This window comes from Algisphaera agarilytica (assembly GCF_014207595.1).
In the GTDB taxonomy this organism is placed as follows: Bacteria; Planctomycetota; Phycisphaerae; order Phycisphaerales; family Phycisphaeraceae; genus Algisphaera; species Algisphaera agarilytica.
The window spans coordinates 2110507-2166478 of the sequence record NZ_JACHGY010000001.1; the positions used below are offsets into that span (position 1 = coordinate 2110507).

General features: G+C 64.1%; 53 protein-coding genes and 1 tRNA gene (2 of these 54 running past the window's edge). 28 read left to right on the forward strand and 26 right to left on the reverse strand.

Annotated features, from left to right (window positions below; translation table 11 throughout):
* A protein-coding gene (locus tag HNQ40_RS09000; RefSeq protein ID WP_184677512.1) for an adenine phosphoribosyltransferase crosses the window boundary here: on the reverse strand, positions 1 to 168 show its 5' portion. The gene continues 348 nt to the left of window position 1, outside the view; the window shows 168 of its 516 coding nt (coding positions 1–168); the start codon lies at positions 166 to 168; its stop codon lies off the left edge, out of view.
* A 169-nt stretch (positions 169 to 337) separates the two neighbouring features.
* On the opposite strand from HNQ40_RS09000, the gene murA reads away from it, so the two are divergent.
* The gene (murA, locus tag HNQ40_RS09005) at positions 338 to 1708 is read left to right on the forward strand and encodes a UDP-N-acetylglucosamine 1-carboxyvinyltransferase (protein ID WP_184677513.1); all 1371 of its coding nucleotides are present in this window, start codon (positions 338 to 340) and stop codon (positions 1706 to 1708) included.
* A 1-nt stretch (position 1709) separates the two neighbouring features.
* On the opposite strand, the gene HNQ40_RS09010 is transcribed toward murA, so the two are convergent.
* Both HNQ40_RS09010 and HNQ40_RS09015 read right to left on the reverse strand, forming a co-directional pair.
* The gene (locus HNQ40_RS09010; RefSeq protein WP_184677514.1) at positions 1710 to 2075 is read right to left on the reverse strand and encodes a four helix bundle protein; all 366 of its coding nucleotides are present in this window, start codon (positions 2073 to 2075) and stop codon (positions 1710 to 1712) included.
* Between the two features lie 56 nt (positions 2076 to 2131).
* Positions 2132 to 2620: a hypothetical protein gene (locus HNQ40_RS09015; protein ID WP_221435445.1), complete on the reverse strand. Its 489-nt coding sequence runs from the start codon at positions 2618 to 2620 to the stop codon at positions 2132 to 2134.
* A 105-nt stretch (positions 2621 to 2725) separates the two neighbouring features.
* On the opposite strand from HNQ40_RS09015, the gene HNQ40_RS09020 reads away from it, so the two are divergent.
* From HNQ40_RS09020 to HNQ40_RS09030, 3 genes are all read left to right on the forward strand, one after another.
* Positions 2726 to 3001, forward strand: a complete 276-nt coding sequence (locus tag HNQ40_RS09020) for a Trm112 family protein (protein WP_221435446.1) — start codon at positions 2726 to 2728, stop codon at positions 2999 to 3001.
* Between the two features lie 6 nt (positions 3002 to 3007).
* Entirely contained in the window at positions 3008 to 3913 is a 906-nt protein-coding gene (locus tag HNQ40_RS09025) for a PHP domain-containing protein (RefSeq protein ID WP_184677516.1), read from the forward strand.
* 134 nt (positions 3914 to 4047) lie between these two features.
* The gene (locus HNQ40_RS09030) at positions 4048 to 4797 is read left to right on the forward strand and encodes a cytidylate kinase-like family protein (protein ID WP_184677517.1); all 750 of its coding nucleotides are present in this window, start codon (positions 4048 to 4050) and stop codon (positions 4795 to 4797) included.
* Between the two features lie 133 nt (positions 4798 to 4930).
* Here the strand turns inward: HNQ40_RS09030 and HNQ40_RS09035 are convergent, their stop codons facing one another.
* Both HNQ40_RS09035 and HNQ40_RS09040 read right to left on the reverse strand, forming a co-directional pair.
* Entirely contained in the window at positions 4931 to 5770 is an 840-nt protein-coding gene (locus tag HNQ40_RS09035; protein ID WP_184677518.1) for a hypothetical protein, read from the reverse strand.
* Positions 5771 to 5817: 47 nt separating this feature from the next.
* A complete protein-coding gene (locus HNQ40_RS09040; protein WP_221435447.1) occupies positions 5818 to 8178 on the reverse strand; it encodes a BamA/OMP85 family outer membrane protein in 2361 nt (786 codons plus the stop codon).
* Between the two features lie 558 nt (positions 8179 to 8736).
* Between HNQ40_RS09040 and HNQ40_RS09045 the strand changes: the two genes are divergently transcribed.
* The 4 genes from HNQ40_RS09045 (at position 8737) to HNQ40_RS09060 (ending at position 13596) form a co-directional block, all read left to right on the forward strand.
* A complete protein-coding gene (locus HNQ40_RS09045; protein ID WP_221435448.1) occupies positions 8737 to 9918 on the forward strand; it encodes a thiamine pyrophosphate-dependent enzyme in 1182 nt (393 codons plus the stop codon).
* 334 nt (positions 9919 to 10252) lie between these two features.
* Positions 10253 to 11296: an alpha-ketoacid dehydrogenase subunit beta gene (locus tag HNQ40_RS09050; RefSeq protein ID WP_184677520.1), complete on the forward strand. Its 1044-nt coding sequence runs from the start codon at positions 10253 to 10255 to the stop codon at positions 11294 to 11296.
* A gap of 327 nt (positions 11297 to 11623) precedes the next feature.
* The gene (locus tag HNQ40_RS09055) at positions 11624 to 11998 is read left to right on the forward strand and encodes a hypothetical protein (protein ID WP_184677521.1); all 375 of its coding nucleotides are present in this window, start codon (positions 11624 to 11626) and stop codon (positions 11996 to 11998) included.
* A gap of 311 nt (positions 11999 to 12309) precedes the next feature.
* Positions 12310 to 13596 carry a dihydrolipoamide acetyltransferase family protein gene (locus tag HNQ40_RS09060; protein ID WP_184677522.1) on the forward strand — a complete coding sequence of 429 codons (1287 nt, stop codon included), beginning with the start codon at positions 12310 to 12312 and terminating at the stop codon, positions 13594 to 13596.
* Positions 13597 to 13673: 77 nt separating this feature from the next.
* On the opposite strand, the gene HNQ40_RS09065 is transcribed toward HNQ40_RS09060, so the two are convergent.
* Positions 13674 to 14330 (reverse strand): adenylate kinase family protein, encoded by a 657-nt coding sequence (locus tag HNQ40_RS09065; RefSeq protein ID WP_184677523.1) that lies wholly within the window; start codon positions 14328 to 14330, stop codon positions 13674 to 13676.
* Positions 14331 to 14599: 269 nt separating this feature from the next.
* On the opposite strand from HNQ40_RS09065, the gene HNQ40_RS09070 reads away from it, so the two are divergent.
* The 3 genes from HNQ40_RS09070 to HNQ40_RS09080 all read left to right on the forward strand — a co-directional run bounded on the left by HNQ40_RS09070 (position 14600) and on the right by HNQ40_RS09080 (position 17292).
* Positions 14600 to 15355: a hypothetical protein gene (locus tag HNQ40_RS09070; RefSeq protein ID WP_184677524.1), complete on the forward strand. Its 756-nt coding sequence runs from the start codon at positions 14600 to 14602 to the stop codon at positions 15353 to 15355.
* A 68-nt stretch (positions 15356 to 15423) separates the two neighbouring features.
* A complete protein-coding gene (locus HNQ40_RS09075) occupies positions 15424 to 16650 on the forward strand; it encodes a M16 family metallopeptidase (RefSeq protein ID WP_184677525.1) in 1227 nt (408 codons plus the stop codon).
* Positions 16651 to 16659: 9 nt separating this feature from the next.
* Positions 16660 to 17292 (forward strand): phosphopantothenoylcysteine decarboxylase domain-containing protein, encoded by a 633-nt coding sequence (locus tag HNQ40_RS09080; protein WP_184677526.1) that lies wholly within the window; start codon positions 16660 to 16662, stop codon positions 17290 to 17292.
* Here HNQ40_RS09080 and HNQ40_RS09085 read toward each other — a convergent pair.
* From HNQ40_RS09085 to HNQ40_RS09110, 6 genes are all read right to left on the reverse strand, one after another.
* The gene (locus tag HNQ40_RS09085) at positions 17279 to 19990 is read right to left on the reverse strand and encodes a hypothetical protein (RefSeq protein WP_221435449.1); all 2712 of its coding nucleotides are present in this window, start codon (positions 19988 to 19990) and stop codon (positions 17279 to 17281) included. The genes HNQ40_RS09080 and HNQ40_RS09085 overlap by 14 nt on opposite strands.
* A gap of 33 nt (positions 19991 to 20023) precedes the next feature.
* Entirely contained in the window at positions 20024 to 21451 is a 1428-nt protein-coding gene (der, locus tag HNQ40_RS09090) for a ribosome biogenesis GTPase Der (protein WP_221435450.1), read from the reverse strand.
* 53 nt (positions 21452 to 21504) lie between these two features.
* Positions 21505 to 22122: a tRNA (adenosine(37)-N6)-threonylcarbamoyltransferase complex dimerization subunit type 1 TsaB gene (gene tsaB, locus HNQ40_RS09095; protein ID WP_184677529.1), complete on the reverse strand. Its 618-nt coding sequence runs from the start codon at positions 22120 to 22122 to the stop codon at positions 21505 to 21507.
* 19 nt (positions 22123 to 22141) lie between these two features.
* Positions 22142 to 23176: an anthranilate phosphoribosyltransferase gene (trpD, locus tag HNQ40_RS09100; RefSeq protein WP_184677530.1), complete on the reverse strand. Its 1035-nt coding sequence runs from the start codon at positions 23174 to 23176 to the stop codon at positions 22142 to 22144.
* 92 nt (positions 23177 to 23268) lie between these two features.
* Entirely contained in the window at positions 23269 to 23517 is a 249-nt protein-coding gene (locus tag HNQ40_RS09105) for a hypothetical protein (RefSeq protein ID WP_184677531.1), read from the reverse strand.
* Positions 23514 to 24047 (reverse strand): TM2 domain-containing protein, encoded by a 534-nt coding sequence (locus tag HNQ40_RS09110; RefSeq protein ID WP_184677532.1) that lies wholly within the window; start codon positions 24045 to 24047, stop codon positions 23514 to 23516. The genes HNQ40_RS09105 and HNQ40_RS09110 overlap by 4 nt, the downstream gene beginning before the upstream one ends.
* Before the next feature lie 185 nt (positions 24048 to 24232).
* Here HNQ40_RS09110 and HNQ40_RS09115 point away from each other — a divergent pair, with 185 nt between their 5' ends.
* From HNQ40_RS09115 to HNQ40_RS09135, 5 genes are all read left to right on the forward strand, one after another.
* Complete coding sequence (locus tag HNQ40_RS09115) at positions 24233 to 24502, forward strand: hypothetical protein (RefSeq protein ID WP_184677533.1); 270 nt, start codon at positions 24233 to 24235, stop codon at positions 24500 to 24502.
* A 53-nt stretch (positions 24503 to 24555) separates the two neighbouring features.
* A complete protein-coding gene (locus HNQ40_RS09120; RefSeq protein ID WP_184677534.1) occupies positions 24556 to 24966 on the forward strand; it encodes a hypothetical protein in 411 nt (136 codons plus the stop codon).
* Positions 24967 to 25088: 122 nt separating this feature from the next.
* Complete coding sequence (locus tag HNQ40_RS09125; protein ID WP_184677535.1) at positions 25089 to 25595, forward strand: NUDIX hydrolase; 507 nt, start codon at positions 25089 to 25091, stop codon at positions 25593 to 25595.
* 230 nt (positions 25596 to 25825) lie between these two features.
* On the forward strand, positions 25826 to 26254 hold the full coding sequence (locus HNQ40_RS09130; RefSeq protein WP_184677536.1) for a hypothetical protein: 429 nt from the start codon (positions 25826 to 25828) through the stop codon (positions 26252 to 26254).
* Positions 26255 to 26339: 85 nt separating this feature from the next.
* Entirely contained in the window at positions 26340 to 27170 is an 831-nt protein-coding gene (locus HNQ40_RS09135) for a hypothetical protein (protein ID WP_184677537.1), read from the forward strand.
* Between the two features lie 40 nt (positions 27171 to 27210).
* Here HNQ40_RS09135 and panC read toward each other — a convergent pair whose 3' ends face one another.
* The 3 genes from panC to HNQ40_RS09150 form a co-directional block, all read right to left on the reverse strand.
* Complete coding sequence (gene panC, locus HNQ40_RS09140) at positions 27211 to 28059, reverse strand: pantoate--beta-alanine ligase (protein WP_184677538.1); 849 nt, start codon at positions 28057 to 28059, stop codon at positions 27211 to 27213.
* Positions 28060 to 28244: 185 nt separating this feature from the next.
* The gene (locus tag HNQ40_RS09145; protein ID WP_184677539.1) at positions 28245 to 29171 is read right to left on the reverse strand and encodes a hypothetical protein; all 927 of its coding nucleotides are present in this window, start codon (positions 29169 to 29171) and stop codon (positions 28245 to 28247) included.
* Positions 29172 to 29236: 65 nt separating this feature from the next.
* Positions 29237 to 30328 (reverse strand): glycosyltransferase, encoded by a 1092-nt coding sequence (locus tag HNQ40_RS09150; protein ID WP_184677540.1) that lies wholly within the window; start codon positions 30326 to 30328, stop codon positions 29237 to 29239.
* A 126-nt stretch (positions 30329 to 30454) separates the two neighbouring features.
* Here HNQ40_RS09150 and HNQ40_RS09155 point away from each other — a divergent pair, with 126 nt between their 5' ends.
* The gene (locus tag HNQ40_RS09155) at positions 30455 to 31513 is read left to right on the forward strand and encodes a N5-glutamine methyltransferase family protein (protein ID WP_184677541.1); all 1059 of its coding nucleotides are present in this window, start codon (positions 30455 to 30457) and stop codon (positions 31511 to 31513) included.
* 73 nt (positions 31514 to 31586) lie between these two features.
* On the opposite strand, the gene HNQ40_RS09160 is transcribed toward HNQ40_RS09155, so the two are convergent.
* On the reverse strand, positions 31587 to 32303 hold the full coding sequence (locus HNQ40_RS09160; RefSeq protein WP_184677542.1) for a hypothetical protein: 717 nt from the start codon (positions 32301 to 32303) through the stop codon (positions 31587 to 31589).
* 158 nt (positions 32304 to 32461) lie between these two features.
* Positions 32462 to 33103, reverse strand: a complete 642-nt coding sequence (locus HNQ40_RS09165) for an HNH endonuclease (protein WP_184677543.1) — start codon at positions 33101 to 33103, stop codon at positions 32462 to 32464.
* 196 nt (positions 33104 to 33299) lie between these two features.
* Here HNQ40_RS09165 and HNQ40_RS09170 point away from each other — a divergent pair.
* A tRNA-Tyr gene (locus HNQ40_RS09170) sits at positions 33300 to 33382 on the forward strand.
* A 99-nt stretch (positions 33383 to 33481) separates the two neighbouring features.
* Here the strand turns inward: HNQ40_RS09170 and HNQ40_RS09175 are convergent.
* The 3 genes from HNQ40_RS09175 to HNQ40_RS09185 all read right to left on the reverse strand — a co-directional run bounded on the left by HNQ40_RS09175 (position 33482) and on the right by HNQ40_RS09185 (position 36827).
* On the reverse strand, positions 33482 to 33757 hold the full coding sequence (locus HNQ40_RS09175; RefSeq protein WP_184677544.1) for a zinc ribbon domain-containing protein: 276 nt from the start codon (positions 33755 to 33757) through the stop codon (positions 33482 to 33484).
* 2 nt (positions 33758 to 33759) lie between these two features.
* Positions 33760 to 35241, reverse strand: coding sequence for a chromosomal replication initiator protein DnaA (gene dnaA, locus HNQ40_RS09180; protein WP_184677545.1), 1482 nt, complete (start codon positions 35239 to 35241; stop codon positions 33760 to 33762).
* Between the two features lie 638 nt (positions 35242 to 35879).
* A complete protein-coding gene (locus tag HNQ40_RS09185) occupies positions 35880 to 36827 on the reverse strand; it encodes a GNAT family N-acetyltransferase (protein ID WP_184677546.1) in 948 nt (315 codons plus the stop codon).
* Between the two features lie 109 nt (positions 36828 to 36936).
* On the opposite strand from HNQ40_RS09185, the gene HNQ40_RS09190 reads away from it, so the two are divergent.
* The 10 genes from HNQ40_RS09190 to HNQ40_RS09235 all read left to right on the forward strand — a co-directional run bounded on the left by HNQ40_RS09190 (position 36937) and on the right by HNQ40_RS09235 (position 50472).
* Positions 36937 to 37542 (forward strand): sigma-70 family RNA polymerase sigma factor, encoded by a 606-nt coding sequence (locus HNQ40_RS09190; RefSeq protein WP_184677547.1) that lies wholly within the window; start codon positions 36937 to 36939, stop codon positions 37540 to 37542.
* A gap of 17 nt (positions 37543 to 37559) precedes the next feature.
* Positions 37560 to 37826, forward strand: coding sequence for an anti-sigma factor family protein (locus tag HNQ40_RS18105; RefSeq protein ID WP_221435451.1), 267 nt, complete (start codon positions 37560 to 37562; stop codon positions 37824 to 37826).
* A 115-nt stretch (positions 37827 to 37941) separates the two neighbouring features.
* Positions 37942 to 38772 (forward strand): spondin domain-containing protein, encoded by an 831-nt coding sequence (locus HNQ40_RS09200; RefSeq protein ID WP_184679216.1) that lies wholly within the window; start codon positions 37942 to 37944, stop codon positions 38770 to 38772.
* Between the two features lie 269 nt (positions 38773 to 39041).
* A complete protein-coding gene (locus HNQ40_RS09205) occupies positions 39042 to 39692 on the forward strand; it encodes a response regulator (protein WP_184677548.1) in 651 nt (216 codons plus the stop codon).
* Between the two features lie 42 nt (positions 39693 to 39734).
* Positions 39735 to 42128 carry an HDOD domain-containing protein gene (locus tag HNQ40_RS09210; protein ID WP_184677549.1) on the forward strand — a complete coding sequence of 798 codons (2394 nt, stop codon included), beginning with the start codon at positions 39735 to 39737 and terminating at the stop codon, positions 42126 to 42128.
* A 111-nt stretch (positions 42129 to 42239) separates the two neighbouring features.
* Positions 42240 to 43409 (forward strand): response regulator, encoded by a 1170-nt coding sequence (locus tag HNQ40_RS09215; RefSeq protein ID WP_184677550.1) that lies wholly within the window; start codon positions 42240 to 42242, stop codon positions 43407 to 43409.
* A gap of 666 nt (positions 43410 to 44075) precedes the next feature.
* The gene (gene argH / locus HNQ40_RS09220; protein ID WP_184677551.1) at positions 44076 to 45497 is read left to right on the forward strand and encodes an argininosuccinate lyase; all 1422 of its coding nucleotides are present in this window, start codon (positions 44076 to 44078) and stop codon (positions 45495 to 45497) included.
* Positions 45498 to 45629: 132 nt separating this feature from the next.
* Complete coding sequence (locus tag HNQ40_RS09225; protein WP_184677552.1) at positions 45630 to 47312, forward strand: ATP-binding protein; 1683 nt, start codon at positions 45630 to 45632, stop codon at positions 47310 to 47312.
* A gap of 209 nt (positions 47313 to 47521) precedes the next feature.
* Complete coding sequence (locus tag HNQ40_RS09230; RefSeq protein WP_184677553.1) at positions 47522 to 49018, forward strand: DUF1800 domain-containing protein; 1497 nt, start codon at positions 47522 to 47524, stop codon at positions 49016 to 49018.
* A 140-nt stretch (positions 49019 to 49158) separates the two neighbouring features.
* Positions 49159 to 50472: a DUF1501 domain-containing protein gene (locus HNQ40_RS09235; RefSeq protein WP_184677554.1), complete on the forward strand. Its 1314-nt coding sequence runs from the start codon at positions 49159 to 49161 to the stop codon at positions 50470 to 50472.
* Between the two features lie 75 nt (positions 50473 to 50547).
* Here the strand turns inward: HNQ40_RS09235 and HNQ40_RS09240 are convergent, their stop codons facing one another.
* The 6 genes in view from HNQ40_RS09240 to HNQ40_RS09265 are tightly spaced (at most 50 nt apart) and all read right to left on the reverse strand, a layout consistent with a single transcriptional unit that may run on beyond the window.
* Positions 50548 to 51279: an FkbM family methyltransferase gene (locus HNQ40_RS09240; protein ID WP_184677555.1), complete on the reverse strand. Its 732-nt coding sequence runs from the start codon at positions 51277 to 51279 to the stop codon at positions 50548 to 50550.
* Positions 51280 to 51311: 32 nt separating this feature from the next.
* Entirely contained in the window at positions 51312 to 52499 is a 1188-nt protein-coding gene (locus HNQ40_RS09245) for a glycosyltransferase family 2 protein (protein WP_184677556.1), read from the reverse strand.
* A 50-nt stretch (positions 52500 to 52549) separates the two neighbouring features.
* Complete coding sequence (locus HNQ40_RS09250) at positions 52550 to 53443, reverse strand: NAD-dependent epimerase/dehydratase family protein (protein ID WP_184677557.1); 894 nt, start codon at positions 53441 to 53443, stop codon at positions 52550 to 52552.
* A complete protein-coding gene (locus HNQ40_RS09255; protein WP_221435452.1) occupies positions 53440 to 54180 on the reverse strand; it encodes a cephalosporin hydroxylase family protein in 741 nt (246 codons plus the stop codon). Before HNQ40_RS09255 ends, HNQ40_RS09250 begins: the two co-directional genes overlap by 4 nt.
* Before the next feature lie 19 nt (positions 54181 to 54199).
* On the reverse strand, positions 54200 to 54730 hold the full coding sequence (gene rfbC / locus HNQ40_RS09260) for a dTDP-4-dehydrorhamnose 3,5-epimerase (protein ID WP_184677558.1): 531 nt from the start codon (positions 54728 to 54730) through the stop codon (positions 54200 to 54202).
* A 29-nt stretch (positions 54731 to 54759) separates the two neighbouring features.
* Positions 54760 to 55972, reverse strand: partial view of a class I SAM-dependent methyltransferase gene (locus HNQ40_RS09265; protein WP_184677559.1) — the 3' portion only. Its footprint extends 17 nt past the window's final position; 1213 of the gene's 1230 nt are visible here — the last part of the coding sequence; its start codon lies off the right edge, out of view — the gene reads right to left on this strand; it ends in the stop codon at positions 54760 to 54762.

The following is a 55972-nucleotide window of genomic DNA, read 5'->3' on the forward strand; positions in this document are numbered from 1 at the left end:
CTCGGCCCCGCAGACGACCTCGATGCCCTTGCCGCGGAAAGGGTTGGCCATGCGTTCGACGGCCATCGCCAGCCCCGCGGGGTCTTTGAGCAGCGGGGTGATGTCTTTGAAGTTGATCCCGGGCTTGGGGTAGTCGGGGATGTCGCGGATGAGGGTGGTTAAATCCATAGGGCGCTCGGGGTTAGGCGCTAGGCGCTAGGAAAACGGGTCAGGCCGTGGTTTGTTGGACGCAGAAGCGCGATTCTGGCGATGATGGTACAACCATTTGTAGTGCGACACCCGTTGCACCCTACGCCTTTTTCCTAGCGCCTAGCGCCTAACCCCTAGCGCCTACCCCATGGATTCATTCCTCATCACCGGCGGCCGACCCCTCCGCGGCAGCGTCCGCATCAACGGCGCGAAAAACGCCTGCCTGCCGCTCATGGCCTGTGCCCTGCTCACCGACAAGCCGGTGACGCTGACCAACGTTCCGAACCTGGCCGACATCCGCAACATGCAGCGGCTGCTCGACTCGCTGGGCTGCTCGCTCTCCCACGCCAAGCCGGAGGCTGCGGAGCGCAGCGACAAAGCCCCGGATCAAGCCGGCTCCTCCCCCGACGCCCTCACCATCCACGCCGCCGACCACTCCAAGGTCGTCGCCCACTACGACATCGTCCGCACCATGCGGGCGGGTATCTGCGTGCTCGGCCCGCTGCTCGCCTCCCGCGGCAAGGCCCGCGTCTCCATGCCCGGCGGCTGCGCGATCGGTGCCCGACCCGTTGACCTGCACCTACGCGGGCTCGAGGCGCTCGGTGCGACCATCACCCTCGATGCCGGCTACATCGTCGCCGAGGCCCCCAAGGGCGGCCGCCTCAAAGGGGCCCACATTTTCCTCGGCGGGCCCAACGGCTCGACTGCCCTGGGCACGGCCAACGTCATGTCCGCCGCCACCCTCGCTCAAGGCACGACCGTGATCGAGTGCGCCGCCTGCGAGCCCGAGATCGTCGACGTCGGCAACCTGCTCCTCGCCATGGGCGCCAAGATCACCGGCCTCGGCTCGCCCCGCATCACCATCGAAGGCGTCGACGCCCTGCACGGCACACCCAACGCGCACCCCGTCATCCCCGACCGCATCGAGGCCGGCACCTACCTCATGGCCGCCGCCATCACCCACGGCGACGTCACCCTCGAGAACTTCCCGACCGACGACCTCGGTGCAGCATTGGACCGTCTCCACGAGATCGGCGTGACGATTGACCGCGTGTCGCCCGACGGCTCCACATCCGAAATCCGAAATCAAAAATCCGAAATCGTAAGAGTCGCCGTCGCTCGTCGGCTCAACCCCGTGCAGGTCGTGACCCAGCCCCACCCCGGCTTCCCCACCGACCTCCAGGCCCAGATCATGGCCCTGCTCACCCTGGCGGACGGCAACGCGATCATCACCGAAAAGATTTTCCCCGACCGATTCCTCCACGTCGCCGAGCTGCAGCGCATGGGTGCGAACATCACCCGCGTCGGCCCCAGCGCCATGATCACCGGCGTCCGCGAACTCGTCGGCGCCCCGGTCATGGCCAGCGACCTCCGCGCCTCTGCAGGCCTGGTCATCGCCGCCCTCGCCGCCCGCGGCCAAACCCAGGTCAACCGCGTGTACCACCTTGACCGCGGTTACGAGCAGATGGAAGTGACGCTGCAAGGATTGGGTGCGGAGATCGAACGGGTCAAAGAGTAATTTAGCGATTTGGTGATTTTGGGCGGGAAGCGGTTTTTCGACTTGCGGCGAAGATTTTCGTGAGCTCGTTGGCCTCTTGTAGTAATCCGCAGACTCTGGGTTCGGGCAACAGCTTTGCCTCGATAATCATTTCCAGCCAAAACGCTGATTCGTCTGCCTCTTTCACCACGTTACTGAGCTTTGATAAGAACTCTTTGGTGCTGCGCCCCCGCCGGACCGCGCGATAATTGGCAGCCACCGAAGAGGCGCTGCGGATCAATTGTTTCCCGAACGTTCGTCCAGCTGCCGATTGGGGTAAGGCATCCACCAATTTGACCACACGAATCGCGAACGACTTGGAACGCAGCTCCAACTCATCAGGCGTCATGCCAGCCTCCGGAAAATCGCTAAATCACTAAATCACGAAATCATCAAATGTGAAGCTCAATAATCGGGCTCGAACGTCTCACGCCGGAACTCTTTTGCGGCACCCGTGAGTTTCTTGACGTACTTCTCGGGCATCTGATCGTCCCTCACGTAATGCATGGTGTAGGTCTTGCCCGCTTCGAGCTTGGCGTGAAGGATGACCTCGGCCGAGCCGAACTGCATCTCGCTGATGTCCTTGCTTTGAAAGCCACCTTTGCGGAAAGGAATCTGTTGACCGGTGGCGTCGTCGATCACGACGAAGTGGCGCTCAGCCCAGAGTGCCCAGTTGGGGGTTGCGCTTTGGGGGCTGATGGTTTCTTCGGGACCGTCGGTGAAGTTCATCATTGTGGTGACAATCACCTGCAAATCGCATTCGTTGTTTGAATCCGGTGCGCCGATGGCGTATCCCACGAGCTCCCCCTGGTCGGCGTTGAGCATCTTCATGCCGTAGAACATCCCGCCTAGCGCAATAATCAACATGCCACCCCAAACCACTGCCTTCGCCATCGCTAAACCCTTTCACGGAAATTAAGAATCGTCTTGCCCGGCCAACGATCGGCCCGGTCGCTATCGTATCACTGAAACTACGCAAAACCGCTCGCCGAACTGCACATGACTGAAAATAATCCCTCGGAACACCCCGCTGAACCCGCCGCGCCCGAGGCGGTGCCGGACAGCCTCCTGGACCTGCTGGTCTGTCCCTTGACCCGTTCGCCGCTCCGTAAAGAGGGCGACTGGCTGGTGGCGACCAGCCCGATCGATACGGGGCTGCGTTACCCGATCCGCAACGGCATCCCGGTGCTGCTGGCCGACGAAGCGACCCTGCCCGACGGCGTTGCGAGTTTGGAAGAGTTCAAGACGCGGTACGCCGACGCGATCCCCGGCTGAGCGACCATGACGACAAGCATCGATCAGTTCTGCGACCTGCACATGCACTCGACCGCCTCGGATGGCACCGATGCGCCCGAGGCGTTGCCGCGTCTGTGCAAAGCCGCGGGGCTGTCGGGATTTGCATTGACCGACCACGACACCACCGCGGGCGTCGCCGCCTGTGCCGCGGCGGCGAAGAAACTCAAGATCACCTTCGTCCCCGGCATCGAGCTGTCGGCCAACCCCGATCTCGATGAGACCGGGCAGCCCGTCGGCTCGCTTCACCTTCTGGGCCACCACATCGACCCGGACCACGAACACCTCGCGGAGATCAGCAAACGCCTCGGGCGGGCGCGGGCCGAGCGCAACCCGATGATCATCGAGAAGCTCAACGGCCTGGGCGTGAGTATCACCTACGACGAGGTGATCGAGTTGGCCGAGGCGGGTGCGTCGCAGGAGGGCGCTGCGGCGTCGGCCCCGGCGATCGTCGGCCGACCGCATATCGGGCAGGTGCTAGTCAACAAGGGCTACGTGAAATCGATCCACGAGGCGTTTGCCCGCTACATCGGCAGCAACGGCGCGGCCTACGCCCGGAGGGACCTGCTCAGTGCGGCGGAAGCGATCGAGGCGATCCACGCCGCGGGCGGGCTGGTGACCCTGGCCCACCCCGTGCACTTGGAAGCAGCGGATGCGGAAGAGCTAGAACACACGGTGGCGCGTTTGGTGGACCTGGGGCTTGATGGGATCGAGACCCGGCACAGCGACCACACGCCCGGGGATGTGAAACGCTTCGAGCGGTTGGCCGAGCGTTTTCGGTTGCTGACCACGGGCGGCAGCGACTACCACGGCTCGAGGAAGTCGATCGCGCTGGGCAGCCAGAAGGTGCCGATGGCGGTTTGCGATCGCCTGACGCAGGCTGTGCGGGGATAAGCGCCGGAAATCTACAAGAATCGCTGAGAAACCTCATCGGGTTTGGAGAGTCGCGCCCTATGATGAGAGTGGGTGGTGTGGTTCCGAGGTTCTCTCGGTGGTGGTTAGCGGGCACTTGGCGAAAGGGAAGCAACATGGTGGATCGACTCGGGCCGATTATGTCGTATTTGCGTAAGCAGACGGATACTCCGCGGCGTCCGACGCCCTGTGGCGGGCACGACACGGAGCTCCCGTTTTTCACGGTCAGCCGGCAGGCGGGCGCGGGCGGTGAGCCGTTGGCTCATCGCTTGGCGGAACGTCTGAACCTGTTTGATCTCAGTGATCGGCCGTGGTCGACGTTTGACCGCGAGTTGGTCGAGCGGGTCGCGTCTGACCACAACCTGTCTGCGGAACTGATCGACACGATCGGCATGGGCGGACGCAACTGGTTGGAGGACATGTTCGAGACCATGACCACCCGGCCGTTGATGCGGCCCGGCGAGCTGGAGCTGTACCGCTCGGTGGCCGAGACGGTGATGGCGCTCGCCGAAGCGGGGCGGGTGGTGTTGGTCGGTCAGGGCGCTGCGTTCATCACCCAGCAGCGCACCGGCGGGATCCACGTGCGTCTGGTCGCGCCGCTGTCGCACCGCATCGAGACGACCGCGTGGGCGCGTCAGCTCACGCGTCGTGAAGCGCTGGAATACATCCGCCGGACCGAGCGTCGGCGGGAAGCGTTCTTCCGCCGGTTCTGGCCGGACCAGAGCCTGACCGCCGAATCGTTCACGGTGACCTTCAACACGGCTCACAGCACGACCGATCAGCAGGTCGACGCACTGATTGCGATGTTGCCGCAGTACGCGCCGCAGCGCATCCTCGACACGGTGGAACTGCACGAGTCGCGGTAAGCGAAAACCGCAGTTTCAACATGAAGTAACGTTTAGCGGGCGGCACGAAGTGCACCGCGCGTGTCGTTTCAGAATCGATCGGACGCGGGACGCTGCGCGTCACCCGCTAAACACGAGTGGGCGCAATGTGAACTCAGCCGCGCCACGCGGTCCAGTATCCCTGCATTCGTTTGAGGAACGCGGGGGTTGTCTCGACGAAGAGCTGCTGCCGGAGGCGGGCGGTGTCTTGGCCGTACTGGGCGAGGGTCTCATCGATCCGGGCGAGTAGCGCTTCGTGCTGTTCCGTAGCGGGACGCAGGGCGGCGAGCTGGGCTTGTTTGCGGGCGTTGCGCTCGAGTGCTCGCAGCGCTTTGCGGTAGGGTTCGAGCAGCACGGGGCAGGCGCGTTCAAAGCTCTGGAGCTGTAGGGCCAGGCGGTCCAGGGCATCAGCGGTGTCTGCGGCGGGGCCGTTGGTCTGCACGAGTTTGGCCGCGCGCTGATATGACAAGCGCAGGCCGGGGGTCAGGAGTTCGAACCCGCCGTCGGGCAGGTGCCAGTAGCGGGCCCGCATGCGCAGTTCCGCGAGGTCGGCGACGAGGCGAAGCTGCTTGGGGTCGGGGCCCTGCTTCTTGCGCTTGCGCGGCTTGGCCTCGGCGGTGTCGGCGATGAGTTGTTCCCGCAACGCCTGGACGTCGAGCTTGGGGTCTTGGTTGGCGACGTCGGCGAGCGTGTCGAGCCGGAGGTCGGCGACGGGGGAGAGCTGTTTGAGGCAACGCACGACCTGCCGGTGCTCGCGGTTGAACACTTCGCCGCCGAGAGGTCGCCGGAACTGGTGCAGCAGGGCTTGGAGGCGTTGCAGTTCGCGGCGGGCGGCGGCGGGGTCGGCCGAGCCGTTGCCGGTGAGCGATTCGATCGCCGCGTCGAGCTGGCGCGTGGCGCCGCGGCGGACGGCTTTAACGATCGGGTCGGTGCGTTTAATCAAAAGCGGCGGCATGGCCCCAGCTTAGCGAACCGCAGATATGAGGGGTGTGAAAAACCCGCTTACTGGAACGGGATATCGATCGCGAAGCTGACGCTGCGTTCTTCGTCGAAGTCTTCGGACACGAGCGGGATGGCGAAGTCGATGGCGAACGGGGCCTGGCTGAGGAAGGCGACGTTGAGGCGGATGCCCGCGCCGACGCTGACCCGCCACTGGTCGAGGTTGATGTCGTTGTCCGAGGTCAGGGTGCCCTGGTCGGTGAAGACCACGCCGCGGAGGTATTGGTCGGCGATGGGGAATTCGTACTGCAGTCCGGTGAGCAGGAGGAACTCGCCGCCGACCGCGTCTTCGCCGAGGGTCAGGGTGTCGGCCCGGATGCCGCGTGGGCCCATGCCCCGGTTCTCGAAGCCGCGGAAGGTCGAGTGGCCGCCGGCGTAGAAACGTTCGAACAGCGGGGCTTCGCCTTCGTCGAAGATGTACCCGCCGTCGATGCGGAACCGCAGCACGCTCTTGCGGTCCAGAAAGTCCTGGGCGACGGTCCAGAACTTGTCGTAGGACACGTTGGCCTTGGTGAAGTTGAAGTCGCCCCCCAGGGCACCGACTTGTTCCACGGTCAGCGTGGTGCGGCTGCCGACCGAGGGGGTCAGGGCGCTGTCGGTGGTGCTGCGGCGGATGCGGAGGCTGGCGCCGGTGACGAGGTTGGTGCCCTCGACCGCGAACACATCCAGAGCGCCTTCGTCTTCGATGTCGGTGATGCGGACGTTCTCGGCCCGGAGGCGGACGGAGGCGGACCAGATGTCGCCGAAGCGTTTGCCCAGGCCGATCCGGCCGCCGCTGCGTCGCTCGTCGAAGTCGCGGTCGCGGTCGCTGTCGGAGAAGAAGGCCTCGGTGTCGAAGAAGTAGTTGGTGTCGTAGAAGAACGGGTCGCTGAGGCCGATGGAGTACCGGCTGTTGTCGCTGCCGGGCTGGAGCGTGAGGTTGAACGTCTGGCCGCCGCCGCGGAAGGCGCGGTTGGCCAGGAAGTCGTCGAGCGACTCGGGCACGTCGGTGATGTCGAAGTTGCGTTGGGTGATGTCGATCGCGCCCAGCAGGCCGTCGTCGGAGCTGATGGTGGCGCCGAAGGAGATCGAGCCGGTGTTGCGTTCGTTGACTTCGACCAGGACGTCGCGTTGGTCGTCGGTGGGGTCGCCCAGCACGGTGACCACGGCGTTGCTGAACAGCGGGGTTTCATTCAATCGGCGTCGGGTGTCGTTGAGGCCTTGGCGGTCGAAGGGCCGGCCGGGTGTGATGCCGCGGAGCTCGCGGAGGATCACCTTGGTGCGGGTCAGGGTGTTGCCCCGCACGGTGACCTTGCCCACGGTGCTGGGCGTGCCCTCGTCGATGGTGACCAGCAGGTCGACGGTGTTGGTTTCGGGGTTGAATTGGCGGTCGATGCCCGAGGCGCGGGCGTCGTTGGTGTTGCGGCGGACCAGGCGGGTGTTGAGGTAGCCGAGCTTGCCGTAGAGGTTGGTGATGTTCGTGGCCGAGCGTTCGAGCTGCTGGCTGGAGTAGATCTCGCCGGGCTGCAGCTCCATGTGCCGGACGATCTGCTCGGCGGAGAACAGGAGCGGTTGCCCGCGGTGCCCCTCGACGCGGACCTCGCCGACGGTCCAGCGGGGGCCTTCGGTCACGAGGAACGTCACGATCGCGTCGCGCTGGTTGTCGCTCACGGTGATCTGCCGGTCGACCTCGGCCTCGAGGTAGCCGCGCTGTTGGTAGTAATCACGGAGGCGGGCGGCGTCGAGCTTGAGCTCTTCGCGGTTGACCACGTGCTTCTCGCCGAACACGGGGAACCAGGTGCTGGCGCTGATCTGCTTGCGCAGCTCGTCGTTGCTGAGGATCTGGTTGCCCTCGAACCGGATCTGCCGGATGCGGATGCGTGGGCCTTCACGCACGATGAAGATCAGCCGGCGGTCGTTGTCCAACGCGTCCTGGTCGATCGACACGTCGGTGACGAAGTAGCCTTCCGTCTCATACGCCGCGAGGATCGCACGCTTGGCCCGGTCGATGATGAACGGGTCGATCGCGTCCCCCGCACGGAGCTGGACCAGCGGGAGCAGTTCGGTGACTGCCAGCGCTCGCGCGCCGCGGATTTCGACGCTGGTGAGGATGGGCAGCTCGTCGAGGTCGAAGATCAGGTTGATGCCGCCGTCGTCCAGGGACTCGGCCCGAGCGGTCACGAGGCTGAAGAAGCCCAGGTTGGTGATGCGCACCACGTCCTGCTCGACCGTGAACTTGTTGTAGGGCTGGCCCACCTGCGAGCGGAGCTGGTTCTCGACGAAGCGTGACTCGATCTGCTCCAGACCATCCAGCGTGATGCTGCGGATGGGCCGGCCGTCGAATTCCAGGCCCTGCGCGAATGCGGGGGAAGCGACCAGCACCATCAGCGTGACGCATAGGCCAAGCAGGGCGGTGAGCCGGAGTTTGAGGGGTGCCCCCGGCGATCGGAGGACGCGGCCTGGGCGATCTTGCCTCTCTCTCCCGCAGGTCGCCGCATTGGCGCACCGCCCGCGTGGCGATCGGGCGTGCTGGGATCGCGGGATGGGGGTCAAGCGGGGCTCTCCAGATCGTCGAGGCGGGGTGAACAAAGGGTGGCCGATGGGGTTGCGTCTCGGCTTGCCCGACGCGGTCCGTGTGGCCCGAGGCGGAGCCGAGAGTTTAATCGAAAGCGCTGGCAGGGGCGTAGATTGTGGCGGTTTAGTGAGGAGAAATCGGGTTATCCGGGCCCGCCGGGGGAATCACTTGTCGCCCTGCGATGTGCCCCCTAAACTGGTGATTGCGGCAAGACGAAGGCCCCCGTAGCGGGCCAGTCACGCCTCTTCACCGATTGGCCTCCCCCGGACCCGTGCCGGGGCGATCACTGGGCGGTCATTAGATCGGCCCCACACCGGAACCGCCCCCGGACAACCCCGCCGGTAAACCCCGGCCCCGAAGGGACCCCCATGAGCACCGCCACGAAGGACCAAGCCTCGGCCGAAAAAGCCTCGGGCAACGCCCCTACCTCCAACGGAGCCTCCGTGACTTCATCCCAAGACCCCGTCGCCGACCTGTCCAATGAGCAGCTCCTGAAGATGCTCAGCGACATGATGCTCATCCGCCGCTTCGAAGAGCGCACCATGCAGGCCTACCAGCAGGCCAAGATCGGCGGCTTCTGCCACATCTACATCGGTCAGGAAGCCACCGCCGTCGGCTCGATCGGCGCCACCAACAACGACGACCCCATCGTCACCGCCTACCGCGACCACGGCCACGCCCTGGCCCGCGGCATGCACCCCAACGCCTGCATGGCGGAGATGTACGGCAAGGTCACCGGCTGTGCCAAGGGCAAGGGCGGCTCGATGCACATGTTCGACAAGCCCAACGCCATGTACGGCGGCCACGCCATCGTCGGCGGCCAGAACCCCCTCGGTGCCGGCCTCGGCTGGGCGATCCAATACAACGCCGAATCCAAGGTCGCCCTCTGCTACATGGGTGACGGGGCCCTGAACCAGGGCGCGACCCACGAGGCGATGAACCTCGCGTCGATCTACAACCTGCCGCTGATCTTCGTCCTCGAAAACAACGGCTACTCCATGGGCACCGACATCGCCCGCGGCACCGCCATGGCCCACGATCAGAAGTCCCGGGCCGAGGCCTACGGCCTGCGTTACTTCGAGTGCGACGGCCAAGACGTCCTCGACACCTACCGCACGTTCAAGGCCGCCGTCGACGGCGCCCGCAACGCCCGGCCGATCAACTACAACGAAGAGACCGGTAAACGCGAATCGATCCCGACCTACGACCGCGACGGCCGCACGCCCGGCCCCGCCTACGTCAACGTCAAGACGTACCGCTACCAAGGCCACTCGATGTCCGACCCGCAGAAATACCGCACCAAAGACGAGGTCGCGGACTTCAAGGAAGTCGACTGCATCAACCGCCTGGTCAACTGGATGATCGAGCACGACAAGGCCACGCAGGAAGAAATCACCGCGCTCGATAAGGCCGCCCAGCAAGCGAGCAAAGACGCGATCAAGTTCGCCGAGGAATCGCCGGACATGCCGATCGAAGAGCTGTACACGGATGTGTACGTGAACGTGTTTGGGCCGTACAAGAAGGGCGAAGCTCACCCTGACTTCCGATGAGTAAAGAGAAGCCTGGTAACCGAATAAATTCTCGTTTGAGATTCTTTTTGTTTGCTCTTGGGCTGGTTTTGCTAGGGATTTTGGCAGTTTTGATTTGGTATAGCGTCCTGTACTACTCAATCATCAAGACTTTTATTGAATCGTTTGGATGATGGCAGATGGCCGCTGACCAAGACGACAAAACATGGATCGTTGCCCTGGTCGTATTCGGCCTGATGGGTGTCGCCGCCCCGGTCATCGCCCTCGTTCTATTTTTCGTAATCGCCGCGATGAGTTGAATTGAAACGAAACCGCAGCCGACCGGCTGCCTGTAGGAAAAGAAGAGAAGAACCCCATGGTTGCAGCCGACCGAAAGATTCAATACCGCGAAGCCCTGCGTGAAGCGATGCAGGAAGAGATGCGTCTGGACGACCGCATCTTCCTGATGGGCGAAGAGGTCGCCGAGTACAACGGGGCCTACAAAGTCTCCGAAGGCATGCTCGACGAGTTCGGCCCCCGCCGGATCGTGGACTCGCCCATCTCCGAGACCGGCTTCGCGGGCTTGGGCATCGGTGCGGCGATGTACGGCCTCCGCCCGATCATCGAGTTCATGTCCTGGTCGTTCTGCCTCGTCAGTGCCGACCAGATCATCAACAACGCTCCGAAAATGCTGTACATGTCCGGCGGCCAGTTCGGCTGCCCGATCGTCTTCCGCGGCAACAACGGCGCGGGCGGACAGCTCGGCTCGACCCACTCCTGGTCGGTCGAATCGATGTTCTCCAGCGTGCCCGGCCTCAAGCTTGCCGTGCCCGCCACCCCGCGTGACGCCAAGGGCCTCTTGAAGGCCGGCATCCAGGACGAAGACCCGTTCTTCAACCTCGAATCCGAGCGGATGCTCGGCATGGGTGCCCGCGGCGACAAGGACTTCTCCCGCTACCTCCACGGCGGCCTCTGGGCCCCCCCAGAAAACGACGACAACTTCGTCATCCCGCTCGGCCAAGCCGAGGTGATGAAAGAAGGCGCCGACTGCACCGTCGTGTCCGCTGGCCGCCCGGTCCACTTCGCGCTGGAGGCCGCCGAGGCCCTCGAGAAGGAAGGCATCGACCTCGAGGTGATCAATCTCCGCACCTACCGCCCGCTGGACATCGACACGGTGGCCAAGTCGGTCCGCAAGACCAACTACTGCGTCGTGGTCGATCAGAGCTGGCCGTTCGCGTCGGTCGGCAGCGAAGTCGCCGCTCAGGTCTACGAGACCTGCTTCGACGACCTGGACAACACCGTGGCCCGCGTGTTCAACGACGACGTGCCGGCCCCGTACAACCGGGCGATGGAGCAGGAGATGCTGCCCAACGCCCGCAAGATCGCCGAGGCGGTCCGTCAGACGACCTACAACGCCTGATTTCAGCCCAATCCCGCTTTCCCAGACCCCGCTTTTGGCGGGGTTTTTTTATGCGCATGTGAACCTGGGTAACGCGGTGATGTGAATCTGGGTGGTTTTTAGCAGTTGGGGTAGCCCCTAACTGGCTCGGTGTCGGGTGAACCCTGAAAAATTTGCGGATGGCTTGCCTCGCGGTGGATTTGTGGCTCACTTCCCTTGAACGAAACGCACCCCGGAGTCAGGGGCACACGGGCCACGGCCGGCCCAGGTTCCGTTCGACATTCCGCACCTGCCGCAGACCACCAAGGATTCTCGGCCAGGCCAGTCGCATCAGGAAAGGTCTCCAACATGACGAACATCGCCTCCACCAACCTCACCAAACTTCTCGCCGCGACCGCGGTGCTGGCCGCCATCCTCTTCACCGTCGGCCAAGCCGAAGCGGGCACCCAGATGCCCTACTGGAAGAAGATGCAGCTTCAGAGCCAATACACCACCCCGCCCGCCTCCACCAACGACCCCATCGTTCTGGTGAAGGAAACCGAGCCCCAAGACAACGGCGACAACGAGCGTGTCGGCGACAACAACTGGCCCGGCGACATGGGTGGCGGCGGCGACAACGGCGGTAAGCCCTCGGCCGTCCCGACCCCCTCGGCCGTCCTCGGCGGCATCGCGATGCTCGGCCTGATCGCCGGCCGTCGCCAACGCCGCGACGAAGACGCCTGATCCCAAGCGAGTTCGACTCGCGGACAACCTGCCCCTGACCCGAAGCCCCCGGCGTTATTTTGAGCCGGGGGTTTTTTCATGCGCTGTTCAGTAGGTCAGGCATGCTTGCCTGACGCGGTTCTCTGTGTTCGGCGTCAGGCAAGCGTGCATGATCTACGAAACAGCCGTTCCTCCGGGTTTATGTGGTCCCGCTGAGACAAGCCCCCGCGACTGCGATACCATGCAGGGCCGCACCGCGACGCCTGTCAACGCTCGCAACCCCGCTCCCGGGGCACGGTGCGCTACCCCTCACCTCGCAACGGAGACCCGCCATGCCCATCGAAATCACCATGCCCCGCCTGTCCGACACCATGGAAGAAGGCACGCTGATCAAATGGCGGGTCGCTGAGGGCGACAAGGTCGCTTCGGGTGATCACCTGGCCGACGTCGAAACCGACAAGGCCACCATGGAACTCCAGGCGTTCGACGACGGCACCGTCGCCCAGGTCTCGGTCGGCGAAGGCGACACCGTGCCCGTGGGTGCCCGCATCCTCGTGCTCGCGGAAGACGGCGAGTCGGCCGAGGACGCCGTGAGCAACGCCGGCGACGCCTCGTCCAACGGCAGCGCCCCCGCACCCGAAGCCCCCAAAGAAGAAGCAGCGTCTGAACCCGCTCCCGCGGCTCCGGTCGCCGCCGCACCGAGTGGCGGCAAGATCCGCGTCTCGCCCTTGGCCCGCAAGCTCGCCGAGGAGTACGGCGTCGACCTCGCCACCGTCACCGGCACCGGCCCCGACGGCCGCATCATCAAGCGTGACGTCCTCGCCGCGGCTCAGGGCGGTGGTGCCGCACCGGCCGCCGCGCCTTCGACGCCCGCCCCCGCACCGGCCGCGCCCGTCGCCCCCATGGGCCTCGAAGCCAAGACCATCTCCCTGACGGGGATGCGCAAGACCATCGCCAAGCGTCTGGTCGAGTCCAAGACCACCGTGCCGCACTTCCAGGTCAGCGTGGCCGTGAACATGGACCCGCTGATGGAGCTCCGAAAGACCATCAACGGCCAGCTCGAGTCGCAGGGCATCAAGCTGTCCATCAACGACTTCGTCACCCGGGCCGTGGCCCTGGCCTGCGTCGAACACCCCGCGGTCAACAGCTCGTGGAACGGCGACAGCATCATCCAGCACGGCAGCGTCAACGTCGGCGTCGCCATCAGCCTGCCCGAAGAAAAGGGCGGCGGCCTGCTGGTCGCCACCATCCGCGACACCCACGCCAAGGGCCTGCGTCAGATCAGTGCCGACGTGAAGCAGCTCGCCAAGAACGCCCGCAGCGAAAAGGGCCTGACCGTCCAGGAGATGAGCGACTCGACCATCACCATCTCCAACCTCGGCATGCCGCAGTACGGCGTTACCCAATTCACCGCCATCGTGAACCCGCCCAACGCCGCGATTATCGCCGTGGGCGCCGCGATCCAGAAGCCCGTCGTCCGCAATGGCGAGATCGTCGTCGGCACCGAGATGAACGTCACCCTCTCCGGCGACCACCGCACCATCGACGGTGCCGTCGGCGCCGAGTACCTCGCGACCCTGAAACGCTACCTCGAAAACCCCGCGTCGCTGCTGGTGTAAAAGCGCGAAAGCCGATAGGTCCAACATAAGAAGCCCCCGCGTGTGATTAAACCGCGGGGGCTTGTTGGTTGGTTAGTTTAAGACTCAAGTGAGGTAGGCTGCTCAAGCTCGAGTTTCTCGCAGATCTCAGCGAACACCGTGTCGCGGTCTTGGGTGCCGTCGATGCGCAAAACCAGCTCTTTTTTGTCGAACAATTCGAGCGTCGGGAGGGTTTTGCTGGTGAAGTCGCCCAAGCGTTTGTTCAGGGCTTCTTCGTTGTCGTCCGCCCGGGCGACGAGTCGGCCGCCGCAGACGTCGCAGGTGTCTTCGACTTCGGGGCGGTGGAAGATGAGGTTGTAGTCCAGCTTGCAGTTCGAGCAGATCCGGCGGGCGAGGGCGCGTTCGATGGTGACGCGTTTGGGCACGTCGATGTAGATCACCGCGTCGACGTCGTAGCTCTCGAGGAAGAACTGGGCCTGTTCGACGTTGCGGGGGAAGCCGTCGAGGATGAAGCCGTAGTTCCAGTCGTGCTCGGACAGCCGGCGTCGGATGATCTCTTCGACGATCTCATCGGGGACGAGTTGGCCCGCGTCGATCAGCCGTTTGATCCGCGCGGCGAGCTTGGTGTGGCTCTGCACGTGCCAACGGAAGATGTCGCCGACGCTGAAGTGCGAGAGGTTGAGCTTTTTCTTGAGCAGCTTGGCTTGGGTGCCTTTGCCCGAGCCCTGGGGGCCCATGATGATGTACTTGTGCACGGGGGTTCTCGCGGGTTGGAGGGTGGCGCGTGGGCCATGTCCGGGGGGATCGAGCAGAGTATAACGCTGCGCGGGTCGGGGCCGGGGTGTGACGGCTGGGCAAACCCCGCCGGTTGTGAGGGCCCGGGGAGGGATGTCCCGCGCATTTGCCCAGCGGGCGCAGGATCGTGAACCGTGAACTTCCGATAGCACCGATAGTCTCTGTCGGCGTTCTGGCCCAGTGAGGGCGGCCCTGAGACGGTTTGTTGGTCAAGGCTCAGACGCGTCTTATGCGAAGAGTGGTCGATATTTTCGTAGTCCTGATCGTCGTGGCGGTCGTGGTGTTTGTGGTGCAGTCGCGCCCGTCGCCCGAGGACAAAGCCGCGAGCGTGGCCGATGTGCAACACGCGCTGGAGCGGCTCTACGACCGCGCATCGTACTACGGAGCCCTGGACAACAGCCTCGAAACCACCCGGACGCTGTGGCCCGTGGCGATGATGCCCGAGTGGTTCGGCGACTCGTTGCCCGCCAACACCCTCCTGCCCGGCGTGGCGTCGGAATCCTCGCACCGCGTGATCACCCACCCCCGGCCGTGGATCGATGTCGCCCCGCCCGGCGACCAATCGTCTCACCCGCCGGATCCCGTCGCGGTCCGCAGTGACCAGGCCCAGTTCTGGTACAATCCCAACGTCGGGCTGTTCCGCGCCCGTGTGCCGGCGCAACTCGGCGAGGACGAGGCCCTGGCCCTCTACAACGAACTCAACGGCGTTGAGGTCACCCAGCTCGAACGCGACACCAATCCCGCCCGCACCCCGCTGGCGTACACGCCGGGCAACACGCCCAGCGCGACGCTCGCCTCGCGTGAGCCCACGGCCCCCGAGAAAGTCGCCCCGACGGTCTCGAGCCGCGGCAGCCGGACCTCGCTGTTCATGTCCGACAGCCCATCCCCGAAGCACGGCGAGCAACAAGCCGCCGAGCCGACCATCGAGGAAGAGCCGGCCCGCGTTCGCGGCCGCAGCCGGATGAAAGATCAGACGCCCGGCTGAACCCAACCGACATCGCCTGAACCCGTCCAGCCCGTCCCCGGCGGGTCCGTGTCGCTACAATCCCGGCCATGCCCGAGATTGTTCAAACCGTGTTGCCCAACGGCCTGACCGTCGTGGCCGAGCCGATCCCCGGCGCTTCCTCGCTGGCGATGACGTTGCTGACCCCCGCCGGATTGGCCAGCCAGCCCGTCGATCAGCAGGGCGTCGCGCCGCTGCTCAGCGAGATGATCTGCCGCGGCGCGGGAGGCAAAACCGCCCGCCAGCACAGCGACGCGCTCGACACCCTCGGCGTGCAACGCTCGACCGACGCCCAGACCCGCTTCTTCCGCATCGGCGCGACCATGATCGGCTCGAAGATGAAAGAGGCCCTGCCCCTGCTCTTCGACATGGCCCGCACGCCCACGCTGGCCGAGGAAGCCCTGGCCCCGAGCGTGGACCTCTCGATCCAGGCGATCGACAGCCTGGCGGACGAGCCACAACGCCGGGCGATGCTTGAGCTGCGGTCGCAACATTACCCCGATCCGGTCGGCCGGCCACCGGTGGGCGTGCGCGAACACCTCGAAAACATGACCGTCGACACCGTGCGCAAGTTCTGGTTCGAGCATTTCGTCGCACGCGGCTCCATCCTCGGGTTTGCCGGCAGCTTCGACACCGATGAACTGCTCGCCACGGTCAACGACTTGCTCGGCGACTGGGGCGGCGAGGCCCACCCCGCTCACGGACAAGGCGCTGGCACTGGCGGCGTCCACCACGTCCACACCGATTCGACCCAGGTGCACATCGCTCTGGCTTACCCCACCATCCCCGACACCCACGAAGACCGCGTCTTGCAGCAGGCGGCTACGGCGGTGCTCTCCGGCGGCATGTCGGGCCGACTCTTCACCGAGGTGCGCGAGAAGCGCGGCCTGGTGTATTCGGTCTACGCGACCTACGCCGGCCAGAAGGACCGTGGCGATGTGCTCGCTTACGCCGGCACGACCGTGCCCCGAGCGCAGGAGACGTTGGATGTGCTCAGCGGCGAGTTGCGGCGGTTGTCGGAGGGTGTAAACCAAAGCGAGTTCGAACGCGCGATCGTCGGTATGAAGTCCAGCCTCGTGATGCAGGGCGAGTCCACTACCGCCCGCGGCGCATCGATCGCCTCGGACGTCTACGTGTTCGGCCAGCCACGTTCGCTGGAGTACGCCGCCTCGGAAGTCGACGCGGTGACGCTCGACCAGCTCAACGCCTACCTCAAGGCTAATCCGCCCGGCGACATGACCATCGTCACCCTTGGCCCCGAGCCGTTGAAAGCCTGAGACCCGCCGATGAAAGTTCTCATCACCGCCGGCCCGACGCGTGAACCGATCGACGAGGTCCGCTTCATCAGCAACCGCTCCAGCGGTCGTATGGGCTTTGCTCTCGCCGACGCCGCGGCGAAGGCCGGGCACGACGTGACGCTGCTGCTCGGGCCTGTGCTCGCGCCGACGACACTGGGCGACCGGGTTAACGTGTTGCGTTTCCAAACCACCGCGGAACTGCAGGCGCTGCTCGAAGAACACTTCCCAGCGTGTGATCAGCTCATCATGGCCGCGGCCGTGGCCGACTACCGCGTGGCGAACTTCACCGAAGGCAAGACCGAGCGGAAGAAGCACCTCAAGATCGAACTCGAGGGCACCCCCGACCTCGTCGCGGGCATCGCCAAGACGAAGAGCGACGATCAGCAGGTCATCGCGTTTGCGTTAGAGGAACCCCACGAACTCGAAGCCCGCGCCGTCGCGAAGATGAAGCGCAAGGGCGTGGACGCGATCGTCGCCAATCCATTGGTGACGATGGAGGGCGACTCGGTTAACGCGATTCTGTTGCACGCCGATGGGCAACGCGAACAGCCCGACGGCGGAAGTGCGATGACCAAGGAAGCCTTCGCCGGTTGGCTGATCGATCGGCTCAGCGCTCGATGATCGTGTAGAGGCGGTTCTGTGGGAGGGTGACCACTATGCTGTTATTTTCGGCCTCCCACGTAACGATGTCATTGGTTGGTAAGCCGTTTATATCAAGTGCAATGACTCGCTTGAAAAGATGCTTGGGGTTATGAAATTCGATCGAAGCTTCGATCTTCTTCAGTATCCAAGGTTGGCCACCTAATGAATTTATCTTGCCGGATCGCGTTGCTAAAAAACCTGACAAGCTTTCTTCGGTTACGGCTTGGATCAGGATCTTGCGTGATTGATCAATGGGCTTATCGTCGAGTGAAGTTACTGTGATTTGACCAAAATAGTTATTTGATCGTATAGATAAGTTTGATAAAAAAACGCCTGGGGTATTTACAAAGAAGCCTGCTGCGGCCTGGGTATGTGGGGAGTCGATAGATACTATTCCCGCCTTCCAATCCCATTGGAAACTGTCGTTATGTGTGCGCATCTGTTGGGATAGACGATTGATCGAACCGTTTAGATTTAATTGGAGATCTGCATCGCCGGGTTGATCGAACGACCGTGACACCCGACCGACGTAGGCGGAAAAAGGATCGAACGTTTCAAGGTCGCCGGCCATCTTCGCGCCCGGCTGGACGTCGGCGGCGCGGAAGCCGTCGAGCGCCGCATCGGTCACGGCGGCGGTGCCTTCGAGGTTGAACAGGTTTTCGGTCCGTAATGCTTCATGCACCACGATGTCCGCTTCGGGCAGGTCACCGCGGCGGGCCATCAGCGCCATCGCGGGGAACATGCCGGCCATCGTCGGGGTGGCGAGCGCGAACTTATTCATCGTCGTGTCGAAATCGCCGGTGGCGTTCCAGATGAAAAAGTTGACCGCGTCGATCCCCTGAAGCGACATGGCCGCGGCGGTGAGCAGCGTCGCGTCGGCCCGGTAGTGGTTCGGCGTGGTCCAGCCCATCTCCGAGATCATCTGCGGGTGGCCTTCGACCTGATTGGTTCGCAGCGGCGGACGCTGGGGCAGTAGGACCGCAGCGCGGCTGTCGAAGGTCTGGCCGACGCGGACCGAGTACGACGCAGCGTCGCCCTCGTGTTTGGGGTTGAAGTAGCCGTGTTGATCGATGACGTCGGTCGCGGTGTAGGTCCAGCGTTCGACCGCGTCCATTAGCGTCGGGTCGGCGGCGTACCAGTTTGAAGCGCTGATCAGGCCTTCGTAACCCAACTCGTCACGCAGCACGCGCACCGCCTTTTCGTAGAACCCGCGCTGCAACCCGGCGAGAAACTCGACCTGCTCGGCCACCCGTTTGAGTTCGTGGTTGGAGAGCTTGTCTTTCGCCTCACGCGTCATGTGCCAAGCGTCGTACACGCCGACACGGCCGCCGTCCCAGTCGTCGTTGTCGTGCTTGGCTTTGCGCCAGGGTTTGCGGGCGGCCTCGAGTGAGCCGTGCTTCTGTTTGAGGTGGTCGGCGAATTTTCGTTCGAGCAGTTCCCACTGCGCGGCGGGCAGGTTCTTCTCATCGAAAGTCCAGAAGAACAGGTTGTCTTCGTTGCACAATTCGATCAGCCCGAGTGCGGGATCGTTTGCCAGCGGCAGCCCGGTGTGCGGGTTGGGTGTTGTGAGCAGCTCGCGCATCGCGTCGAAGTAGTGCTGCTGTGCCTTGTCGTTGAAGAACAACACCGCGAAGGGCTTGCGTTTGTCGGCGGGGAGGGTGTCGTAGCCCGCGAGGCCGAGGCGGCCGCCGTCGTTGATCCACAGCGGGAAGTACCAGCTGAGGTTGGTGTAGATCCCTTGGGTTTTGGCGGCGGCGACGAGGTGGTGGAGGCGTTCAACTTTGACGGGGTCGAGTGTGACCGGGCTGGTGGCGGTGCCGTAGGTCAGGCCGTTGTCGATCCAGAGCGGGCTGTGGTGGCGGATCATGTTGACGCCGAGCTTGGCGAGGCGTCGGGTGGTGTGCTGGACGATGTGGTCGGGTTGGCCGGCTTCCTGGGCGCTGAGGTTCACGCCCCAGAAGCGGACGGGGGTGCCGTCGCCGAGGTGGATGGAGTTGCCATCCGGTGATTTTCGGAGTGGGCCGTGCGTGCCCGCTTCGGGTTCGTTGAGGTGGCGCAGGTCGAGCAGGGTGTCGTCGCGGAAGGTGTCGAGTGGTTCATCCAGCGCGAACCACCCATCGGGCACCTCAACGCCATCCGCCGCCCGTTCGCCCGGCTTGAATTTGCCACGCGGGAAGAACGGCTCACGGCTGAGCACGAAACAATCAAGCCCCGCCACGGCGTCTTCACCGGGCTGCAGCGCGAGTTGAATCTCAAAGGTCGTCTCCCCCGCGGACAATTCGACCGTGTCGAGGTACACCCAGTCGACCTCAGCGTCTTTAGGAAGCCGCTGCCGATCGACTAACGGGATGTCACGTCCCAGTGTCTGCCACGCCGCTTCGCCGAAGCGGTAGTGCATCGGTCCGTGCCGCCAGAACTTGCGGACCCACAGTTGGTATTCGCCCGCCTCGGGGATGTCGAGTTCGTAACTGGCCTGGGGCGGGTCGGCGGTGGCGATCCCCGTGCTGGTGAGCCAAGCACCGCCGGAGAGGTACTGCCAGCCCGGATCGTCATTGGCGGAGAACCAAGTCTGCTCCGGAAAGGTTGAGGTGTTCGGCGACTCGGCCTCCCACCACACAAACGTCGGCCCGGGATCAGCGACGGCGGCACCGGCCAGGCCCGCAAGCCCAACCGCCACGCTCCACGCTAACGCCCGGCCTCGCTTCAAGCTCTACCTCTCCTTGTCGTATTCCCGCGATGCGATACGGTCCTCGGCGTGCATCTTCGGCTTGCCGCGGATCAGCAGCCGGATCGGCACTTCCGAGAACGGCAGCTCGTCCCGCATCCGGTTCATCAAGAACGTCTGGTAGTTGTGATCAAACAAGTCGGGGATGTTCACGAACAGCGCGATCGTCGGCGGATTCGTTTCGAGCTGCGTGGCGTAGTAGATCTTCGCCTGCTTGCCGCCCTTGCTCGCGGCGGGGCCACGCTCGGTCATGATCTGCTCGATGAACTGGTTGATCTCCGAGGTGGTCATCCGGTGGCTGGCCTGCTCGTGCAGGTTGAGCGCCATCGCGACGACTTCCTGCATGCCCTCTTCTTGCGCGGCACTGATGAAGATGATCGGGGCGAACGGCAAGCCCTTGAGCGAGTCGTCGAGATACTCGACGTACTCTTCCTGGGTGTAGTTTTCCTGGGCGAGGTCCCACTTGTTCACGACGATGACGGTGGGGCGGTGGTGCTTGTTGATCTCGCCCACGAGCTGGTGGTCGACCTGGCTGACGGGCACGGCGGCGTCGATCAATAGCAGACAGACATCGGCCCGACGCACACTGCGGAGCGAGCGGTGCTGGGAGTAGAACTCGATGTCGCCGTCGAGGGACTTGGTCTTACGGACGCCGGCGGTGTCGATGCAGGTGAAGATCTTTTTACCTTCGCCGGTGTCGAGTTCCATACGGACGTCGACGCTGTCGCGGGTGGTGCCCGCCTTCTCGGAGACGATGACGCGTTCGCTGCCCGCGAGCGCGTTGATCAGCGTGGACTTGCCTGCGTTGCGCTTGCCGACCAGCGCGAGCTTGATGCCCGGGTCGGTGTCAACGTCTTGGCCTTCGGCGGGGACCACGCCTTCGAGTGCTTCGCGGAGGCGGTCGGTGAAGCGGTGGACGTGGTACTTGGTCTTGGCCGAGACGAAGATGGGTTCGCCGAAGCCGAGCGCCGCGGTTTCGTAGGCGGCGGCTTCGAGGTTCTCCGCGTCGACCTTGTTGGCCACGAGCAGGACGGGCTTGGACTGTGCGCCGCTGGTGCGCAGAGCCTTGGCGACGGTGTTGTCGAGCGGGACGACTCCGGTCTGGGCGTCGACGACGAATAGGACGATATCCGCCTCGGCCAGGCCGTTGGCGATCTGCTGCTCGACCTCGGCGGTGAGCTGCATGGAGTCTTCGATGCCCATGCCGCCGGTGTCGATGAGCTCGGCCTTGAGGAATTCGCCGTTGGGCTCTTCACGCGGCGGGGGCAGGGCGATGGTGGTGGAGATTCGGTCGCGGGTGACCCCGGCGGTGGGGTCGACGATCGACACGCGGCGTCCCGCCAGCAGGTTGAGCAGGCTGGACTTGCCCACGTTGGGGCGGCCGACGATGACGATTTTGGGGAGGGCAGGCATTTCGGATTTCGGATTTCGGATTTCGGTTTGGAAACCCATGGGTAGCGGTGCGGTCACTCCGGGCCGTGGCGTTCGTCCCAGAGGGTGACGGCTTCGGGCTCGCGGATGTAGGCCGGGGCGAGGGTCAACGCATCATCGTACTCGTTGTTTGCCGCGGCGGCACGGCCCAGCCGATGCAGCACCCGCACGTCCGGCTCGGCGGGGGCCGCGTCCTCCAGCGTGTCGGCGATCAGCGGCAGGTCGGTCGCCCGGATCTCGTCGAGGCTGCGCAGGGCAGGTTCGAGGCCCGCCGAGGGGGCGGCCGACCAGGCGGTGTCACGTTTGACGTTGAGCCCGACGATGGAGCCCGGGTGCTGGGCGCAGAGCAGGTCGAGCGTAGACACTCCCACAATCTTCACGCCCAGGGACAGCGACAGCATCTTCGCGGTGGCGATGGCGATGCGCAGCCCGGTGAACGAGCCGGGCCCGAGCGAGACGTAGACCTCGCCGAGGTCGGCGGGTTTGAGTTGGTGGTTGCGGCACAACGTGTCGATCGTCGGCACGAGGTCGAGGTTGTGCCGACGCTTGGCGGGCAGTTCGAGCACTTCGAGGATCTCGTCGCCGCGCCCGAGCGCGAGAAAGCCACGCCGGGACGACGTTTCGATCGCGAGGTTGTGCTGCGGTTGGGCCACGGCGGAGTCTTGGATTCGCTTACGCGTTGGTGAGTTGGATCAAGGTGTCCAGGACGTTCTTCGCCCGGCCGTCGGCAATCGCGGCGGCGGCGAGTTCGAGGCCTTCTTCCAGCGAATCGGCCACGCCGCCGACCTGCAGCGCCGCGGCGGCGTTGAGCACGGTGATGTCGCGGGCTGGGCCGGCCTCGTTGTCGAGCACCTGCTTCACGATCACCGCGCTGTCGGCGGGCGTTTGGATCGTCACCGAGTCGGGCAACGCAAAGGGCATTCCCAACGCCGCGGGATCGATCGGGTACGACTTGGTCATGTCGTGGTGCACCTGCACCGCTTGGGCGGGGCCGAAGGTGGTGAGTTCGCCGAGGCTGTGGCCGTCGGGCAGGACGCTATGGACCAACAGGCAGTGCTCGGCATCGAGACGGAGCAGCGCCTGCGACATCAGGTCCGCCACCTCGGGCGAGGGCACGCCGATGAGTTGGCGTTTGGCGCCGGCGGGGTTGGTCAGCGGGCCGATGAGGTTGAACACCGTGCGGAAGCCCAGCGCAGCACGCACGGGCCCGGCGTATTTCATCGCGGGGTGGTGCGCGGGGGCAAAGCAGAAGCACATGCCCGCTTCGTCGAGGCATTTCGTCAGGACGTCGGGATCGGCCTGGAGGTTGACGCCCAGGTTCTCCAGCACGTTGGACGATCCGGATCGTGAGGTGACCGAGCGGTTGCCGTGCTTCGCCACGCCCAGACCCAACGGCCGGCCCGCGCCCGCGGCGACGAGAGCGGCGGTCGTGGAGATGTTGAAGAACGTCGACCCCGTGCCGCCCGCCCCGCAGGTGTCGATGATCGTCAGCCCCTCGGGCACGTTCACGGGCACAGCCTTCTGCCGCATCACGGTGGCCGCCCCAACGACTTCATCGACAGTCGGCCCACGCTGTGCGATCAGCGCGAGCATCGCCCCGGTCTGCGCCGGCTCGGCCTGGCCGGACATGATGAGTTCAAAACCTTCGATCGCCTGTTCCGCACTGAGCGGTTGGCCATCGACGAGTTGCGAGAGGAGCTGCTTCATAGCCCAGAGTGTACCGGACACCGGCCACGAACTGACAAAACAATGCTTGTTAACCCGCGTTAGCTGCGGGTCTTGACCCCGCGCGTCCCCCATCACGCAAACAGCGTCAACACCCACAACCCCGCCGCCGCGGCACCCATGAAGATGAAGATCTGCAGCGCGAGGATCGCCGATTTCCGTGGCAGCTCCCGCAGGTCGCGGAGCTTGATGGTCTTGTAGGCGACCGACACCAGGATCACCAGCGGGATGAACAGCGCGACCCACGCCGAGGAGTTGCCGATTGGCAGCGGGTCGATGAACGGGCGGAAGGCCAACAGCAGGGGGGCGAGCGGGCTCATCATGTCGCCACCCCTTGCGGAGGCGACGGGGTTTGGGGTGAGGCGGGGGCGTCACGGCCGTCGCGCGGGTCGCGGTAGAGCACATCGATGATCGCCAGCAGGTTGAGCAGCCCGGCGAGCGAGGTGAAGAGCGTGCCCTGTTCCTGGGCGCGGGCGAAGGCGGGCTCGAAGGGCGGGTTGTCTTCGGGGTCGAAGGTGCCGTCGTGTTCACGGACGAGCTTGACGCGGTATTGGTTGGCGGCGAAGGACGGGGCGATGAGCATCTGGCCGAGGAACCACGCGGGGTGGTCGTTGCGGTCGATGACGGAGATGCCGCCGATGAGCAGCCCCGACAACCAGAGCGAGCCGATGGTCACCGCCAGGACGACCGCACGCTGGGGTTGGCCCAGGACGAAGTGCCCCAGCCCGGGCAGCAGCCAACCGAGAAAGGCCGCGGCGAAGTTCCACTTCGCGGAGGGGCTTGGGGTCTTTGCACCAGACGACGCGGCGGGCGGGCTGGGGGGCAGATCGGGGGTGGGGGCGTCGGCGGCCATGATCGGTTGCGGTTGTGCCGGGTAGGCCGGTTGTAGCGGTCGACACAAAAAGTGCGCGGCGGGGATTGACAAAAAAGCGAGGCCCGATAGTTTAACCGCCATCGGGGTTTGGACAACGATCGGCGAGCGTCGCCGCGTTGGGTTCAACCCTGTGAAGTGGCTGCATTTACGCGGAGGATGCGATCATGGACGAAGCCCCAACCATCCCTTGGGACAACGCCGAAACCTGGGGAGAACGTGACATCTGGGGCACTGCGCCGTTGACGATGTCGATCGACGACGAAGACGAACTGGATGACGACGACATTTTCGACGATGAAGATGAAGACGACGAGCTCCTCGACGATGACGACGACGAGGACGATTTTTTCGACGACGACGAAGAAGACGAAGACCTCCTCGACGACGAAGACGACGACGACTTCGACTACTTCGCCCCCGACGATGACGATTGACCCCGGCCGACCTTGTTGGTGACGCCCGGTCGATCCAGACCGGAGACCCCCGCATGGCCGCACCTCAAGACAACGCCTCTTCCGACGATTCCGCCCGTGACGAAGTCTACCGCGGCCCCGACCGACGCAAGAACGTCGTCGACGCCCGTACCCCCGGCACCGGCCTCGAACGCCGCCGCGGCCCCGGCCGTCGCCGCACCGATTTCATGAAGTCCGCTGAAGAAGGCGAGATGACCCAGGAGCAGTTCCTGTTCATCAAGGCGATCGATGCGTACAAACGTGTGAATCAGCGGCCGTTCCCCACGTGGACCGAGGTGCTCGAGATCATCCGCAAGCTCGGCTACCGCAAGACCACGGACATGGAACTCGACATCCCCGGTGCCGAGGACTGGACCGAGCCCGCCGACGCCCCGGCCTTCCCCAAGCCCGACGCGAACTACGCCGACGACTCCGAGGCGGCCTGAATCGCCCGCTCCCCGGCTCACGCCGCAACCCGAAACTCTTTCCAGCCCCGTCTCGCAAGCGACGGGGTTGTTTTTTGCTTCCCGGTACACGCCCCCGGGCGACTTCTCGTACACTCCCGCCCATGTCTGCCCCCACCGGCCCCGAGCTGCCCTACAAAATCGCGGTGTTGTGCTACCTCTTCGATGAAGAAGGGCGGGTGCTCCTGCTGCACCGACGCAAGCCCCCGAACCGCGACCTCTACTCCCCCGTGGGCGGCAAGCTCGAACAGGGCATCGGCGAAAGCCCAACCACCTGCGCGGTCCGTGAGATCGAGGAAGAGGTCGGGCTCACCATCGCCGAGGACGACCTGCACCTCACCGGGATCGTCTCCGAAGCGGGCTACGAGCACCAGACCCACTGGCTGATGTTCCTCTACGAAGTCACCCGGCCCGTCACCGTCGAACGCAAGACCTTCGACGAAGGCACGCTCGAGTGGTTCTCCGCGGACGAGATCGAGGCCCTGCCGCTGCCCGAGACGGATCGCAAGGTGATCTGGCCGCAGTTCTGGGCCCACCGTGGACGTTTTTTCGCGGTCCATATCGATTGCCAGGGCCCGGAGATCGCCTGGCGGCTCGAGCAGAGCTTCTGATCTCGGGTCCGAGATGCGAGCCAAACTGAGTCTGCGGGGCCTCGCTGGCCGATAGTGCAGGGGTGATTTCAAGGCGTCCCGGCCAAGGTCCGCAATGAGTTATCAGCGGATTGGGGAGAAATCCAGATAGGCTGGCCCGACGCCGAATTACGTCGTATTCTGTTAAACTGGCGACCCAGGCCGATACCGGCCCCCGAACCCTGAAACTTCACCGTAAGGACCTTCCGACGATGACCACGCCGATCCGCAGCCGTTTTGCCACCACCCTGCTTGCGACCGTTTGCCTTCTGGCCGTGCTGGTCTTCACCGGCTGCTCGAAGGACCGCCACGTCTACCGCTCCACCGCGGTGGCCCCCAAGAGCGTGTCGATCGTCTCGGTCGAGACCGGCAACACCCTCTGGACCAAGAACGTGCCCATCGGCGAACAGCTGCTTCTGGACTTCTCCCGCAAGGGCAAGGGCGGTGAAGAGTGGCGCAGCCCCAACATCCCCGCCGACAAGGTCGAGTGGGAAACCTGGACGCTCGACTCCATCGCGGAGTACGGCGGCAACAAGATGAAGGGCGGCACCAAGACCAACAGCGGCTCGGTCGACCTGCCCGGACAAGCCATCATGATCAAGGTCGACATCCTCGACCCTGAAGTCGGCACCGCCGGCTGATCCCGCGGGCCGTCGGATGTACGGCCCGGTCGGTGACATCTCAAACCCGTGAGCGGCCGCAGCGAAAGCCCGAGCCGATCCCCGCATGAGCTACATGACGCCCATGACGAAACACTTCGCCACCCTGACGGGTGGTGTTTTGTTGTGGGGTGGCGTATTGATGGGCTCGCCCGCAGCGGCGCAAACCGCTTCGGGGGGCGGGGTGGACGCAAGCGTCGCAGACCGCGACCCCCTGGCCACGAGTCTCCGGCGGGTTGAGCCGGGTAACGCCCAGTTCTCGTTTCAGAACCGATTGACGCGGACCAACTTCCGTGTGGGCTGGTCGCCCTTTGCCCCCGCGACCGATCCCGGCACCGGGCTCACCCACACCCACCAATACCAGTACCGCAGCCCCGGGCTCCGGGCCCTGATCGATCGCCCCGAATACGTCCCCGTGCGCGGCGGCGGCGAGGTGATGATCATCCCCGCCAACACCGTGTTTCAACTCACCCTCGAACGCCCCGCCGACTCGGGTGACGAAGAGCCCACCGCCCACGCCAACTACCAGGACTACCGCCTGGGCCACCACGCCAACCCCGGCACTCACGGCAGCGCCTCGGGCATGGCGTTCCCGGACCTGCGCCTGGATCGCGTCCCGGTCAGCGAACTCTCGCCCATCCCCCACCCGTCGCAGATGCGCTTCCCCCTTGCCGCGTTTCCCAACGGGATTCCTGAAGACACCCGCGAGGCCGACCAAGCCGACGCCGAGCAAGACGAAGATTCGGGTGCCGAATCACAAGCCGACACCCAAAGCACCGACTCGACCACCTCCGGCCAAGCCGATTCCGAGCAGGGCGCCGAAACCCAACCGGAATCCGCCAGCGCTGAATCCGAAACGTCTGCGGAAGCCCAATCCGATTCGGCCGCCGCGGAATAAGGTTTTCGTTTCCAATCCCCACAACGCGTTGTGTGAGCGGCTACGGCATCGTCTCGCTCAGCACCGCGTTGTCGATCAGCCGAACCTTCCCCAGCCGACCCGCGACGAGGGCCACGCTTTCGGTGGGCACCACGCTGTCGATCTCGCCCAGTGTCCGGGCGTGACGCACGGCGGCGTAGTCGACCTCGAGGTGGTAGGCCTGCATCACATCACGCATCATCGCCTCGATCGCGACGGGGTCTGGCTCGCCGTCGGCCGCCATCTGCTGGGCCTGCTTCAGTGCTTTGGACAGACCGAGAGCGTGCTTGCGCTCGTCGCCTTCCAGATACCGGTTGCGGCTGCTCATCGCCAGGCCGTCGTCTTCGCGCACGGTCGGCACCTCGATGATGTCGATCGGCAGCATCAGGTCGTTGATCATCGCGCTGACGACCGCGAGCTGCTGGTAGTCCTTTCGGCCGAACGTCACCGCATCGGGCCGCACCAGGTTGAGCAGCTTCAGCACCACCCGGCAGACGCCGGCGAAGTGCCCGGGGCGCTGGGCCCCTTCCAGCCCGTCCGCCACGCCCGGCACGGTCAGCTCTACGCCCGGCACGCCCGGCGGATACACCGTCTCGGCCTCGGGTGCGAACACCAGATCCGCCCCTGCTGTCTCGCACTTGGCGGTGTCGACTTCGAGCGTGCGTGGGTAGCGGTTGAAGTCTTCGTGCGGGCCGAACTGGGTCGGGTTCACAAAGATGCTGACCACCACGTGATCCGCGGCTCGGCGGGCGTACCCCAGGTGGGCCAGGTGCCCGGCGTGCAGTGCCCCCATCGTCGGGACCAACGCGACACGTCCACCCAGAGATTGTCGGGCCTGTCGTAACTCGTCAAGGGTTCTGCAGATCAGCATGGGCCGAGAGTGTAACGCGAACGATTTGGGATTGCGGGTCGCCTAATTTCTGAGTGGATTCACCCGCTCGTCGATCGAGTTGAACGGATTGACGGTGCGATCCGGTCTGCCGTCCCGAATCGGGCGGGATGGGTGCCGACGGGCGTATCCGGGCCACAGGAGGCCCGCGGTTGCCGTTCCGCGACCTACGGAGCCGGGTGTTGACTTACGTACTCTTCGAAGAGGTCGCGTAGAGCCTCCATCGTGCATGCTTCGTCTTGGAGCCCCGAGGTCCAATACCAGACCATGCCGGTGTCCGACACGTCGGCCTTGCCCACGATGCCGTGGTAGCCCCAGATGCTTTTTCCGTTTTCATCCGCCCGCTGCGACAGCTCGATCCGTTCGTAGAGCCAGTTGATCCGCTCGTCTTCGTGGTCGCGGGCCCAGTTCCACGTCTTGATGCTTCGGTAGAGTTGTTTGTTTTGGTTCCCGATGAAGTAGGTCATTTCGGGACTCACCCCCTCGATGTTCACGACCCATCGGTCCTCGAGTTTGGGGGGTGCACTGGTGTAGTCACCGCGGTAGCCGTAGTCGTCCCCGCGGTGGTTGGCGGGGTGGTGGGTGATCACGTAAACGAACTGCCGCTTGTCGGGTTGGGCCGCGACAAGGGCTTGGTAGAGCAGGTCCGGCTCGCCCGCAAGGATGAACCACAGCGGGTCTTCTGCGGTCGAGTCGTTGATGCACCGGGTCAGGTCGTCGATCGTCTCTTGCTGCTGGGTGATGCAGTTGAAAAACGTTTCGACGTGGGGGAACTGGCCCCAGCGTGCCGCGGTGCCGTCGCAGTTGTCTTGCATGGCCTGCTGCCGCGTGAGCCCATCGGGTCCCATCCCTTCGGCGTCTTGTTTTTTCTTGCGCAGGTCACACGAGTGGGAGTAATGCACCAGACGATCGGCATGCCCCTGGCTGATCAGCATGGCCAGCGTCACCGGCGTTGCGGCGATGTCGTCCGCGTCTCGGAAATTTCCATCGACCATGATCGCCAGCCGCCCAGCAGGCGGCGTGGCGAACGCGTCGAGGGGCAATAGAACTGTAGCGCAGAGAAGAAATACAAAGACGCTGGTGAATTTTGACATGGAGGTTTTAGACCTAAAACGTAGTGCTGGTGAAACCGATGGGAATCGATTCGTTCATCCCCTAATCACCCCGGGAACGGCAGTGGCGAGCCGGCGGTGCTGCGATACAAGCTGAGGATCCGCTCGATCTGGTCGGAGGCCAGGCGTTCATCGTGAACCCAGGCGCGGGACCGCATGCCCAGGTCCGCCGCGTCGTCGGGCTCACGCACCACGCGCATGAGCAGTTCCGCCCAGGCGTTGGCGTCGGGCTCGTCCACCAGCCACGCGGTATGGTCGGGGATGAGGTAGTCGAGCATGTCGTCCGCCGCCGCGAGCACGGGTACCGCGTGAGCCATCGCAAGCAACGTGACGCTGCGCGACCGCTCCAGCGTTTGGGGGTGGACGATGGCGTCGGCCATGAGCAGCATCTCGCGGTGGCCCAAACGCCGGGGGACGAACGAGAGGTTGCCCAGGAGGTTCAACCGTTGCGCGGCTTTCCAGACCTGGTGCTGGTCGGTGCGTTGGCCGTCGAAGAAGAACTGTACATCCGGGCGCTCGGCGACGAGCAGGGCGATGCCTTCGAGAAGGTATTGGTACTGGTCGTCCATCACCCCGTCGCCGCAGACCGCGATACACGGGGCTTCGCCGGGGGTGCGGTTGTTGAGGTGGGGATCGCCCACGTGGACGCCGGGCACGATGGTTTCGACGCGGACCAGATTCTGCGTGCGGTCGCGCAGCTCGTGGGCGATGGGCTCGGTGGTCGCGCAGAAGACGCTGCGCGTCGGGTTGAGTTGTCGCACGAGTTTGGTCGCCTGGCGGACGTCGTCGAGGGACGAGGCGTTGAAAACGACGGGCAGGTCGAGTTGGTCGCCGATGATGGCGGCGGGCTGCCAGAGGTCGCCGTGCATGGCGTGGAGCAGCTCGGCGCCTTCGTGGTCGATCGCGTCGCAGAGCTTGACGATCCGCCGGTGGTTGACCGCCGCGAACTTGGATTCGCGCCACGTCAGCTTCCGGCCGAAGAGCGACGAATCGCCCAGCCCCAGGCTCTTGCCGCCGACGTCGGCGGGCATGATCCGCGTGAGCTTGACCTGCTCATCGATCAGCCCGACGGTGAGCTGTTGAAACGCGGTCAGCTCGTCGTCCAGCCACGCGGTGTTGGTCAGCAGCGCCGTGTGCATGGCTCCAGTTTAACTGGTGCCCGAGGAGGAAAGCCATAAAACAACCGAGTAGGAAATCGTTGGCCCCCGGCGTGTCCCGTATTTCCGCTTCCTTGCTCTTCTGTTTTCCTGCCCTACCATGTCCCCATGGACACCTGGACGACCCGCAAGCTCCTGTCATGGACGACCCAGCATTTTGAGGACAAGGGCGTGGATTCCCCCCGCGTCGCGGCGGAGATGCTGCTCGGGCATGTCTTGGATGTCCCCCGATTGAAGCTGTACATGGAGCCGGACCGTCCCGCTTCCGAAGAGGAACGGCAGACGTTTCGCGAACTGGTCACCCGGGCGGGCAAGCATGAGCCTGTAGATTACCTCATCGGCAAAGCCCCGTTTTTCGGGCTGGAGCTGCGGGTGACTCCCGCGGTGCTCATCCCCCGACCGAGCACCGAGACGATCATCGAGTATGTCCTGCAAGCGGTGCGCTCGCCCCAACGCGTGGCTGAGGCGCTTCCGGTATTCGCTGAAGAGCAGGTCCAACCCCGCGATTCAGCATCGGCCCCCGCCGGCGAACTCACCTACGAACCCGAGCCGATGCCGGAAGAATCCCAGACCGAGTCGGAAGCCATCGCGACCGAGCAGGAAGACTCCGCGTTTGAGCCGCCCGCTCCCAAGCCCGCGCCGGGTTTCAACGGCCGGATCGCCGACGTCTGCACCGGCAGCGGCGCGATTGCTGTGACCCTGGCGACGCAGCTGCCCGAAGCCACCTTCGTCGCCACCGACCTCAGCGAAGACGCTTTGGCAATCGCCCGACAGAACGCCGAGGACCACGGCGTGGCCGACCGCATCGAGTTCCGCCACGGCAGCCTCTACGAGCCGTTGGGCGATGAGCGTTTTGATTTCGTGTTGAGCAACCCGCCGTACATCAGCGACGCGGAGTGGGCCGAGGTGTTGCCCAACGTGAAAGACTACGAGCCGACGATGGCGCTGCGCAGCGGTGCCGACGGACTGGACCACCTGCGTCCGCTGATCGCCGACGCCTCCCGCTATCTCTTGCCTCAAGGACAAATCCTGCTGGAGATGTCTTCGACCCAGGCGGACGCGGTTGAGCGCTTCGCCTCGGAAGCGGGGCTCAGCGACATCGCGGTGTTGAAAGACCACGAAGAGTTCCCACGGATCGTTGTGGGTCGGGCCACGGGTGCGCAATAAAAAACCGCTTGCGGTTTATCGCTCCGGGATTGGTGCGCTATACCGCAAGCGGTTGAGTTTTGTCTTCGATGACTTACCGCATCACAACGGTCTCGCCAACCAACCGCACGGGCTGCTGACGGAGCTTGTTGTTGCTGGTGAGCGTGCCGGGGGTGGTGTAGGTGTAGGCACGGGTGCGGCGGACCATGACCGGCTGGAGGACGGGGTTGCCTTCGCTGTCGAGGACGGGCTCGCCGGTGATCGGGTCGATCGCGGCCCGCAACACGGGCTTGCCGGTGCTGGGCGAGATCAGTTGCTTGGTTTCGCCGTCGGCGCCCGCGAAGAAGACGGTGAACTCATCCACGTCTTTTTGCGAGGCGGGCCAGATGGCCACGCTTTCCTTGGCGAAGTCTTCGCCCTGCAGCAGACGGCCCAGTACGTCGTCGGGGCTCTCGAGCAGGTCGTTGCCGAGACGTTCGGCGATGGCGGGGTAGACGTTCTGGGGGATCTGGCGGCCCGCGGTGACGATCCGGCCGTGGTTGTCCACGACGCTGACTTCGGGGATGAACAGGCGGTCTTCGTTGGTGTTGTTGATGACCTTGTAGGGGAGGTACCAGTACCAGACCATCCGGCCCTTGGCGTCGGGGACGGCGATGGGCTGGGGGTTCTTGACTTCGAGCTCAAACTCCCAGGTGGGGTTGATGATCGAGGGCTCGGCAAAGGTGCCGGGGCTGTCCTGGGCGGTGGATTGCAGGCTCAAGCCCAGAAGCACACAGGGGACCAGAGCGGAAAGAAGCAGCAGGTGACGCATGGGGCGGATTCCTCAGCGATGAAATTCGTGCCGGGAGAGTCTCGAACGAGTGATCCCAGCGGTCCCACAGTGTACGAGCGGGCCATCCGCAGGGCAACGGTTGTGACCGGTGTTCGGTTTTCGGACATCGCCCGACGGCCCGGGATGGGCTCGGGGGCCTATTTGAGCTCGACCGACCAGTAGGCGTTGTCCAGGAAGTTGCGCCAGGAGGCGTACTTGTCGTGCCCCACGCGGAGGCTGATCGCGGGGTTGCGGCGGGGCTTCACGGGCTTGCGGATCAGCGGCATCCGGGCCTGTTCCGGCGTTCGGCCGCCTTTCTTCGAGTTGCAGCCCACGCAGCAGCAGACCAGGTTGGCCCAGCTCGCTCCGCCGCCCTGCGAACGGGGGATCACGTGGTCGAGGCTCAGCTCGTTGGTCGAGAAGTGCTTGCCGCAGTATTGGCAGCGGTTGTGGTCGCGGGCAAAGATGTTGCGGCGGTTGAGCTTGACGCCCTGCTCGGGCAGGCGGTCGTAGCCCAACAGCCGGATGATCTTGGGTACGGCCAGATGCATGCGGACCGTCTGGACGTATTCGTAGGCGGGATCGTCTTCGTGGATCTCGAACTCGGCCCGGGCCTGGGAGAGCTCGGCCCAGTCGGCGAAGCCGTGCCCGGTGTAGCTGCCGTCGTCCACCCGGATCACTTCCGCCATGTCGCGGACGAGCATGGAAAAGGCTTTGCGGGCATCGACGACACGGATGGCCATCCACAACTTGTTGAGTACAAGCACGTGGCTGTTGAGTGCGGTAGGCGATCCGGTCATACGACACAAACCCTTTCTCACGATCAACGATATCCGTAGAGAATCCTACTCCGAGTGACGTTATCGGTCCACGATAAAATCGTGTGAAAACGTGAGTTGGGTGTGTGCGGCGGGCCGAACATGGGTCAACGGATCGGCAGGCTTTGCGGGCTCGTTGCCGAGCGGACGGCAATCCGCTACGCTATGCGGCTCAATCGGGCGAATGCCAGAGCGGCCAATTGGGACGGGCTGTAAACCCGTTGGCTTACGCCTACGCAGGTTCGAATCCTGCTTCGCCCACTACCCGGTGGCTTTTCATCCCAACCCGGCTTGAAAGCGACCAACGATCTACCCCGGCCTTTGGTCGGGGTTATTCGTTGGTTTTTCGCAGGCATACGCTCACCAGAACCTGCCCCCACCCAGCAGGAACCAGAAGAACGAAATCAGCAGCAACGCCGCGGTGAGGATGTAAATCCCCCGCTTCCACGACGGGGCGGCGGGGTCGAGCTCTCCGTCTTCATCGTCGTAGATCGGCAGGTCCAGGCCGTCGTACATCGTGTCGTCCGACCAGCCGGTTTCTTCATCCGAGCCGCACTCGGGGCAGGCCAAAGCGCCGCTGGGCACCTTCGCGCCGCAGTTGGGGCAGTCGAACGTGACACGGTGCTGCTTGGCCATGCTCAGGCCGCCACGTTTTGCATCACTCGGCGGCGCAGGTCTTCGACGAGTTGCACTGGCGTGGTCGCGTCGGGCTGGCCGGGCAGGAGCATGGGCTGGTTGTCTTCGAGTTGGCGGGTCATGCGTTGCACGGCCGTGACCACCGTGGAGTGGCTGGGCTTGTTCAGGGCCGCGGCGATCTCGGGGTAACTCAGCGTGGTCATCTGCTTGGCGAGGTAGACCGTGATCGCCCGGGCGAGCACCACCATGCGGTGACGAGACGAGCCGGCGACCTGCGCGATCGGCACGTTGAGGTGCTCGCACACGGTGTCCTGGATGTCGGTGAAGCGGACCGGGCGTTTGGCGGCGAGCTGACGCTGGTCCGCGAAGAGCTTCTCAGCCAGGGCGCGGTTGACCAGGCGCGTCGGGCCTTGCGGCTGGGCGAGCGTGGCCAAGGCGTGGAGGTGGGCGAGGGTGCCTTCGATCTCGCGGACCGAACGCCCCGCGTGGGCCGCCACCAGCTCATCGAGCTGCGATTGCAGCACCAGTCCGCGGTTGCTCGCCAGGCGGTTGATCAGCGACAGCCGTGTTGCCTGATCGGGGGCTTGGAGCTGAACGACCAGCCCCTGCATACACCGGCTGACCAACGCGTCGCTGAACTTCTTGATCAGCTTGGGGTGGCTGTCGCTGGCGAGGATGACGCGCGAGCCGGAGAGCTCGATGTGGTCGAAGCTGTGGAGGAATTCCTGCTGGGTTTTTTCTTTGTTGGCAAAGAAGCCGATGTCGTCGACCGCGAGCAGGTCGAGGCGGCGCATCTTCTTGCGGAAGGTGTCGAGGGTGTTGCTGCGGACCGCGGTGATGTATTCGTTGGTGAACTGCTCGCCGGTGGTGTAGAGCACGCGGGCCTGGGGCTGGCGTTCGCGGACGCGGCGGCAGGCGGCCTGGAGCAGGTGGGTCTTGCCCATGCCGCAGTCGCTGTGGAGGAACAGCGGCCCGGTCGAGGTGGGGTTGTTGTCTTCGGGGCCGGTGTCGGCGAGCGAGAGGGCGGCGGCGTAGGCCAACTCGTTGCACGGACCGACGACAAAGTCTTCGAAACGATGGCGGAACGAGGTTGCGGGTGCGGCATCGCCGGAGTCTCGTCGGCGGCTTGGGGATTGAGGCCGGGGGGTGCTGCCGGCAGCCGCGTTGTCGCGCAACGGATTGGGCCGGGCCGTGTCGGATTGGCGGGCGAAGCGGTCAGGCTCGACGCAGAGGTCCAGCCGCAATTCGCCCTGTTCGTCCAGCCCCGCCTCGGCGCGGGCGGCTTGGCGCAACTCATCCGAAAAATCGTTACGGATCTTCTCTGCGACGAAACGGTTGGGCACCGCCACGCGGAGCGTGTGGTCTTGGTCGCTGTAGTCCAACTGCACCGACGGCTGAATCCACAACTCATACCGCCGCTGCCCCACTTTTTGGGCGAGTCGGTCGGCGATGCGCGAATTGATACCGTCGTGGCGTGTGGACATGAACCACCTGCTCCTTTCCGCCGTGCGGCCTGCCGTGACGCGAGCCGGGCGTGGGTTTTTCGTGCGAGAGAGGGGTGACGTGTGATTCGCCAGAATGGCTGTCTGATGCGTCCCTGACTCCGCAACTGATTTTGAGATGGGTCCTTCCGAAATGCCCCTGACCGAGATCCGCCCAACCCTCTCCGTTACGACGTCGGCATCGGTGTTCCAGTCAAGCTCGACCTACACGCTCGGCGGGGCCGGCGTCGGGCTAAAGTTGACTGGCCTGTCCTTGGCGTCGTGGTCACTGAATCGTGACGGGGTGGCGTTTTCACACAGGCTGCGGATTCCTTCCGCGAAGATGGAGAATATGGATTGCCGCATGCCCTATCAACCTTGTTAGCACCGTGTTTATCGGGTTGAAATTCTCAGCCACAGAGAAGACAGCAGGTTAGAGCAATGATTCTTTTTATCCCCACCTCAAAGTGGACATGTGTACATCGCTGTGGATAACAGACCACACAATCTGAACGCCGCATTAACGCTTCGTTTACCCGGTGGTTACGAAACTTACACCGCTTATCCACCGCTCATGATCGTTAGATCCCATAGCCCCGCATCGAGTGTGGGTCCGGTAACCGATGGCGGACGGTTCGGGGTTAGGGCGTGTATATCAACGCGGTCTTGCGGATACTGACGCGGAAGCCCAGCCCCTGGTACAGGCGCAGCGCCGGGGTGTTCCGGTCGTCCACCGCCAGAAACAGATCGCCGCGGCCGTGCTTGTGCGTCAGGTCCAGGGCATAACGCATCAAGACCTTCGACAGCCCCTGCCCCCGTGCATGCGGGCTCACACCCAGATAGACCAGTTCGAATCCCGCGTTCCCGGTCGATTCCGCGAGCAGCAGCACCCCTGCGGGACGCCCCAGGCCGTCGCGCCAGACCGTCCAGTGGGCCGGATCGAACCGCCCGGTGGCCATGTGCCCGGCGATGATGTCGTCCATCTCGCGAAGTCCCAGCAGCCCGGGGCAATCCTGGGTGCCTTCGTAGCTCTCGGAGATGGCTTGGGAAAACACCGGCCGGGCGGACTCTGACCAGTGGACCGGCGTGAGGATTTCGCCGTCCAACGTCACCGGGGGCAGCGGGGCGAAGACTTTCCCGGGGCGCTGCATGTACGCCAACTCAGCGAGGAAGCGGAACCCGCCCGCCTCGAATGCGCGTTGCTGCAGGTTTTGGCCCTGCTCCAGCAAGGTCTGGATCAGCCGGATCTTCACCGCATCGACCTCCGACAAGGCCCAGGCGATCAGCTGCCCGCTCAGCGAGACGCGCCCGTGGGACCCGACGGGCGAAAGAAACAGCATCGCGGTCTTGCCCACGCCGGGGACGATCAGGGTCGACGCGGCCAAGCGCCTGCCGTCCCACGCGACCCACAGCCCCGACAGGTCCAGGCTGTTCTGCTGCGCAAATGCCAGGAAGGGCGCGACGGCAGGGTCGTCGGGGTTGCGTTGCCCGGTGAGCAAGACCGACAGGGCGTCCCTTTGCAGGGCTTGACCGACACGCTCAAAACGTGCTGTGGGTGCGGGGTTGGTCGGGCTGGCGGGTGGTGACATAGACGGCAACGGCGTACAGGGGGCGTGAGTGAGCGTGTCCGGACCCATGTGAGATCCTGAATCTCCGCTCGGCTGGAATAATCTTACCGGGCGTGCGGTTGATTGACCGGTGAGTGAGACAGACCAACCCCAGCAATGGCTTGATCAGCACGGCGACGCCTTGTTCGCTTACGCCTGGCGGCGCGTCGGTGAGCGTGAAGTGGCGGAAGACCTGGTGCAGGACACGCTGCTGGCGGCGTGGAAGCACCGGGACACCTTTCGCCGTGAATCGTCCAGGCGTACCTGGCTGATCGCCATCCTGCGTCGAAAAATCATCGATGAACACCGCAAGCGGGCCAAGATGCCTTCACTGACCGTGCTCCCCGAGGCAGGCGAGTGGTTTACCGGCCGGGGGCGATGGAAAGACAAGCCGTCTTCGTGGGGCAACGACCCGGTGGACGAGTGTGAGATGGGTGATTTCCGGCGTGTTTTGGCCGGGTGCATCGATCGGCTGCCCGAAGATCAGGCGGCGGCATTCAAGCTACGGGCTGTGCGTGATCTGCCCACGCAAGATTGTTGTAAGCAATTGGGCGTTACCACGTCTAACCTCGGGGTGCGGCTGTACCGCGCCCGCATGGCGCTTCGGCGATGCCTGGAGCTGGGGTGGTTCAAACCCACACCCCGAAGCAAGCCCGCGTCTGAGCCGCGGATGGGCCGGGTCGCTCCGGCAAAGTGACCTTTGGACCGTAGAGCATGGTGCGTTACCTCAAAGCCGGCCTCTTCATCTTGAGTGGGACCTGCGAGCAGGTCAGCCGGCTGATCTCCGATGAATGCGACCGTCCGCTGACTTCGGAGGAACGCTGGGCCAGCCGGGTCCACCGCTTGAACTGCAAGCAGTGCCGCCGTTTCCGTGTGCAGGTGCGCTTCCTGGAGTCGATGTTGGGTCGGCAACGGTTCGCCCCGGGACTAACGCCCCAGGCTCGCGACCGCATTTCACGGAGCATTCGAAAACTGAAATGAAATTTTTGATACCCGCTGTAATCGATCCTGAAAACCTCCGTCCAAGTTCTCGATAGCCGGCTGTGGTTCAGCCGGCAGATGTCTAGAACCTTTCGACAGCAGTTGGAGGAATATCATGCGAGGATTCATTTCGATCATTAAGGAACACAAGACCGCAGCCATCGTAGCTTGCCTTTTGGTGGGTACCTCGACCGGCGCGATCGCTCAGGCCGATGGCGACATCAAGGTGGAGGTCATCAACGAAGGCAACTCGGACTTCTTCCTGACCCCGGTGTGGTTTGGTTTTCACAACGGCCAGTTCGATTTTTTCAATAGCGGCGAGGCCGCATCCGCTTCGCTCGAAGCCATCGCCGAAGACGGGATCGTTGACGGATTGGTGGCCGACTTCACCGCCGCGCCCGGTGTGCCGGGTGACATCCAGGGGGTGGTCTCGAACCCCGCGGGCTTCGGCGGCGCTCCGGTCATTGACCCCGGCGAAACCGCGACCGGATTCGTCACCCCGATCAACCCCTCGGCGTACCAGTACTTCTCGTTCGCTTCGATGATCATCCCGTCCAACGACACCTTCATTGGCAACGACAACCCGTTCGCCTACCAGGTGTTCACCGATAGCGACGAGATCAACGACCCCTCCGGCGTGTTCACGATCCAGATCTTCGGCAGCGATCTCTACGACGCGGGCACCGAAGTCAACGACGGCCTGGGCGCCGCGTTCTCCGCCGCCGCGGGCGTGTCCACGGACGAAAACGGCACGGTCGGCCCGCTCGGCGACGAAAACCTGCTGACCTTCTTCGACGGCCAGACCGCCGCGGGTACGACCGTGACCGACTTTATCGGCTCCGGCGAACTGCTCGCCACGATCAACATCAGCATCGTCCCCGAGCCCGCCTCCGCGTCCTTGCTGGGGCTGGGCGTGGCCGCACTGGCGGTCCGCCGTCGCAAGTGATCCAAGACCCCCTCGGGTAGAACACTCCACCCCAATCGCAGCCCCGTGTGCCCCGTGCATGCGGGGTTGTTTATTGGGACCCGAATCCTTGAGAACCGTCACAACCCGCACGAGCCTCACAACCGCTGGGGTTTCAACTCGAGCAGATTAAGTCGAGTCGGACTTTCCCCGATGGGGCGGTTAGTGAAGTTGGGTAAACCCGAGCCGTATCCGCGGATCGCTGGGTTTGTTCGGCGGGTGCCGACCACTTCGATCTTGGGAGAAACGACATGGCTTCTGCAAAAGTTAACGGCAATCACAACGGCTCAAGCACGCATCAAGCGGGCAAGAAAGACAAGGCCGCCGAACTCTTCGCCAAACAGGTGTTCACCACCGGCGAAGCGGCAGAAGTCTGCAAGGTCTCGCAGCAAACCATCATCCGCTGCTTCGACGCCGGTCGGCTCAACGGCTTCCGCGTGCCGGGCTCGCGCTTCCGCCGTATCCCCCGCGAAGAACTGATCCGGTTCATGAAGGCCAACGACATCCCCACCGACGGCTTCGCCACCGGCAAGAAGAAGGTGCTGGTCGTGGACGACGATCCGAACATCGTCGAGCTGTTCACCGACCTGTTCAGTAACGACAGCCGGCTCGAGGTCCGCAGCGCCGCCACCGGGTACGACGCGGGCATCGTGTCGTCCACCTTCAAGCCCGACCTCATGATCCTCGACTACATGCTGCCCGACATCAACGGCAACGTGGTCTGCGAAACTGTCCGCAAAAACGATCAACTCAAAGAGATGAAGATCATCATCGTTTCGGGTGTCGTGAACCGCGGCGAGATCGACGCGTTGCTCGCCGCCGGGGCCGACGAATTCGTCAAGAAACCATTCGATTTGGAGAAGTTGATGCAGCGGGTCGAGGTCATGCTCGAGCTCGCCTGACGTTTGCCCCTCCATCCCAATTCCCCGGGGGCGTAGCAAGACATGGTTTCTCACGAACTCTCCAAGCCGCGCCGCATCGAACTCATCCTGCGGCAGATCGAGACGTTGCCCACGCTCCCCGCGGTGGCGACGAAGCTGTTGTCGTTGACCGCCGATGACGACTCCAACGCCAAAGAAGTCACCAGCCTGATCCAGAGCGACCCTTCGCTGACCGCGAAGGTCTTGTCGCTTTGTAAGACGGCCGACAAAGGCGTGCGTAATGACGTGTTGACCATCGACCGGGCGGTGGTGCTTCTGGGTTTCAACGCGATCCGCAACGCCGTGCTTTCCGTGAAGGTGCTCGAAGTCTTCGGGGGCGACATCGATGGCGACCTGGACCAGCCGATGGCCGGGGGCCGTCTCGCGCAGGACGCCGAAGGTTCGTCCAAGACGCGGCTGGACCGCAAGGGCCTGTGGCTGCACAGCCTGGCCGTGGCCATCGCCGCCGAGCAGATCGCCAAAGCCCACCGCGACGCCGACCTGCCCGCCGAGGAAGCCTTCGTCTGCGGGCTGCTGCACGACATCGGCAAGCTGGCGCTCGACCACGTGCTGCCGCGTAGCTACGGCCGTGTGGTCGAGTTGGCGGACCTGCACCGCAGCGACATCGCCGAGGTCGAGCGCAAGATCGTCGGCCTGGACCACCACACCGCCGGCAAACGCCTCGCCGAGCAGTGGAACCTGCCGCTGCGCCTGCAAGACAGCATCTGGCTGCACGGCTCGCCCTACGAAACACTGCCCCACGTCGAGCACCGCCGGATGATCGGCCTGGTCAAGCTCGCCGACGCCGTCGTCCGCGGTCGCCACGTCGGCTACTCGGGCAACCACACCCCGGGACAGGTCGAAGCCCTCGCCGAGCAGCTGGACCTGTCTCTCGACAAGATCCACGAAGCCACCGCGGACCTGTTCCCGAAACTCGAAGACCGTGGCCAGGCCCTGGGCATCCACGACGACCCGTCGCACGAGCTCGCCCTCGAATCGATCCAACGCGCCAACGCCGCGCTGGGCAAAGCCAACGATGCGCTCGAGCGCCGCTCCCGCGTCGCGGCGGGGCAGGCAAAAGTGCTGGATGTGCTTAGCACATTCAACGCCTCGGCCGCCCCGGCCCGTTCGGTGCAAGACGCCATCGATGCGGTCGTGAAGTCGTCACAACAACTCATGGGCGACGGCTTCTACGCCGTGATCTACCCCACGCGTCACCACGACGTGAGCGACCCCGACGCCGCGCCCCGCCCCGATGGCTACTGGCTCATCAGCCAGTACAACAATCACGGCGAACCCGCCGACGCCCGCTACATCGATACCCCGCCGCACACGCCCGACATCGCGGCGCTCGACGCGTCGCGATCGATCGGCGTCGAGCTGATGGGCGTGCTGCCGTGGATCGCCGACTACCTCATCGCCGCGGAAGACCTGCGCGACGTCAAGATGCTGCCGCTGCCTTGCGGCTGGGGCACCGTGGCGATCCTGCTGCACGACAAAGAGAAACTACCGGGCTGGGGCGTGCTCGGCCCGTTGGCGGGGACCTGGGGCAACGCCATTGCCGCGGCCGCGCAGCACGCCGGGGCGCGTCGGCTCAGCGAAGAGCTCGCCTCGGCCAACGCCGCACTCGCTGCGACGCAGGAAAAACTGCTGCACACCGAATCACTCGCCCGCCTCGGCGAGATGGCCGCCGGCGCTGCCCACGAGATGAACAACCCGTTGGCGGTGATCTCCGGACGCAGCCAGCTCATGAGCATGACCCTCGACCCGGGAAGCGACCACCAGAAGTCCGCCCAGATGATCTTCCGCGAGTCGCACCGACTCAGCGACCTGATCTCGTGCCTCCGCATGTTTGCCGATCCGCCCATGGCCGACCGCAAGCCCGCCGACCTCGGCACGGTGTTGAAGAACGTTGTCGAAAAGGTCCGCAAGGGTGCCGCCAAACGCAAGGCGAAGTACGGCATCGATCTCCAGGTGCCCGCCGGCATCCCCGCGGTCGAGATCGACGCGGCGCAGATCGACCGCGCGGTGACCGAGCTCTTGTTCAACGCGGTGCAGGCCGAGCCCAAGTCCGCGGTGTTGGTGAAGGTGGTGATCGATCCGCCGTTCGACACGCCCGGTAATCCGGACGTACCGGTCAACTCCGAGTCGGAGCCGTCTGTGCCGGTTAGCGAAGTTGCGGCCCAACGCACGCTGCACATCCAGGTGACGGACGATGGTGAGGGCATGGACGACCACACGCTGAATCACGCGTTGGACCCGTTTTTCTCGGCAAAAACCGCGGGCCGTCAGGTAGGCATGGGCCTGCCCCGTGCGCAGCAACTCGCACAGGCCCACGGCGGGTCGGTCCGGTTGCGCAGCGAGCTGGGCAAAGGAACCGTCGCAACTTTGTCGGTCGCACTCGATTCGCCTCAGTGATTGCCCGATGACCACGTTGGAGCAAGCCCGACCGCGGGGCTCTCGGCGAGACGAAAGGTCGTCCCGTTGACCGCGGAGCGAGGGTGAGTCGAAAGAAGTCTGGAGTTTCCCGTGCCCGCCAAGCGGACCCCCACCACCGCCAAGAAGAACAAAGCCCGCCGCCGCACCTGCCGTGTGCTGCTGGTCGAGGCCAGCCCCGAACGCCGCAAGGCCCTCGAAGCCTGCGGCACGGCCCACCGTCCGATGAGCGTGGTGCACGCCCCGACGCTGACCCAAGCCCGCAAGTACCTCGCCGACCATTCCGTCGACCTGGCCGTGATCGCCCCCCAACTCCCCGACGGTTCGGGCTTCGACCTGACCGCCGAGCTCACCCGGATGAGCCACACCACCGCCAAGATCGTGATCGGCGTCACCGAAGACTTCAGCAAAGCCCAGCAGGCCCTGCGTGCCGGTGCGGACGACTACATCGTCGACGGCCTCGAGTTCGAAGAGCTCTCGACCCGTGTCGCCGAGGCGCTCGACCGCAAGACCCGCGACAAGGCCCACGTCCAGCGCGTCGAACGCCTGCGTCGCCTGTGCAAGAAACTCAACGCCGCCCGCGAAGAAGTGTCGAAGCAGGTGGATATCCTCTGCAACGACCTGGTTACCGCGTATCAGGAACTCGCCTGCCAGATGCAGAATGTGGTGCAGACCTCCGAGTTCGACAGCGTTGTTCAGGACGAGCTCGACCTCGAAGCGCTGCTCCGTAAAACCCTCGAACACCTGATGGCCAAGCTCGGCCCCGCCAACGCGGCCATCTTCCTGCCCGCGACCATGGACGAATATTCGCTGGGCGGTTACGTGAACTACGACTGCACCAAAGAGTCGGCCGACATGCTGCTCCAGCAGCTCGCCGACAGCCTGGCCCCGCGCGTCGCCGCCCACCAGGACATGATCCACCTCACCGAACGTGAGGCGATCGAACGCTGGATCGGCCAGGACGCCGGGATGCTCGGCGATTCGGAACTACTCGCCGTGCCCTGCATGCACGACGACGAATGCCTGGCCGTGCTGGTGCTCTTCCGCGATGTGGATCAGCCGTTTGTTGAAGAACACCTGGACCGTGTCTCGGCCCTGGGCCCGCTGATGGGCGAGTCGCTGGAGCGGATCATCCGCGTCCACCACCGCTCGCTCTTCGACCCCGAAGACGCCGAGAGCTACGGCGAGTCCTACAGCGACGACGCCGACAACCCCTTCGGCGTCGACATGGACGACGACTACGACGACGAACTGCCGTTCTGAGTCTGTCGAGTTTGATGGTCCCAATAGCTGCGACGCCACGCGTCGCAGCCCCCCCTTCAGCGACGCGTGGCGTCGCAGCTATAACTTATCGTCCCCCTCTTTCCAGAATAGCGCGTGGTGTCCAGGCAGATACCCTGCGACTAATCGCTCGAAATGCGCTTGATCCTTCACTCGTTTCCCGCTTCCACCCCGCGACATCCAATCACGCTTCCCGAATGTCGAGTTGAGTTTGCGCGTCATGGAATGCCGGGCCGAGGATCGCAGCCCCTTCCAATCTCGATCATCGTTCCAGCTGAGCAAGGCGTGGACGTGGGTCGGATCCACCGCAACCGCATGCAACCGATACGCCAACGGCTCCGTAGCGTTTCGGAGTGTTTCGAGGATCAAAGCCTGTTGCTCTGGGCTCCAAATCACCGCGGCCCCGCTCATTCGCTCCCGGTATGCGGCCGCCGCTGTTTCGTCCGTAGGCATTACCCCGTCGTGATCCCGCCGGACATAGCCCCGCGGTCGGTCGGGCATCCACGACCCGTAGGTGTGCCAAGTGAAGAGGTAGCAAGGCATCGATACTCCCCGATAAGCAGAAAGCCGCAATAGCTGCGACGCCACGCGTCGTGGCACATCCACAGCGACGCGTGGCGTCGCAGCTATTTCGATAAGATACCGCCTATGAGTCAAAAACCCTGGGAACACGCTAAATCATCGGGCAGCGAGGGCGATCCGCTCGCGGCGCGGTTTGTCTCGTCGCTGGACTACGACAAACGCCTCTACAAACACGACATCGCCGGATCCATCGCCCACGCGCGGATGCTGCTGAAGGTCGGCCTGATCACCGACGGCGACCTTGCCGAGATCGAGCGCGGCCTGAGCGAGATCGAATCCGAGATCGACGAGCAGGGCGACGCCTGGCCCGGCTGGAAGGTCGAGCTCGAAGACGTGCACATGTGCGTCGAAGCCGCGCTGATCGAGAAGACCGGTGACGCGGGGCGGAAGCTGCACACTGGACGTAGTCGGAACGATCAGGTTGCAACTGATTTGATGTTGTGGCTTGAATACGATGGTTATGTTGGGATTCAATCGCGGTGGGAGCCGATTATGTCGGCTTTTGTCGACTTGGCTGACAAATACGGCCACATCGTAATGCCTTCTTACACACACCTTCAGCGTGCGCAACCTATCGTTGTCGGTGGTGAATTGATGGCGTGGGCATTGATGCTGCAACGTGCATTTAATCGTATTAGTTCCCCTTACCAGCTTCGTGATTTCTTTCCACTTGGAAGCGGTGCTATTGCAGGTTCTTCACTGCCACTCGATCGTCGCCATTCGAGTCAGGAATTGGGTAGTCCTTACTGGGATCAATTAACTTTAAACTCAGAATCGAGTATCGAAGGGACAGCCAATCGCGATATGGCGTTGGACTTTGTCTGGGGATTATCGATGATCTCAACAGCGCTCTCCCGCTGGGCGGAGCAGTGGATCATCTACGCCACGACGGAGTTCGGTTTCATCACGCTCGACAACCTGTACACCACCGGGTCGTCGATGATGCCGCAGAAGCAGAACCCGGACATGCTCGAGCTGATCCGCGGGAAGACCGGGCAGGTGTACGGCTCGCTCATGGCGCTCTTGACCATGTGCAAGGGCATCACCATCGGCTACAACCGCGACCTGCAGGAAGACAAGCGCCACGTCTTCGCCGCCTACGACGCGGTGTGCGACTGCCTGGATATGGCCGCGGCGATCGTGCGGACGACCACGTTCAACGAAGAGCGGATCAAGGCCGGCCTGAACCGCGGCTACCTCGACGCGACGAGTTTGGCGGAGTACCTCGTGACCAAGGGCGTGCCCTTCCGCACCAGCCACCAGCACGTTGGGGCGCTGGTCCGCCTAGCGGGTGAACTCGATAGGCACGAACTCAAGAAGCTCACCCTCGACGAGATGAAAGGCGTCTGCGACGCAATCGAAGAAGACGTCTACGACTGGCTCGGCCCGGAGAACGTGGTCAAACGCTACCAGTCGGCCGGTAACGCGGGGGTAAGCGGCTTCGAGGCGCAGCTCGCGTCATGGAAAGAGCGGTTAGGGAATAGCTAAGGCAATTTGCTCGGATGGTTCGGATTGATTCGGATTTGATCCAAGGCCAGAATTGGATTGATCCGGTCTTGAATCCGATCCCATCCGAACCATCCGAGCTAAAATCCAAGGCAGTAAGAAAGGCCACACGCTTTGCTCGTACTCACTGTCATCCAGGGCCCGGACAAGGGGCGTCGCTTCGAGCTGCCGGACCACGAGCCGCAGCAGATCGGGCGATCGTCCGAGGCGTTGCCGCTCAAGGACCAGACCATCTCCCGCCGCCACGCCGAGATGACCCCGGACGGGGGGCGTTGGATCCTGCGTGACCTGGGCTCGAGCAACGGCACGTTCGTCAACGGCGTGCGCGTGACCGAGGCCCGCCTGCTGCACCCCGGCGACCAGATCCGTGCGGGCACGTCGCTGCTGATCTTTGGCGAAGACCCCGAGGGGGCGCAACGCCGAAAGCTCGGCGGCATCCGCCTGGCGGGGCGGAAAGAAATCGATGTCAACGTCGAGCACACCGTCGCGAGTAACGACGACTCGATGATCATGAGCTCGCCCGACCCGAAGCAGTCGGCCGAGTTTCAGCTGAGCATCATCTACGAGCTGGTCAACCTGATCGGCACGATCACGGACAAGCAGGAGCTGTACGAGAAGGTGATGGAGGTGGTGTTTAACTACTTCGATGCCGACCGAGGCTTCATTCTGGTGACGGAGAAGATCGGCGACCCGCCCGAACCCATGGTGGTGCGGCGTCGACACGACGGCGGGCGTAACCTGCTGCCCGAGCTGCGCGACAAGGGCAAGCCGATCACGATCAGCCGGACGATCGTGCAGTACGTCATGCAGAAACAGGTGGGCGTGCTGTCGAGCAACGCGATGAGCGACGAGCGTTTCGCTGCGGGCGACAGCGTGCAGGGCTACGGGATCCGCTCGGCGATGTGCGTTCCAATCAAATACAAGGATCGGATCTACGGCGTGATCCAGGTCGACTCGAAGATCGCCAACTACACCTACACAGAAGACCAGCTGACCCTGCTGACCGCCATCGGCGTGCAGACCGGTTTGGCGCTGGCCAACCTGCGCCTCGTTGAAGAACGGCTGCGCAGCGAACGCCTCGCGGGTGTCGGCCAAACCGTGGCGTCGCTGTCGCACTCGATCAAGAACATCCTCCAGGGCATGCGCGGCGGGGCGGACGTGGTCGAGCTGGGCCTGCGCAAGCAGAACATGGGCGTGGTCAACTCCGGCTGGGAGATCGTCTCGCGGAACCTCGAGCGCATCTACGAGCTGACCATGAACATGCTGGCCTACTCCAAGCAGCGTCGGCCTGAGATCGAGATGGAAAACCTCGTGCCGCTGCTCGAAGAGGTCGCGGCGCTGGTGAGCAAGCAGTACGAGAACAAGAAAGTCGCGCTCATCCAGGACTTCGCGCCGGATATGCCGCCCGTGCCGATCGATGGTGGGGCGATCCACCAGGCGGTGCTGAACCTGCTGAGCAACGCGCTCGACGCGGTCGAGCCGGAGGAAGGCATCGTGACGCTGCGGTGCGAGTTCGACGCCTCGGCCGACCGCGTGGTGGTGTCGGTGGCGGACAACGGCGAGGGCATGAGCCCGTCAACCAAACGCACGCTGTTCGAGCCTTTCCACTCGACCAAGGGCCTGCGCGGCACCGGCCTGGGCCTGGTGGTGACCAAGAAAGTCGTGGACGAGCACGGCGGGACGATCAAGGTGGAGTCGACGCGCGACGTGGGCACGACTTTTACGATCCTGCTTCCGGTCACGATGGGCTCGGCGCCCGCCTCGGCGGACACCCACGGGCCGGGCCTGGCGGTGTAAAGCTGGGGAAGTGTGTGCGAAAAGAGGGTTTGGTTTTTGCCTTGGGGCTCTACAATGGCCGATGTTTGATGGACGTCGAGCCGTTTGTCGCCGATTGAGTGGTAACGAGGCGGTTTGGCGGTCCGTAGAGGCTGGCGATCGTTTTTTCTTTTGCCCGTTCGGGCAAGATGGCAATAGAACCTCACCCTAGGCGTTAAAACCCCATGGCGATGACTACCTCGATCTCGGTGATCCCGGCGGAGCAGTTCGATCAGGCTTCGGCCTGGCACCTTCTCAACCGGGTCGGTTACGGCGGAACCCCGTCTCAAGTCCGTGAACTGCAAGCGCTTGGGTTAGACAAGGCGGTCGATCATCTGGTCGATTACGCCCAGATCGACGTCTCGCACCTGCCGGGTGTCGAGCTCGACCCGGACGTCATGCGGAAGCTGACCCAGGACGAACGAAAGCGGTATCAAACCGCCCGGCGGGAGGGGAATCAGGACGTTCTTGATGAGCAGCGGCGGTTTAATCTGCAAGCCCGCCAGGCCGACCAGAAGATGATGAACGAGTTGCGGCGGTGGTGGTTCGACCGGATGGTCGCGACGCCCCGCCCGGCCGAGGACCGCCTGACCCTGTTCTGGCACGGCCACTTCGCCAGCAGCTGGCGCAGCGTCCGCGACACCTACCTCATGTACCAGCAGCACCAGATGCTGCGCGACAACGCCAACGGCAACTTCACCGACCTCGCCCGGGGCATCGTGCGCGACCCGGCGATGCTCAAGTATCTGAACAACAACCAGAACAACAAACGCAAGCCCAACGAAAACCTGGCCCGCGAATTGATGGAACTCTTCACGCTGGGCGTCGGCCACTACACCGAAGAAGACATCAAGGCCGGGGCCCGCGCCCTCACCGGCTACCACATCGACGACAACGACTTCATCTTCCGCCAGGGCCAACACGATGCCACCGAGAAAACCATCCTCGGCAAGCAGGGCACGTTCGACGGCGATGACTTCGTGGACATCCTGCTTCGCCAGGACAGCTGCTCGAAGTTTGTCGCGGCCAAGCTCTACGACGCGTTTGTCGCGGACGTCGGCGACGTGTATGAAAACGTCCCCGCCGAGAACCGCAAGGTCATCGATCAGATCGCGGCGGAACTCGAGAAGAACAACTTCGAGATCAAGCCCGTCTTGGCCAAGCTGTTCAAGAGCCAGCACTTCCACAGCGCGGACATCGTCGGCAAGAAGATCAAAGACCCCACGCAACTGACCGTCGGCACGATGCGGAACCTCGGCCTGCCCACGCGGGACCGCAGCCTGATCGAGAAAGGCATGGGCGCGATGGGGCAGGTGCTCTTCGAGCCGCCGACGGTTGACGGCTGGGACGGCGGACGGTCGTGGATCAACACCTCGACCTTGTTCGTCCGGCAGAACCTGACGACATATCTCGTCAGCAACAAGCACCCCGCGAAGAAAACCAAGAAGAAGAACCTCAACATCGGCTACGACCCGCAGTCCTGGCTGGCCCAGACGGATGACAAATCCCCCAAGTCGGTGACCGATTTCATGATCGATCACCTCGTTGGTCCGCATACGCCCGCGGCCCGCCGTGCACCGGCCCATCAGTTTGTCGCTTCCCGTGAAGACGGCGATCAGATGACCAACGAAACGCTGGTGGCCTTGGCCTGCCTGATCACCGCGATGCCGGAGTACCAGCTTTGCTGACGCGAAGCCGTGATGAGTGACGATTGAGCTGCGATGAGGAATATCGCTGCCACGAGTCCTTGTCACCGATCGTTTGGGCCTTGAAACTCATCCCTGTTCACTGTTTACTCATCACTTCTACCGCGTCCGAAGGAAGCCCCATGTGTGATCATTACCACCCCCAGAGTTGCGACACCCCCGGCCTGACCGAGTCGGGCTTCACGCGTCGCCGATTCCTGGGCCACGGCCTGGGCCTGGTCTCCGCGGCGACGACGGTGCCCGCGTTCCTGATGCGTGCCGGCGACGCTCTTGCGGCAGACACCACGATGCGTCTTTCGAGCAAGCCCGGCGTTCCTGACGATCGGGTGTTGGTCGTGGTGCAGCTCTCGGGCGGTAACGACGGGCTCAACACCGTGATCCCCTACGGCCAGGACATCTACTACAAGTCGCGCCCCACGCTGGGCATCAAGGCCGACCAGGTCCTGAAGGTCGACGGCGTTGATGGCCTGGGCCTGCATCCCTCGCTCGCCCCGATCCAGGAGATGATGCAGGGCGGCCTCGCTTGTGCCGTTCAGGGTGTGGGCTATCCGAACCCGAACCGCTCGCACTTCTCGTCGATGGACATCTGGCACACCGCCGACGCCTCGGCCGCGGGGCAGGGCGGGCGCGGTTGGATCGGCACGGCACTCGACAGCCTCGAACAACCCACGGGCCTCGATTGCCTCAACATCGGCAAGAGTGCGCCGCTCGCGACCCTCGGCAAGACCTCACGCCCCGTGAGCTTCGAAAACGCCCAGCTCTTCCGCTGGGCCGGCCGTGACCTCGACAAGCAGGTCAGCGAAACCTACGACCAGGTCCACGACACCGCCGTCGACTCCGGCAGCGAAGACCCGCTGGCTTTCATCAACCGCACCTCGATGGACGCCCAGGTCGCCTCGGACAAGGTCCGCAAGGCCACGTGGGCCAAGAGCAAGACCAAGTGGCCCGGCGGCAACAGCCTTGGGCGCCAGCTCGAGATGGTCGCCAAGATGATCCGCGCCGAGTTGCCGACGCGGGTGTACTACGTCGCCCTCGGCGGCTTCGACACCCACGCCAACCAGCTCAACAACCACCAACGCCTGATGGACCAGTTCGCCAAGGCGATGAAGGCGTTCTACGACGAGCTCGAAGCCACCGGCAACCGCTCGCGCGTCGTCAGCCTCGCCTTCAGCGAATTCGGCCGACGCGTGCGGCAGAACGCCTCGGCGGGTACCGACCACGGCTGTGCCGGCCCGTCCTTCGTCTTCGGCGAACACGTCAACCCCGGCATCCTCGGCACGCACCCGTCGCTGACCGAACTCGAAAAAGGCGACCTCGTTTTCAACACCGACTTCCGCAGCCTATACACCGACCTGCTGCAGGACTGGATGAAGATGGACGCCAAGCTCGCGCTGGGACAGGACTACCCCTCGGCCGGCATCTTGCGGGCCGTGTGACGACTTCTCTCAACTCCTACTCGCACAAAGCCTCGGGCCGGTGTCCGAGGCTTTGTGCTTTTGATTGACGGTGGTTTACCAGCCCAAGCGTTTGGGGTTCACAAAGACCGCGTCCGCAAACAGCACGCGTTCGTTTTCGTCGTGGCGGGGTTTGTACAGGCTGTAGAGGCCGAAGCCGTGCTCGCGCAGGACCAGGTCGATGTCGCTGTACGTCGCGCCGCCCTCGTAGAAGTTCTGGAAGAAGACCTCGGTGTAGATCGCCACGACCGATTCGTCGAGCAGCCGTGACGCGCCACGCATCATGTCGGCCTCGCCGCCCTGGATGTCCATCTTGATGAACTGCACGCCGTCGATGTTGTTGTCGTCGGCCCACTGGTCCAGCGTTGTCGCGGGCACGGTCATCTGCGCCTTGTGCGCCGCCTGCTCGGGGTAGGCCTTCTTCATCGCGTCGTTGGTCTGATACAGCGACGACGATCCCGGGTCGGCGGTGACGTAGAACGTCTTCTCGCCGGGCGTGTCCGACAGCACCACCGGGTAGTGGTGGTAGCGCGGCTGCTCGGCGTGCAGCTCGGCCAGAGCGGGGGCGTAGTCCGGGTTCGGCTCGAACATGTGCAGCTGGGCCGTGGTGAACCGCTTGCCGAAGCGCTTGGCGATCCGGCCGTCGCTGGCCCCGGCGTCGACGATGTGCTTGATGTCGATATCGCGCAGCAGCTTGGCGATCGTGGGGTACGGGTCGTCGAGCGATTGCAGGTTGGGCTTGCCGCGGTAGAGCAGGTGCCGAGCGAGGACTTTGAGGGGTTTGCCCATGCGTTTTCGGTTCCAGAATCGGGGGGTAGGGGTTAGCTCAGAGCCGCGCCGGGGTATTTAACCAGCCGGTCGAGTTGCGAGGCGCACTCGAGGATATTCGAGAAGCCCGCGTCGTCGCCGAAGATCATCTGGCGTCGGCCCTTGGGGGCGGTGCCGGGCAGGAGGCTGCGCAGCTTCATTTTCACCGCCCGCTCGCTGTTCTTGAGTTGGCGCTTGGCGGCCATGATCCCCAACTCGCGTTTCAGCCCGGGGTACTCCGAGGCCAGTGCGGTGACTTCTTCCAAGCGGTCATCCACCGGGAAGCCCCGGCCTTTCATGTCGAGAAGCGCCAGGTAGCAGCCGCGGTAAAACGCCCGCCAGTTCAATTCGTAGTCGGCAAACGTCTCGGGACACAGCGACTTGGCATTCAGCAGCGTGTCGGCTACGGTCGTGTTGACCATGTTCATCTTGAACGGCAGCTGCTGGTAGATGTCGCCCTTGAACTCGGCTTCGAACGCGGCGCTCGCTTCGGTCGTGCCCAGGCTCTGGCTGGCGCCGATGCTCTGCGGGCTTGCTCCGGCGAGGGCGAGCGCTTCGTCGATAAACAGGAAGTCTTCAAGCTTGGAGAGCAGCATGACGCTCGACCCGACGTCGGGTGCGGGACCGATGAAGAAACGTCCCGCCTCGGCCTGGATTTCTTTGATCAGGTCCTGCCGGCACACCGCGCTGAACAGCATCGGCGAGTGCTTCTGGTAGGCCGAGGTGTCGAACCAGCCGCGCAGCTCCGACTTGGTCTCACGGCGGATCGCGGTGTTGCTCGGCGGGCGGTAGGTCAGCGTGTTGCGGTATTCCGACTCCAGCCAGTTGGGGTAGCAGTAGGCGTAGCGCTGCCAAGTGATCAGCGGCCGGCCGGTGTTCTGGATCTCGGCGTCCAGGCGGGACAGCAGCCGGGGGTTGAGTGCGTCGTCGTCGCAAAGGATGATCGCGTACTCGCCGTCCGCCTGGTTGATCGCAAACTCCCAGCTGTCGGGCATCGCCAGGACTTCGTCGGTCTCGACGTAGCTCACCCGCTCGTGTTCTTCGGCGAGGGCCTTGCCAACTGCGGCGGTCTCGTCTTCCGACGAGTTGTTCGAGATGACCACGGAGAAGTCGTCGTGCTGCTGCTGGACGGCGCTGAGCACCGAATTGGGCAGCAGCTTGCAGCGGTTGCGGGTCGGGATCACGATGCAGAATTTCGGCATGGGTCATGTACCCTATCGGCGGCGGCGAACCCGAGCAACGCGGCGGGCCATCAGTCCGATGACCGCCATTCATCGATCGCTTTGGACAAACCCGCCCGGAGATCAAAACGCGGCGTGAAGCCGACTTCTTCTTGAAGACGCTTGGCGTCCGCCACGACCCGGGGGAAGTCGTCGCTGCCGGTGGTTTGGGCCGCGAATTGAAGTAGTTCGGGTCGGCCGACGATCTGGCCAATCGTTTCGGCGATCTCGCGGACGGCCACGGCCTGACCCGTCCCGATATTCACCGGCCCGGTCACGTCCGACGCCAGCAGTTGGCTCAACGCCTCGGCCGCATCGCCGACGTAAATGAAATCACGCTGCTGCGTCCCCGCGCTGCACTGGGCGGGCTCGCCCGCAAGCAGACGGCGGGCGACGTAGCTGGTGAGTTTCGCCTCGGGTTCGCCGGGGCCGTAGGGCCAGAACACCCGTGCCCACGCCGAGGTGATCGGCAGGCTGGTGAGGTACGCGTGAAGTTCCACCTTCGATTGTCCGTAGATGGAAGCGGGCGCGATCGGTGTGGTGTGTTCCTCGCAAACGCCCGCCGACCAGTCGTATTCCGCACACGTCCCCAGCCCCACGACACGCTGGCCGCCCGCAGCAAGAAACGCATCGAACAACGCCTTGCTGCGTTCGAGCCATTCGGTATTGCTCGGCGAGGTCCAGTACTCGCCGGGGGTGGTGATCCACGCGAGGTGGATGAGATGTGTCGGCTTGGCTTGTTGCATCAACCCGGCCGGGTCATCCTGCATGAGATCGTGCGGATGCCAATGCACACCCGCCGATTCGTCCGTCGCTGGCAAGGCCCGCGCGATCGCATGCACCTCATCAAACCCCTCGGCCAGCCTCGGCAGGAGGTGCTGGCCGATGAAGCCGGTCGCGCCGGTGACGAGAGCCCGCCGGGTCATGCGCTGGGTTTACGGCGGAGGTAGCCGTCGGGGTTGGAGGTGAGCAGCAGCTTCTCGTTGATGAATTTCTCCGAGACGAAGTCATCGGTCTCGGTGAGGTACTGCCGCATCGCGGTCATCGGGTTGTCGCCGACGCCCCAGGGGCGATCACGCTCGGTGGGCGTGATGTCGAGTTCGACGGCCGTGTCGGCAACGATCAGCGATTGGCTTGGCGAGACCAGCGGGGCGTAGGCGCGGAGCTCGGCGAGTACGTGGTCGTGGGTGTGGTTGGAGTCGAGCACGACCATGACCCGCTCGGCGTCGCCGATGGATTGCCGGACTTGCTCCAATGTCGCGTCAGCCACGGCGTCGGCTTCGATGAGTTCGACGCGGTGGGCCAGCGGGTGGGTCTCGATCGATTCACGGTTGTGCGGGCGGATCTCGATGTCGACGCCGATGACTTTGCCTTCGCCCAGGAGTTGGAGCATCGCGGCGGAGAAGAGGATCGACCCGCCGCGGGCGACGCCGGTCTCGACGATGACTTGGGGCTTGGTTTCCCAGATGATTTCCTGCATCGCACAGATGTCGTCGGGCGACTGGATGATCGGCACGCCCATCCACGACCACATGTAGGTGTAGTCGTATTCGTAAGCCTTGGCGTAGAGCGTGTTGGCCGCGTCGCGGACGGCGGGGTCCTGGCTCATGCGGTTGGCGTCTTGCCGTTTCTTGGCTTCGAATTCCTGGCGGTCGTCTTTCACGGGGCGTTCCTTGGCGGGGTCAGGGGGTGTAGTCGGGGTAGTGGGCGTCGCGGTCGCCGATCACGGCGGGGGCGGCGGGCCAGTCGATGCCGAAGGCCGGGTCATCGTATCGCACACCCCGCGCCGCGTCGGCGACGTAGGGGGCGCCCATCATGTAGAAGACCTCGCAGTCGTCTTCGAGGGTGATGAACCCGTGGGCACAGCCGTCGGGGATGTACAGGCTCTGGTGGTTGTCGGCCGAGAGCTCGAGGCCGAACCACTGGCGGTGCGTCGGCGAGTCGGGCCGGAGGTCCACCGCGACGTCGAACACCCGGCCTTGGGTGACGCGGACGAGCTTGGGCTCGCCGTGCGGGGCTTGCTGGTAGTGCATGCCGCGGAGGGTGTGCTTCTTTGTGTTCAGCGATGTGTTGCATTGAACCGCGTCGAACGTGATCCCCGCCTGGGCGAACGTGTCCCAGCAGAACGTCCGGGCGAACGCGCCGCGCTCATCGGCGATCGGCTCGAGTTCGACCACGTGGACGCCGGGGATCGGGGTAGGCTCTAGTCGCATAGGCACGGGAGAGATAAGAGCGGAGTCGCTCAGCGGATCGTCGGCGAGGGCACAGGCACGATGAACTTCCCGCCCGCCTCGCGGTAGGCCTGCTGCTGCTTGAGGATTTCTTCGGCAAAGTTCCAGGTCAGCAGCAGCGTGTAGTCGGGCTGTTTCTCGATCAGCTCTTCCGGGGCGACGATGGGCAGGTGATTGCCCGGAGCGAGCTTGCCCTGCTTGTGGGTCGAGCGGTCGGCGATGAAGTCGAGCTGCTGGCTGTCGATGCCCATGTAGTTCATGAGCGTGCTGCCCTTGGCCGAGGCGCCGTAGGCGGCGATCGAGTGGCCCTTGGCTTTGAGGTCGTTGAGCATGGCGACGAGCGTGTCGCGCAGCATTTCGACGCGCTGGGCGAAGTCGCGGTAGTAGTCGAGCTTGTCCATGCCCAGCTCTTTTTCCTCGGCGAGCAGGGCGGCGACGGTCTCGTCGACCGGGTTGCCCTTGGGTGAGGTGTGGACCTGGAGGCTGCCGCCGTGGATGGGCGTGCGTTCGACGTGGACGACTTCGAGGCCGTGCCGCTCGAACAGTGCCGAGAGGGCGGTCATGGAGAAGTAGCAGAGGTGCTCGTGGTAGATGGTGTCGAACTCGACGCCGTCGATCATGTCCCGGGCGTAGGGCGCTTCGAGTATGAACACGCCGTCGGGCTTGAGCAGCGCGGCGACCCCGGCGATGAAGCCGTTGAGGTCGGGCACGTGGGCAACCACATTGTGGGCGTGCATCACGTCAGCCCGCTTTCCGTCTGCGACGAGCTTCTTGGCGAGGTCTTCGGAGAAGAACTCGTTGAGCGTCTCGACGCCGTTGGCCTGGGCGACCTCGGCGATGTTGCTGGCGGGCTCGACGCCCAGCACCGGCACACCCGCCCCGGCGTAGTTCTTGAGCAAGTAGCCGTCATTGCTGGCCGGCTCGATCACGAGGCTGTCCGGGCCGAGGTTCTTCTTGGCGATCATCCGCGACGCTAGGTCCGCGGCGTGCTGGAGCATCGTGTCTGAGAACGAAGAGAAGTACGGGTAGTCGCTGAACATCGCCTCGGGCGGCACCTCTTCGTCGATCTGCACCAAGGCGCACTCGGGGCAGAAGACCAGCCGCAGCGGGAAGGTCGCGCAGGGCTTGCCGGATTTCGCGGGATCGACCAGCGCGTTGGCGAGCGGGGTCTTGCCCAGGTCGAGGATCGTCTCGCAGGAGGTGCAGCCGCAGGATCGGCAGGAG

Bases quoted from the DNA above. Each gene is read 5' to 3' on its own strand.
- HNQ40_RS09155 (WP_184677541.1), top strand. From the start codon at position 30,455: ATGGACACCTGGACGACCCGCAAGCTCCTGTCATGGACGACCCAGCAT.
- HNQ40_RS09020 (WP_221435446.1), top strand. From the start codon at position 2,726: ATGACTGAAAATAATCCCTCGGAACACCCCGCTGAACCCGCCGCGCCC.
- HNQ40_RS09205 (WP_184677548.1), top strand. From the start codon at position 39,042: ATGGCTTCTGCAAAAGTTAACGGCAATCACAACGGCTCAAGCACGCAT.
- HNQ40_RS09045 (WP_221435448.1), top strand. From the start codon at position 8,737: ATGAGCACCGCCACGAAGGACCAAGCCTCGGCCGAAAAAGCCTCGGGC.
- HNQ40_RS09245 (WP_184677556.1), bottom strand. From the start codon at position 52,499: ATGCCGAAATTCTGCATCGTGATCCCGACCCGCAACCGCTGCAAGCTG.
- HNQ40_RS09025 (WP_184677516.1), top strand. From the start codon at position 3,008: ATGACGACAAGCATCGATCAGTTCTGCGACCTGCACATGCACTCGACC.
- HNQ40_RS09130 (WP_184677536.1), top strand. From the start codon at position 25,826: ATGACCACGCCGATCCGCAGCCGTTTTGCCACCACCCTGCTTGCGACC.
- HNQ40_RS09165 (WP_184677543.1), bottom strand. From the start codon at position 33,103: ATGACCGGATCGCCTACCGCACTCAACAGCCACGTGCTTGTACTCAAC.
- HNQ40_RS09125 (WP_184677535.1), top strand. From the start codon at position 25,089: ATGTCTGCCCCCACCGGCCCCGAGCTGCCCTACAAAATCGCGGTGTTG.
- panC (WP_184677538.1), bottom strand. From the start codon at position 28,059: ATGCTGATCTGCAGAACCCTTGACGAGTTACGACAGGCCCGACAATCT.
- HNQ40_RS09240 (WP_184677555.1), bottom strand. From the start codon at position 51,279: ATGGGCAAACCCCTCAAAGTCCTCGCTCGGCACCTGCTCTACCGCGGC.
- HNQ40_RS09050 (WP_184677520.1), top strand. From the start codon at position 10,253: ATGGTTGCAGCCGACCGAAAGATTCAATACCGCGAAGCCCTGCGTGAA.
- HNQ40_RS09055 (WP_184677521.1), top strand. From the start codon at position 11,624: ATGACGAACATCGCCTCCACCAACCTCACCAAACTTCTCGCCGCGACC.
- HNQ40_RS09135 (WP_184677537.1), top strand. From the start codon at position 26,340: ATGAGCTACATGACGCCCATGACGAAACACTTCGCCACCCTGACGGGT.
- HNQ40_RS09010 (WP_184677514.1), bottom strand. From the start codon at position 2,075: ATGACGCCTGATGAGTTGGAGCTGCGTTCCAAGTCGTTCGCGATTCGT.
- HNQ40_RS09250 (WP_184677557.1), bottom strand. From the start codon at position 53,443: ATGACCCGGCGGGCTCTCGTCACCGGCGCGACCGGCTTCATCGGCCAG.
- HNQ40_RS09120 (WP_184677534.1), top strand. From the start codon at position 24,556: ATGGCCGCACCTCAAGACAACGCCTCTTCCGACGATTCCGCCCGTGAC.
- HNQ40_RS09175 (WP_184677544.1), bottom strand. From the start codon at position 33,757: ATGGCCAAGCAGCACCGTGTCACGTTCGACTGCCCCAACTGCGGCGCG.
- HNQ40_RS09210 (WP_184677549.1), top strand. From the start codon at position 39,735: ATGGTTTCTCACGAACTCTCCAAGCCGCGCCGCATCGAACTCATCCTG.
- der (WP_221435450.1), bottom strand. From the start codon at position 21,451: ATGCCTGCCCTCCCCAAAATCGTCATCGTCGGCCGCCCCAACGTGGGC.
- HNQ40_RS09105 (WP_184677531.1), bottom strand. From the start codon at position 23,517: ATGATGAGCCCGCTCGCCCCCCTGCTGTTGGCCTTCCGCCCGTTCATC.
- HNQ40_RS09230 (WP_184677553.1), top strand. From the start codon at position 47,522: ATGACTACCTCGATCTCGGTGATCCCGGCGGAGCAGTTCGATCAGGCT.
- HNQ40_RS09145 (WP_184677539.1), bottom strand. From the start codon at position 29,171: ATGTCAAAATTCACCAGCGTCTTTGTATTTCTTCTCTGCGCTACAGTT.
- HNQ40_RS09110 (WP_184677532.1), bottom strand. From the start codon at position 24,047: ATGGCCGCCGACGCCCCCACCCCCGATCTGCCCCCCAGCCCGCCCGCC.
- HNQ40_RS09015 (WP_221435445.1), bottom strand. From the start codon at position 2,620: ATGGCGAAGGCAGTGGTTTGGGGTGGCATGTTGATTATTGCGCTAGGC.
- HNQ40_RS09185 (WP_184677546.1), bottom strand. From the start codon at position 36,827: ATGTCACCACCCGCCAGCCCGACCAACCCCGCACCCACAGCACGTTTT.
- HNQ40_RS09070 (WP_184677524.1), top strand. From the start codon at position 14,600: ATGCGAAGAGTGGTCGATATTTTCGTAGTCCTGATCGTCGTGGCGGTC.
- HNQ40_RS09235 (WP_184677554.1), top strand. From the start codon at position 49,159: ATGTGTGATCATTACCACCCCCAGAGTTGCGACACCCCCGGCCTGACC.
- HNQ40_RS09160 (WP_184677542.1), bottom strand. From the start codon at position 32,303: ATGCGTCACCTGCTGCTTCTTTCCGCTCTGGTCCCCTGTGTGCTTCTG.
- HNQ40_RS09030 (WP_184677517.1), top strand. From the start codon at position 4,048: ATGGTGGATCGACTCGGGCCGATTATGTCGTATTTGCGTAAGCAGACG.
- HNQ40_RS09115 (WP_184677533.1), top strand. From the start codon at position 24,233: ATGGACGAAGCCCCAACCATCCCTTGGGACAACGCCGAAACCTGGGGA.
- HNQ40_RS09080 (WP_184677526.1), top strand. From the start codon at position 16,660: ATGAAAGTTCTCATCACCGCCGGCCCGACGCGTGAACCGATCGACGAG.
- HNQ40_RS09150 (WP_184677540.1), bottom strand. From the start codon at position 30,328: ATGCACACGGCGCTGCTGACCAACACCGCGTGGCTGGACGACGAGCTG.
- rfbC (WP_184677558.1), bottom strand. From the start codon at position 54,730: ATGCGACTAGAGCCTACCCCGATCCCCGGCGTCCACGTGGTCGAACTC.
- HNQ40_RS09040 (WP_221435447.1), bottom strand. From the start codon at position 8,178: ATGGTGCTGGTCGCTTCCCCCGCATTCGCGCAGGGCCTGGAATTCGAC.
- HNQ40_RS18105 (WP_221435451.1), top strand. From the start codon at position 37,560: ATGGTGCGTTACCTCAAAGCCGGCCTCTTCATCTTGAGTGGGACCTGC.
- HNQ40_RS09075 (WP_184677525.1), top strand. From the start codon at position 15,424: ATGCCCGAGATTGTTCAAACCGTGTTGCCCAACGGCCTGACCGTCGTG.
- trpD (WP_184677530.1), bottom strand. From the start codon at position 23,176: ATGAAGCAGCTCCTCTCGCAACTCGTCGATGGCCAACCGCTCAGTGCG.
- dnaA (WP_184677545.1), bottom strand. From the start codon at position 35,241: ATGTCCACACGCCACGACGGTATCAATTCGCGCATCGCCGACCGACTC.
- argH (WP_184677551.1), top strand. From the start codon at position 44,076: ATGAGTCAAAAACCCTGGGAACACGCTAAATCATCGGGCAGCGAGGGC.
- HNQ40_RS09035 (WP_184677518.1), bottom strand. From the start codon at position 5,770: ATGCCGCCGCTTTTGATTAAACGCACCGACCCGATCGTTAAAGCCGTC.
- HNQ40_RS09060 (WP_184677522.1), top strand. From the start codon at position 12,310: ATGCCCATCGAAATCACCATGCCCCGCCTGTCCGACACCATGGAAGAA.
- murA (WP_184677513.1), top strand. From the start codon at position 338: ATGGATTCATTCCTCATCACCGGCGGCCGACCCCTCCGCGGCAGCGTC.
- HNQ40_RS09200 (WP_184679216.1), top strand. From the start codon at position 37,942: ATGCGAGGATTCATTTCGATCATTAAGGAACACAAGACCGCAGCCATC.